Raw genomic sequence first — 56445 nt, 5'->3', positions numbered from 1 at the left:
ACGCGGCGGCAAGCTCTGGACCGGAACCGCCGAAGCCGCCCAGGCCGTCCCCTCCGACGTCCCTCGCCCCCAGCTCCTCAACACCGAAGACTGGGACCACGAAGGCCACTCCTACCGTGCGGAACTCACCACCTACGTCTCAGCCCCCGTGTGCTCGACCACACCCGTCCTGACGAGCCGCATCGACCTACCCGACTCGTGGTTCGGGCAACTTCGCGAAGCGGTGGACACCCTGTCCGCCACTCCACCACCCTCAGGACGCGGCCCGGTCATCACCCAGGACTACGTCCACCGCTCCCTCCCTCAGTACGTCGGAGCACCGAGCACGGAGACCACCGTCGTCAGATGGAGCCTGGCCCATGGCGACCTCCACTGGGCCAACCTCACCGCACCAGAACTGAACATCCTGGATTGGGAAGGCTTCGGCCCCGCGCCCCACGGCTTCGACGCCGCCCACCTTCACGCCTACACGCTCCCCCAACCCGACATCGCCGCCCAGGTACGGACCACCTTCGCCGACACCCTGCACACCGCCGACGGTCGCCTGGCCGAACTCATCGTGGCGGCGATCATCATCCAAGCCGCCGACCGTGACCCCGTCCACGCCCGTCTCGCCCCCCTGCTCAAGGAACACATCGCAGACCTTCGCCACAATCAAGACTAGGCATCCCAACGTACGGAAACGTGCTGCATGAGGCCCTGTGGCACAACGTCCAGCGCGCTCCTTGGCTCCAACACGGCAGCTTCGTGGCGCGGGCCTGAAGCTTCATCGAGCCGAGACGGTCAAGACCGCCCGAGCCGACGCGGCGAGCCCTCCGCCCACCGCATCGGACCGCCGGGCGAACTGCTGCTCACCTCTTCGGACGGAAGGACGCCGCACAGTCGAGATCAGCGGACCACCCACGGCGGTCCTAAGCCGTCCGCTATGCGCATATCGGCACGGCGCGCAGCTGCACAAGTCCCGTCTCAGCGGGCGCACCAGGCTGCTGAGGTGGCTGAGCTTCGGCGGGCTGTGGATGGCGCTATCGATCTTGGGTCTGGCCCTCGCCTTTGCGGGAGTTCCCGCGCCGCGCACCATCGCCGGCGCGATCGTCGCTATCGTGTGGACGGTGTCCAGTCAGCGCCTCCGGCGTGTCATCTACGGCAGTGTGCGCCGCGCGGTGTGATGACCCCGTACTTCGACGAGTTCCTGCACGTTCCGGCCAGGCTGGCGATCGTGGCGCTGCTGGCCCCGGTGGAATGGATGGAATTCCGCGTCATCCGCGACACGCTCGAAACCAGCGACTCGGCCCTGTCCAAACAGATCAGCGCGCTCCAGGACGCGGGCCACGTCGAGGTGCACAAGGAACGCCTGAGCGGTCGGCGCAGCACCCGAATAGGGCTCAGCCAGCACGGACGCCAGGCCTTCGCCGCACACGCCGCCGCACTGGAACAGATCGTCATCGCCGCACGCCGGCAACCCCACCCCGGCCCGGCCACACCCTCGTGAGCACCCCGCCACGCTCAGCCCGAAGGCACCCCTAAGGGCCCTGAACTCGGGAAGCTGCGGCCGTAGGAAATGCAGCTGTGCGTGACGCCCAGGCCGTCCGCGTGAGATCTGAGCATGCCCTCGCGTCCAGACCTACCGCAGCGAAAGCCGCGATGGCGCCATCGGCTATCGGCTGCAGGTGCTGTTCGACGGGGAGGAGGCGCCGCGCATCCGCCACACCACCTCGGTCATGGAGTACGAGACGGCCACTGGGTGGTGGGCACGTAAGCCTCTTCAGCCGGGCGACGTAGGTGTAGTCGGTGATCGCGTCCGTGCGGACAGCCATCGGCGGTCACCTGGAGTGCCTAGGAGCCGTGGGGGCAGAGCCAGTCACCGACCCTACTCACACACGCGGCCGCCGAGTGAGAACCGCATGTCCTGCCAGGGCGGCGGCGGCCGCCACTGCCAAAAGCCGCACGATGGTCCATGTCGTCGTCGCCACGCCTCCCCGCAGCGGCGCGTCGAAGTGGAGCCGCTGGGACGTATCGACAGCAGCGATGGCTGGCACCACCAGGCGAAACGCCAGACCGCGCATGCCGTCGGTCCGCGCGAAGTGCCCTGCCAGGCCGAGCAGCGAGCCGAGCACCACGGCCATGGCACACCACACGAGCGTCTTCCCCAGAACACCGCCCCAGTTGGTGTGCACCTCGCCGAGGACGGGGTTGTGGATGTCCATCGTCTGGAAGTCCCCACGGGCGGTCTTCGTGGCGTAGTAGGCGATCACGGCGGCGATCAGGAAGATGCAGCCGAACGCGGCCGAGGCCGTCCTCGACGTCTGGCTGAGGCCGACGGCGAACGCCAGCGCGGCCCATGCCCACCCCGCGGACAGGACGAGACTCGCCACCTGGCCGACAGTGCCGACGCCGCTGGAGAGCATGGGAGCGATGATGCCGAGCAACGCGCCGGTCACTACAGCCGCCGCGAGGGTCACGGCGCGGGATCGAGAGAACAACACGGTCGTCAACAGTTCCTTTTCCAGTTGCCCGGTACACGCGTGAATCCCGGTCCCCCGCCAGGAGTTGGCAAGCGACCGGGGTCCACGTTAGGGGATCAGTGATCCTTTTCAGCTGCTGTGCGCGAGAGTGAGGTGGCGTCCGTCCTCGAACATCTACCTGACCAGCCTGATTGCAGCTGGACGCGCCGGTCGGCGCCTTGGCACTGTCACCCGATCAGTGGGCGATCTGAAAGAGCTCGGTGCACGCCTAGTACGTGGACCAGTAGGAGTCGCAGGTGTAGGCCCAGCTGGCGACGGCGTACGCATCGGCCCATGCCCCCGCTAACGCTAATTAGTGGTCGGCTCCGGAAGTCCTTCGGGGGGTTGATATCCGGGGCTTCAGGCGGAGGCGGCTTCGAGGAGTGCTTCTGCGGTCGCGGTGCGGGCGTAGAGGACGGAACGGCCGGCGCGATGGGCGCTGACCAGACCCGCGTTGCGTAGCGCGGTGAGGTATTGGGACACCCCGGCTGGGGAGAGTCCGGTGCGGTGGGCCAGTTCAGTGGTGGAGGCCGGGGTCTTCAGTTCGGTCAGCAGCAGGGTTCGTGAGCGGCCGAGGACCGAGGTGAGGGCGCGGGTTCCTGTGACAGGCCGCGTTTCCCATAGCGTGCCGGTGCCACGTGCGGGATAGGCGAGTTGCGGTGGGTCCGGCGGTCGCACTCGGGTGCGCAGGCCAGGGCCGGTGAACACGGAGGGGATCAGCAGCAGTCCCGTGCCTGCGGAGTGGCGGGGCATGTCGTGTTTCCGACGGACCAGTCTGAGAGTGTCGTCGTCCCAGCTCACCGAGGCGTGCAGGTCGTTGAAGAGGTGGCCCGCGCCGTGTTCGGCGACGGTGCGGGCCCGATGGAAGATGTCGGCGTCCAGCACGGTCCTGATCCGTGCCCAGTAAGGGGCGAGCGCCAGCTCCCAGTACGTCGCGATCTCTTGTGTGACCTTGGCCAGCCGAGCGGGCGGGTCCTCGCGAAGACTCGACAGCCGTGGGCCGAGATGTCCCTGGTGGCGGGCGAGATGGTCGAGGTCCTGGCGTACTCGGTCGGCGGGCGAGGCCAAGATCGCAGCCCACTCCGCGGACGGGGCGGGTGCCGGTTCCTCGGGGGCCGGGGTGAGGAAGTCGGGCACGTAGCCGGGGAAGCCGATCAGCTCGGCAAGCCATCCTTGGTCCAGGCCGGCGGCCAGCAGGCGGGGCCGCACCTGCTCGACCCAGGGCCGGTGGACCGGGTGTGCGGTGGTCGATGCCAGCAGCCGGAAGCTGGGCGCGACCTCCCACATCGGCGAGATGGCGAACCGCACCTGCGCGAGATCGTTCGCTGAGAACGCCAGCTCCGCCACGACACCCCCTCGATGGCTTCAGGCATGTGTTAATCAATGGCTCGCCAGGGTATCGTCCGCCGATCATGCCGCCATGACCTCACAGACGATCACCGCAGCGGCAGCGGGCACCTGGAAGCTCGGCGACCGCACGGTCAACCGGATCGGTTTCGGGACGATGCGCCTGCCCCAGCACGGCGAGGCGTTCGCGCCCGACGCCGTCCCGCGCGACCGCGACCATGCGGTCGACGTGCTGCGCCGGGCGGTCGAACTCGGCGTGAACCACTTCGACACCGCCGCGTTCTACTTCTCACGGCTGCGCTGCGCCAACGAACTGATCAACCACGCCCTCGCGCCCTACTCGGACGACCTCGTCATCGTCACCAAGGTCGGCCCTGGCCGCGACCCCTCGGGCGCCTGGCTACCCCACGCCACCCCCCAGCAGCTGCGCGGCCAGGTCGAGGAGAACCTGCGCCAGCTCGGCCGCGACCACCTCGATGTGGTCAACCTGCGCATCGTCGGCACCGATTCCATCGCCGACCGCTTCGGCGCGCTCGCCGAACTGCGCGACGCCGGACTCATCCGCCACCTCGGCCTGTCCAACATCCGCGCCCACCACCTCGCCGAGGCCCAGGCCATCGCACCGGTGGTCTGCGTCCAGAACATGTACGGCATCGGCGCCTCACCCGAGCAAGAGGAACTCCTGCGCCTCTGCGGTGAACAAGGCATCGCGTTCGTGCCGTTCTACTCGATCGCCGGCGACGGACGCACCGCCGGCGCGTCCACCGAAGACAGCGGCACGGTGCAGGCCCTCGCCGACGCCCGCGGAGTGAGCACCGCTCAGATCCGGCTGGCGTGGACGCTGCACCGCGGCCCGCACGTCCTGGCCATTCCCGGCACCGGCGACCTCGACCACCTCGCCCAGAACGTGGCGGCAGGCCATCTGCACCTTTCCAAGGACGAACTGGCCGCCCTGGACTCCCGCCACCCTGATGACGACGTGGTCCACACCTCCTGACCTGCCCGCCGTGCCCGCTGCCGCCGCCTGCCCGATACCGCTGGCCGCTTCCCAAGGCACCGACTGAACAAGATGGCCCACGGCCACAAGGCCGAGCACCGGCTGCGGGTGCGTGCGCAGGCGGACAAGCCCACCGAGGGGTCCTGGCATTGGACGTCGCCGAAGCAGGTCGTCTACCGGACGAAGAGGTACTGGGCCCCGCACCAGAAGGTCCGCTTCACCGCCAGGCTGACGGGCGTCGCGGCGGGCCAGGGAGTCTATGGTTCGCGCGACTACGCCAGGACGTTCGCCGTCGGCGCCTCGCAGATCGCCACGGCGGATTCCCGGCGCCACATCATGAAGGTGAGGGTCGACGGTGTCGTCAAGCGCACCATGAAGATCAGCACGGGCTCCGGCGATCTGCCCGACTTCATCACCGCGAGCGGCCCGCACCTGGTCATGGGCAAGAAGAAGGTCGAGCACATGGACTCCCGGTGGATGGGCGTCGACCCCAAGGACACCGCGCACGGGGGCTACTCCGAAGACATTCCGTGGGCGGTGCGGATCACCAGCAGCGGTGAGTACGTTCACGAAGGGGCCACATCGGCCCAGCAGTACCTCGGCGTCGCCAACATGGGCCACGGCTGCGTCCGCGCGACCCCGGAGAACGCACAGTGGTTCTTCGGCATCGCCCAGCGCGGCGACGTCGTCGACGTCACCGGCGCGACACGCCCCCTGCCCTGGACGAACGGCTGGGCCTTCTGGGTGAAGTCATGGCCCCAATGGCAACACGGCAGCGCCCTCCACTGAACCTCACCAAGCAAGAAGGAGGTCTTCCTCCTCGAAGAGGAGTTGGACGAAACGAGTTCTCCGTCCACCGCGAGGACGTCCGCAGAGCGAATGGCCGCGGGCCTCGAACACACGAAAGCGCGCTGGACGATGCCCCATGGCACAAGGTCCAGCGCGCTCCGCGGCTCCTGGCGCGGCGGCTACGCGGCGCGGGCCTGGAACTCCACCGGGCCGGGACTGACGAAACCGTCCGAGCCCGACGCGGTGGCTGTCCACTACGCCCACTTCGGCATCCAGAAGCTGTCCGAAACCACGCTCACACGCAGGTCGAAACACCCGCCTTCACACGACGAGCACCTCAGCGAACACTCCCGCGTGGGCATCAGACGGGCCCGGCAGCCTGCGCCCGCGCTCTGGATTCACGCTAAGTGCGCGGACGCCGACCCTCGAGTTGATATCAGTGGTTACGGCTTGTCAGCGATTTGGTGCCAGCTGTCCCAGGCCCCTCCGGCCCAGGAAGTCCTTTGGAAAAGACCACCGGCGGGGCTGGTGCCGAATACGTCCATGCGGTCGTCGCCGGACATGACGACGGTCGGCACGCCGGTGATGCTGCCGCCCAGGCTTTGGGAGTGCCAGCCGTCGTTGTACCAGGACTGGAACAAATCCCCGCCGGGACCGACGTAGAACAGCCGGTCATATCCCAAGGCATGCACCGCAGCAACGCCCGTCCCGGCCTTGGCGGTGATGGGACCGCTGGTGGTCTTGTCGACGTACCAGCCACCCCAGGAACCATTGGCGTAGTTCCGCTGATAGACCTGACCGGACGAATTCGTCGCGAACACCTTCACCTGGTCGCCCGAGACCGCCGCTGCCGGAGTACCAACGAAATCCCCACCCAAACTCTGGGAATGCCAGCCGTCGTTGTACCAGGACTGGAACAGATCCCCGCCCGGCCCCACGTAGAACAGCCGATACGCGTCCAGTCCGTAGACCGCCGCGACGCCACTCCCCTTCGCCGCAGTGACATTCCCCGACGCAGTCGCATCGTGATACCACGAACCCCACGCCGAATCCGCGTAATGCCGCTGCATCACCTCACCATCGGCATTGGTGGCGAACAGGTCGTACATCGAACCACGATTGATGATCGCCGGAGTCCCCACCGACGACCCACCCATGTCCTCCCACGACGACCACGGCCCCGCCGACGGAGACGTGATCTGATACAACCGACCCGACGACCCCGGCTCCACCAAATGGAAATTCCCGTTCGCGAAGACACCCCACCCCTGCGCCACTGATCTCTCGTCCCACAACGCGTCCGCGATCGTTTGCGCGCCGGGGACCTCCGGCGTGTATGCGCCCGGGAATTGGGAGACCTGAACGGTTTGACAGATGTTGCCGATGTCGCCGCTCTCCCAGGCGCCGTTGGGGAACTTCTCCAGCATTTTGTCGATGAAGGCGTTCGTGGCGTACACCGGATCGGTGATCTGCTCTGGAGTACCCCACCCCGAGGATGGACGCTGTTGGAACAGCCCGAGGCTGTCGTGATCCACAGCCTCAGTCAGGTCATGCAGGGTGCTTTCGGACATCGCCGTGGTGAGGGCGATCACCGCAGCGCGTTCGGACAGGTCGCGGCTTCGCACGGTGCGGACGATGACACGGGCACAGGAGAGCTGGCCACCGTCGAGGCCCTTCACACGGTCGCCCTGAATCTTCGGTGACAGTTCAGCGGCAAGCTTGTCGTCCGCCGCCGTGGGGCCCCCGCTCACGCAGTCCTTGGAGGCCGCCTCCGCAGCCACCGACGGAGAAAGGGGAGCACCCGCCGGACCGGGGGTGGGGCGCGGAGACGCGGGCGAAATCGGCTGGGCTTGCCCCTGAGGGGTGGTGGCCATGACACAGACCGTGGTCATCGTGAGGGCCAAGGCGACGCGACTGAACGATCGCCGCAGAGTGAATCTCGATGGCATGACGAACACCAATCTCGAGTAGAGGAAATGCGGCCGACCTGATCCCGGCCACCGAGCTGAGCTCTGCCCCGGCTAGGGCTTGTCAGCGATTTGGTGCCAGCTGTCCCAGGACCCTCCGGCCCAGGAAGTCCTTTGGAAAAGACCACCGGCGGGGCTGGTGCCGAATACGTCCATGCGGTCGTCGCCGGACATGACGACGGTCGGCACGCCGCTGATGCTGCCGCCCAGGCTTTGGGAGTGCCAGCCGTCGTTGTACCAGGACTGGAACAGATCCCCGCCGGGACCGACGTAGAACAGCCGGTCGTATCCCAAGGCATGCACCGCAGCAACACCCGTCCCGGCCTTGGCGGTGATGGGGCCGTTGGTGGTCTTGTCGACGTACCAGCCACCCCAGGAACCATTGGTGTAGTTCCGCTGATAGACCTGACCGGACGAATTCGTCGCGAACACCTTCACCTGGTCGCCCGAGACCGCCGCTGCCGGAGTACCGACGAAATCCCCACCCAAGCTCTGGGAATGCCAGCCCTCGTTGTACCAAGACTGGAACAGATCCCCGCCCGGCCCCACATAGAACAGCCGATACGCGTCCAGCCCGTAAACCGCCGCGACCCCACTCCCCTTCGCCGCAGTGACATTCCCCGACGCAGTCGCATCGTGATACCACGAACCCCACGCCGAATCCGCGTAATGCCGCTGCATCACCTCACCATCGGCATTGGTGGCGAACAAGTCGTACATCGAACCACGATTGATGATCGCCGGAGTACCCACCGACGACCCACCCATGTCCTCCCACGACGACCACGGCCCCGCCGACGGAGACGTGATCTGATACAACCGACCCGACGACCCCGGCTCCACCAAATGGAAGTTCCCGTTCGCGAAAACACCCCACCCCTGCGCCACCGACGTGGACTCTTCGTCGGTGATGGCGTTGTAGCGGATGGGATGGAAGTCCTTCCAGTAATTGTCGGTGGCGCGGACGACTTTTTCGCTGATCGTCCCCTGTGATTCGTCCGCCTCCGCCTCGACGGTGTAGGCGGTGTGGCTGCTGTCCGTCCAACCGGCGAACAGCCCTATGTGTTCGGTATTGGCGTTGTTGAGGACCAGCGCGTCGCCTGGCTTGAGTTCGTCCCAGGAGATCGCATGGGTGAAGTTCTTGAACGCGGGGTCGGCCGGGTCGAAATCCCAGGTCACATACGAGTGCGGCAGGTGCCAGGCCATCGACACGAACCCCGAGCAGTCCTGCCGGTAGCTGCCGTTCTCGTCGCTGTGGCATTTGCCCTGGTCATAGGCCAGGTTCTCGTCCACCCATACCTTGGCGCGCTCGAGTGCCTCGTCACGTGTGACACTGGCCGCCGACGACGTCGAACAGTCCAGCATCGGGACCATCGTCCCGCTGGGGTGGGGCACCGCGGGCTCCTGGGCGTGTGCCGTGGCGCCGGGGCCGAACATGGGGCCGGTCGCGGTGCCGACCGCCGCGCCGGCCACGGTGACCGCCATTGCGGCGGCACGGGCCAGCCTGCGTGATCTGGATTTCACGGTGCCTCCAGGAATCCGTTCGTCGACCGGTCATCGCGGGCCGCATCCCGTTTCGGATTCCCATCCGGTCTCCGGATCCGCGCCGTTCGCCTTTACCGGGAGCGCAGGTGGGCATCACACGCGAATTCACCTCGCGGCGGGACGCGTGTTCAACGGGTCGTGGCTTCTCAACGGCCGGTCCGGTGGGTCTTTGTCGCGGCAGAAGCTACCGACGTCCCCGATCACTGACCACACCATTTCCTCTCCGGGAAATGGTGCGGAGTTCAGCGAGCCGGTCGGTCCTGTGCGAGAAGGCTCGCCCCGAGTTCGCTGACGTGGTGGACGACCGAGGCGCCGTCGCGGCTGCTGGTGATGAGCCCCGCCTCGCGTAGCGCCGTGGCGTGTTTGCTGGCCGCTCCGGGGGTGACGCCGACGCTGGCGGCCAGGACGCTGGTGGTGCGGGGCCGCAGCAGGGCGTGCAGGCACCGTGCCCGTGTGCCGCCCAGCAGTGTCACCAGTGCCTCAGGCGGTGTGCCAAGGGGCCGTCCCCGTTCGGGCGTGGCCGAGTACACCAGCACCGGCGGCAGCTCGCCGTCGATGAGGGCGACCGGAGGTCCCCAGCAGAAGTACGAGGGGATCAGGGTGATCCCGCGCCCGTTCAGCTCGATCGTCCGTTGTTCGGGGTAGTCGGTCTCCAGCACGCGTCCGTCCCAGCCGACCACTCCCGGCAGGCCGGACAGCATGCTCGCCAGCCCGCGATCGGCGGTCTGCTCCATGCGGACGGCTCGGTCGGCGCGGACGGCGGCCTGCACGTGATGCCACCACGGCGAGACCAGCAGTTCATAGCCCCCGCGCACCGCTTCGACCAGAGCCGAAACCTGCCGCCGATCCCCCGCCGCCAAGGACCGCGCCCACGTCGACACCGTGCCGCCGGAGAACGCGGCGGCCAGGTCGCGCCCCAAGCGCCGCCGCGAGGTCGTCGCCAGCGCGGCACAACCGGCGTCGATGTCACTGACCGCCGCTGACGGCGTCAGGAAGTCGGGGAAGTCGCCGCGCACCGGCACCAACTCCCAGAAGGGCCCCAACCGCCCGCACAGGACGCCAGAACGCGACGCGCGTTCTCCCAGCTCCTGACGCCAGGACAGATACCGGGACGGCGGGCGGCGCAGGCGCGCGTGGTGCGCGCTGAGCACCAACTCCCACATCGGATCCGCGGAGGCCGCGATCCGCAGTCGCTGAAGGTCTTCCCGCTGGAACACGATCCGCAAGGCCACCGACCCGCGCCTCTTCCCACTCGCAACCGGGCGGGCAGGTGGTGACCACGGCCGACCGGGCCGTCCCTTCGGACATGGCGCCGTCAGGCGATCGCCGCAGAACCCCCGCCGCCACTCCGACGACAAGGGCATCGTTCCCGTCTCGGCCGGCAAAGGCTAGATCGCCGACCGTTTGCGGTCAAACCACCTCACGCCTTCAATGCCGCGCACCACTCGGACCAGGGGCCCGGGTCAGTCACCCGCCCTGTAGTGGCTCGGGAGTCCTCTGTTGCACGGACGGCTACGGGGGGACCTCACAGAGCATCGCGCTCACCTTTCACACGGGCGAGCAGGAAGGTGACGTCCTCGCGAGAGATATCGAGGTGACCAGCCCGGGGAATCTTGCTGTCACGGATACCCAGGCCGCTCGGCAGCCGAGCCAGCTCAACGCAGTCGGAGTTCTCGTCGTGGCTGTGGCTGGACTTTCGCCAGACGGGGCTCATGCCCCTGACTGTGCGCCGCCATCCGCCTTCATGCAAGCAAGCAGGTCAGCGAACGCACCGGGGGCGAGGGTCAAATGGCCGAACCCAGGGGCCTTGCTGTCGCGAATGGCCAGCTGGCCACGCAGCGCCGCGATCTCGACGCAGTGTCCACCGGCGTCGTCGCTGTGCGACGACTTGCGCCACTGATTACTCATGTCACTGAGTTTGCGCCGCTCGCTCGCCTCACACCAGCGAGCAGGGCGGCGAACTCGTCGTATGGGAGCGAGAGGTGACCGGCCTGGGGGGCCTTGCTGTCGCGGACGCCCAAGCCGGTCGACAGCCGAGCCAGCTCAACGCAGTCGGAGTCCGAGCCATGGCTGTGGCTGGATTTTTGCCAGACGGGGCTCATGCCCCTGACTGTGCGCCACCCTCCGCCTTCACGCAAGCGAGCAGGTCGGCGAACGCACCGGGGGCGAGCTTCAAGTGGCCGACCCCAGGGGCTTTGCTGTCGCGAAGGGCCACCTGCTCATGCAGCGCCGCAACCTCCACGCACTGTCCACCGGCGTCGTCGCTGTGCGACGACTTGCGCCATGAGGTCATTTCACCAGTCCCATCGTGTGCTCGATCAGGGCATATGACTGACTCTCAGAGAAAGCTCGGGCGCTGATGTCGCTGAGCTGCGCACGGGCTTCCTGCACTTCGGGCCTTCTCTCATGGACCCTACCCATTCGTCCCGCCTCGAGATAGGCGACCTCCGCATCCCGTGAATTCATGATCGAGAGGGACCCGGGGATCGCCGACCAGCCTGCGGAGACGGGAAGCACACGAAGGCTCACGTTCGGCCACCGGGAGATCTCCAGCAGGCGAGCGAGCTGCGCTCGCATCACATCGCTTCCGCCCACCTGCCACCAAAGGGCCGGTTGAGCGAGCACCATCCAGAGCTTCGGGGGCTTCGGACGTGTGAGCATCTCCTGACGTGCGAGCCGTTTGGCGACCTCGGCTTCGACATCCTCCACGACTCCGCCCGCCTGGAAGAGTGCGCGCATATAGTCCTCGGTCTGGAAGAGCCCGAAAACCACGTCCGAGTTGAAGCCTTCGATCGTCTCGGCCTTGCTCTCGTGGCGGACGTAGGCGCCGACCCTCGTGTGGTCGTGGCCGTCCGTCGCGTAGTCGTGGAGGGTCGCGAGCAGAGCGCCGGTACTCCATGCCTCGTCCAGTGCGACCAGCTCGCCACGGCGAGGGCGGCGGCGGCCCGCCTCCCAGTTTGAAACATGGGAGCGCGAGACGTTGGCGGTGCGTGCCACCTGTTCGCACGTCCAGCCGTGTTGAACGCGGAGTATCCGCAGCTGAACGGCAATGAGGTCCCACGTTGACGCCTGCGGGTCGAGCGAGTCCATACCGGCCATCGAGTCCGCCCTCCTCGTCCGGTCGGATGTTTCAGTACATCCGAATGCGTAATCACCGTAAGCACGGAGGGTCACGCTCGTCTTGAAATTACACAAAGAGACGAGAGATGAACGGTGGGTGATCTTCATGGGTGGGCGAGCGCGGGATCTTCCGTTTGGCGGGGCTTGTCTTTGGGAGCTGCCGCCCGACGCGTTGGGGGCAGGGCGGGCTCGGGGGCTGGTCGAGTCGACGATGGTCGAGGTCGGGTTCGAGGCGTCCGTGGTCGAGGACGCGGTGCTCGCGGTCAGTGAGCTGGCCACGAACGCTTACCGGCACGCGGGCGGATCCGTCGAACTTTGGGTTTGGGCTCGGACTCGTCCTCGGGCCGAACTTGTCGTGTCCGTCTTCGACGGAAACCGGGTCTCCTTGCCGGAGGTGCATGCCGGTGACCTGCTCGATGAGAGCGGGAAGGGGCTGAGCATCGTCTCGGCGGTCGCTTCGGGGTGGGGGTGTCATCTGTCGCGGTCTCGGCTGGCCCATGCGCCTGTGCTGGGGAAGGTGTCCTGGTTCGTCCTGCCGTTGCCGGAGCGGTGGCCTCGTCCGCCCTGGCGGGTCGCGCCCGGGGTGGCGGCGCGGCGGCTCGTGGAGACACTCGAGTCGCGGGGGCTGAACGCGGAACGGTCCAGTGACGACGCGGGGGTATCCATCGTGTCGCTGGACGGGCTGAACGTGTGGGTCTGTCCGCTCACGTTCTCGTGGCGGGACCGCACCGGGATCTACGTCCGGCACCCGCTGATCGACCTGCAGGAGGCCGGGGAGCGGGTCGTCCGGACGGTGGAGGCGGGGGTTTACCCCACCGCGGATTCTGGGGGTGGCCGCGATGTGCCGGGGGCGGGTGAGGCGGTGGGATGTTGATCATGAACAAATCGATCTATCGCCGGGCGCGGTTGCCCGTGGCGGGAGCGGTCGTCCTCGCGCTGGCCGGTGGGACGGCCACGGCGATCGCCAAGTCTCCCGACAAGACCACGCCCGCCTGGACCCAGAGCTGGGGCGCGGCCCTCCAGCGTCCCGTCGCCGGGGACGAGGATTCCCAGAACTGGTCGACGCAGGGGTTCTCCAAGCAGACGCTTCGGCAAGTGGTGCGGATGAGCACTGGTGGGACTCGGGTTCGGGTGCGGATCTCGAACCTGTACGGCAAGAACGTGCTCAAGGTGGACGGCGCGACCGTCGGCCGGTCGGCGTCCGGCGCGTTGGTGTGGCCGGGCAGCAGCAAGCCGCTGACGTTCGGCGGACGGGCCGCTCCGGTGGTCCGTCCGGGGGCGGAGGCGATCAGCGACCCGGTGTCGTTCAAGACCGCGCCGCTGGAGAAACTCGCGATCACGATGAGGTTCACGGCTCCGACGGGACCCGCCTCGTTCCACCTCGTCGGCAGGCGGGCCTCGTACCTCGCGTCCGGCGACCATCTCAAGGACGACGTCACCCAGGCGTACACGAAGACCACCAACGCGTCCTACTTCCTGTCGGGGGTCGACGTCGCCGGAGGCAAGAGCACCGGGACCGTCGTGGCGTTCGGGGACTCGCTCATCGACGGCGTCGGGTCCACCACCGACGCGGACGCGTCCCTGCCCGACCTGCTGGCGAACCGGCTGGCCGGGGCATCGCGCCCGCTCGGCGTGGTGAACGCGGGCATCGGCGGGAACCAGCTGCTCTACAGCACCTCGTGCGCCGGGGACAAGGCCGTGGGACGCTTCCAGCGGGACGTCCTCGACCGGCCCGGCGTGCGCGCCGTCATCGTCCACCTCGGGGCGAACGACATCCGGGAATCCCCCGGGGACCCCTGCCTGAACCCGGCCGGTCCGCCGACGGCGCAGCAGATCATCGACGGGCAGCAGCAGCTGGTGAAGGCCGCGCACGCGCACGGGATCAAGGTCGTCGGCGCGACGATCACGCCGATGCGGTCGGCCCTGTTCCCGATCTGGTCGCCGAGGGTCGAGAAGGCGCGGGTCGCGATCAACAAGTGGGTCCGGACGAGCGGCACGTTCGACGCCGTCCTGGACGTGGACCGGGCGATGGCCGATCCGGCCGCCCCCGACCGTCCGCTGACCGCGTACGTGTTCCAGGACGGCCTGCACCCGAACGACACGGGCTACCAGGCGATCTTCCGCGCGCTCGACCTGAACCGGCTGGCCCGCTGAGTCAGCGGGACACCGGGACGGCCGCGTTGATGAGCTGCTCGGCGGTGAAGTGGGCCTTGCCGAAGGCCTCCTCGACGTTGCCGAGCGAGTTGGTGGAGATCGCGCCCTCGTAGACGAGGAGCAGCTGGTCGGTGAGGAGTTCGGGATCGGGGGTCCCGCTCTCCTCGGCCAGCTGGAACACGCAGTCGCGCAGGGCGGCCTTGTACGCGTGGACGATCGCGCGCGCCGGGTGGTTCGGCTCGGCGAGTTCGGCCAGGGCGTTCACGAACGAGCACCCGCGGAAGCGGGACTCGGACCCGGCCCATCCGCTGAGTGCGTCGAACACGGCGAGCAGGCGTCCGCGGGGGTCGTCCGCGGCGTCGATGGCCCGCTGGAGGCGGAGCTGCCAGCGGGTCTCGCGGCCCTCCAGGTAGGCGATGATCAGGGCCTGCTTGCCGCCGAAGTGCTTGTAGAAGGTCATCCGCGCGACCCCGGCGGACTCGATCACCGCGTCCACGCCGGTCGAGTTGATGCCGTGCTCGTAGAAGAGCTCGTCGGCGGCGTCGAGGATACGGCGGCGGGCGGGGGGCTTGCTGTCGTCGGCCATGTGCTAGGACTGTACAGAACGTTCTGTCTACCCTCAAGGGGGACATCGTGGACTACAGCATGAACGTCCGGGTTCCGGAGCCGTTCGCGCAGGTCGTCGACCGGGTGCGGGCCGTCCTGAAGGACCAGGGCTTCGGGGTGCTGACCGAGATCGACGTCCGGGCCACGCTGCGGGAGAAGATCGGCGAGGAGATCGAGGAGTACCTGATCCTCGGCGCGTGCAACCCGGTCCTCGCGCACCGCGCGCTGGAGGTCGACCGCCGGATCGGACTTCTCCTTCCCTGCAACGTGACCGTGCGCGCGGACGGTGACGGGACCATCGTCGAGGCGCTGAACCCGCAGACCATGGTCGGGCTGACCGTGCTTCCCGAGCTCCAGCCCGTCGCGGACGAGGCGACCCGCCGCCTCACCACGGCGCTCGCGGCCCTCGCGCCCTGAACGGAGATCAACCGACTGGTGCGACACCGCCGAGGAGGCGGAGGCGGGCAGGGGCGAGACGTTCGGCCGGACGCCAGTCCTGGACGTCCACGAGGCCGGGGGCGATCAGCGGACGGCCGCCGAACAGCGCCTCGATCTCGGTGCGCGGACGCAGGTACAGCGGCGCGGGCGCGTTGGCGTACGTCTCGTGGATCGCGGCGCGGAGTTCGGGCGTGGTCGATTCGTCCGTCACGTGCGAGATGACCAGGTGGCTGCCGGGCGCGACGGACGCGAGCAGGGTTTCGACCAGGCCGGACGGCCCGTCGGCGTCCGCGACGAAGTGCAGGACGGCCACCAGCAGCACCGCCACCGGACGGTCAAGGTCGAGCAGCGCGAGCGCCGGGTCGGCGAGGAGCGCGGCGGGGTCGCGGACGTCGGCGTGCACGAACGCTGTGCGGTCGTCGCCGGACAGCAGCGCGTTGGCCTGCTCCAGGACGGTGGCGTCGTTGTCGGCGTAGACGACGCGGGCGTCCGGATTCACCGACTGCGCGACGTGGTGGACGTTCTCGGCGGTCGGCAGGCCGGAGCCGATGTCGAGGAACTGGTCGACACCGAGGCCCGCGAGGTGCCGGACGGCGCGTCCGAGGAAGTCGCGGTTGCGGCGGGGCGACTCGCGCGCGTCCGGCTCGACCTTCAAAACAGCCTCGGCGGCGGCGCGGTCGATGTCCAGGTGATCATGGCCGCCGAGCAGGTAGTCGTACACGCGCGCGGGCGACGGACGGGCCGTGTCGGGCGTCATGGACGGTGATCCTCACACGGGTGGGCGGGGCCGGTGCAGCGGCGTGGCCGGTGTTGGACAGGGTGTTGGTAAGGGCTTGATTGCGCACCTCGCGGGCCGGGAGGCCGTGGCGGGGCGATCACGGACGGTTGACCCGACGGCGGGCGGGTTCCTAGGTTGACTTTGAAAGAAAGATTCAGTCACGCCGATTGACACGTCACTTCTTGACCGAGGGACGGAATGACTGTCACTGATCTCGATTACGAGAAGGCCCTGCGAAGGCTGTCCAAGGCGTCCGTCGAAAAGCACTGGGAACCGTTCCGCGACATTCCCTGGGACGATCCCGGGCACGCGATCGATCCCGAGGATCCGCGCTGGGAACTGCCGCGCGCCGATCCGCTGTCAGCGCATCCGTGGTACCGGTCGCTGCCGCCGGAGAAACGGGCCCGGCTCGGGCTGTACCGGCAGGCGAACGTCGCCAAGGTCGGGATGCAGTTCGAGAACCTGCTGAACAGAGGGCTGCTGGCGTTCGCCTGGCGGCTGCCGAACGGATCGGCGGAGTTCCGGTACGTCTACCACGAGATGATCGAGGAGGGTCATCACGGGCTGATGTTCCAGGAGTTCGTCGACCGCAGCGGAATGGACGCCCCGGGAATGTCGCGGATGTTCCGGTGGATCGGCGAATCGGTTCCGGTGTTCGGCGCGGTCGCGCCCGCATTGTTCTTCTTCGGCGTTCTCGCGGGCGAGGAACCCATCGACCACATGCAGCGGCGGGTGCTGCGCGAAGGCGAGGACGGCCATCCGCTCATCACCCGGATCATGGCCATCCACGTGGCGGAGGAGGCCCGGCACATCTCGTTCGGACGCAGATACCTCCGGTACCACGTGCCGCGCATGACGGCCCCTTCGCGGTTCCTGCTGAGCCTCGGCGTCCCGCCGACGGCGAAGATGATGGCGGTCGTCATCCTCACCCCGCCGCCCGCGATGGCCCGGCGGTTCGGCATCCCGAAACCCGTGATGCGGCAGGCGTACTGGCGGTCCGACGCGTCCAGGGACACCATCGCGGACGCCGTGGCGGGCCTCCGCGGCCTCTGCGCCGAGGTCGGCCTCATCAACCCCGTCAGCAAGCGGCTGTGGCGGGCGCTCGGGATCTGGCGCGACGGGGCGGGGGCGTCGTCGCGCCAGACCCGGGCGGACCGCACCGGGCCGACGACACGTCAAAGCCCGTCGGCGCGGGAGGCCAGGGCGGCGAAGTGGCGGAGGCAGGTGGAGATAGCGCCGCTGCCCGACCTCTAGGCGCGCCGCGAAGCGCGCCGCCGCCCGGCCTCCAGGCGGGCCGCCGCTCCTAGACCGGCGGCGGCTCGTCGCTGGTGACGGCGGCGATGGTGTCGCGGAGCAGGGCGGGGACGTCGGGGACGAGCACGTGGCGGCCGTCCTCGACGACCTGCCGGCCCGAGACCACGACGTGCCGGACATCGGCGGCGGTGGCGGCGAACACGGCCGTCTCCGCCGCGAAGGCCGGGCCCGCGCCCGCCGTGCGCGGCGAGTCGAGCGCGATCGTGGTCAGGTCGGCGTACGCGCCGGGTTCGAGCCGTCCCGCCTCGGGCCAGCCGAGCGCCGAGTGCCCGTTCCAGGTCGCGGTGGCGAGCAGCTCGTGCGCCGTCCAGTGGCCGCGGACGCGGGTGCGGAGCCGCTCGTCCAGCTCGACGGCGCGGGCCTCCTCGAGGATGTCGATGACGGCGTGCTGGTCGGACCCGAGGTTGATCGAGGAGCCCGCGTGGTGCAGGTCGCGGGCGGGCCCGATGCCGTCGGCGAGGTCGCGTTCGGTGGTCGGGCACATGCACACGCCGGTCATGGTCGCGCCGAGGAGCCCGATGTCGTCGGGCGTCAGGTGCGTCGCGTGGACGGCCGTGGTGAGCGGCCCGAGCGCGCCGCACTCGGCGAGCAGCTTCGTCGGCGTCATCCCGTACGCGTCGAGGCACGCCTCGTTCTCCGCGGGCTGCTCCGACAGGTGGACGTGCAGGGGCGCGCCCCGCTCCTTCGCCCACGTCGACACGGCCCGCATCTGCTCGCGCGGGACGGCCCGAACCGAATGGATCGCCGCCCCCACGCGCGCATGAGGACGGGCCCCCTTGTCGTTCTGTTCGTAAAGGGAGTCCACGCGCCGTGCCCAGTCCCCCGCCGAACCGTCGCCGAAGCGGAGCTGGGCGCCCGCCAAGGGCTGCCCGAGACCGCCGGTTAGGTAGCAGGTGTCGAGCAGCGTGATGCGGATGCCGGCCGCCTGGGCGGCGTCGATGAGCGCCTCACCCATAGCGTTCGGCTCGTCGTAGGGGGCACCGCCGGGACGGTGGTGCAGGTAGTGGAACTCGCCCACGCAACTGACCCCGGCCAGCGCCATTTCGGCGAACACGGCCGTGGCGAGCGCACGGTAGGAGTCGGGGTCGAGGCGCTCGGCGACCTTGTACATGGTCTCGCGCCACGTCCAGAAGGTGCCGCGGTCGGCTTGGACGCGGCCGCGGAGCGCACGGTGGAAGGCGTGGGAGTGCGCGTTGGCCAGGCCCGGGAGGGTGAGGCCGCGCAGGCGCGGGGCGTCCGGCGGGGCCGGGACGCCTCGGGTGATGCCGCTGATCCGCTCGCCGTCGGCCTCGATGAGGACGTCGGCGGCGACGTCGTCTCCGAGCCAGGCGTACTCGGCGTGCCATCGCATACTGGTTCCCTACCCCCGGACCAGGTCGGCCAGTACCGAGGCGAGGGCTTCCACGCCTTGGAGGCAGTCGGGCATCTCGGCGAATTCGGAGGGGGCGTGCGACACACCCGTCGGATTCCGGACGAAAAGCATCGCCGTCGGGATCACCGCCGAGAGGACGCCCGCGTCGTGCCCCGCGCCCGTCGGCAGGACGGGCACGCCGCCCAGCGCCTTCACCACGCGGTCACGGAGCCCGAGGTTGAAGTCGACGACCTCGGTGTAGGACTCCTCGGTCAGCTCGACCGCGACACCGTGCCCCTCACCGGCCGAGCGCGCATGTTCGAGCACGTCGGAGACCGTCGCGCGGACGGCCCGCTCGTCCGGTCCCCGGCTGTCGAGCCAGGCGGCGACGGCGGACGGGATCGCGTTCACCCCGCCCGGCACCACCTTCACCTTCCCGACCGTGGCGACGCTGTCGTGCCGCTCCGCGGCGGCGCGCGCGGCGAGGACGGTCGACGCGAACGGCAGCATCGGGTCGCGCCGGTCGATCAGGCGGGTCGTCCCGGCGTGGTTGCCCTCGCCGGTGAAGTCCAGCCGCCACCGGCCGTGCGGGACGATCGCGGACGCCACGCCGACCGGCGTCTCGGCGGCCAGCGCGCGTCCCTGCTCGACGTGCAGCTCGATGTAGCAGTCGACACGCGAGAGCAGGGCGTCGTCGCGTCCGATCCCGGCCGGGTCCACGCCGTTCTCTGCCGCGACCTCGGCGAACGTGCGTCCCGCGCCGTCGGTCAACGCGCGCGCACGAGCCGGGTCGATCGCACCCGACAGCAGCCGGGAGCCGAGGCACGCGACGCCGAACCGGGCGCCCTCCTCCTCGGCGAACGCGGCGACACCCAGCGGACGCGTCGGCTCGACCCCCCGCGCGCGCAGGAGGTCGATCGCCGCGAACGCCGACACGACGCCGAGCGGCCCGTCGAACGCGCCACCGCCCGGCACCGAGTCGAGGTGGCTCCCGGTCAGGACGGCGCCGTCACGCCGTCCGTCCGCCGGATACCACCAGGCGAACAGGTTGCCGTTCCCGTCGCTCTCGACCGCAAGCGAACGGGCACGGGCCTCGTCGAGGAACCAGGCGCGGCACTCCAGCTCGGACGGCGTCCACACGAAACGGTCGTAGCCGCCACTGCCTGCGTCGCGTCCGACGGGCAGCAGCGCCGCCCACATCTCCTCGAAACTCAACCCGTTCTCCTCACAAACGACCAGTACACGCGCATCGAACCCGGTTCCCCGCAGGGACCCCAACCCCACGCGAGGGCTCAGCCCAGTAGAGGTTTGCCCTCACACAGAGGCTTGCCTCACGCAGAGGCCTACCCTCGCGCGGGCCCCGCTCTCGCGCCCGGGTCAGTTCTCGCGCATCGGGATGCGGACGCCGCGCTCGTCGGCGACCTCCTCGGCGCGCTCGTAGCCCGCGTCCACGTGCCGCATGACGCCCGTCCCCGGGTCGTTGGTCAGCACGCGCTGCAGCTTCTCGCCCGCGAGGGCCGTGCCGTCCGCGACGCAGACCTGGCCCGCGTGGATGGACCGGCCGATGCCGACGCCGCCGCCGTGGTGGATCGACACCCACGTCGCGCCGGACGAGGTGTTGAGCATGGCGTTCAGCAGCGGCCAGTCGGCGATCGCGTCCGAGCCGTCCTTCATGCCCTCGGTCTCGCGGTACGGGGACGCGACCGAACCGCAGTCCAGGTGGTCGCGGCCGAGCGCGAGCGGCGCGCTGATCTCGCCGCGCGCGACGAGGTCGTTGAAGACCGCGCCGGCCTTGTCGCGCTCGCCGTAGCCGAGCCAGCAGATCCGCGACGGCAGGCCCTGGAAGTGGACCTTCTCGCCCGCCATCTTGATCCACCGGGTGAGGTGCTCGTCCTCCGGGAACAGGTCGAGGATCGCCTTGTCGGTGCGCGCGATGTCCTTCGGGTCGCCCGACAGCGCCGCCCAGCGGAACGGGCCCTTGCCCTCGGCGAACAGCGGGCGGATGTAGGCCGGGACGAACCCGGGGAACGCGAACGCGCGGCCGTACCCGGCGAGCTGCGCCTCACCGCGGATCGAGTTGCCGTAGTCGAAGACCTCGGCGCCCGCGTCCATGAACCCGACCATGGCCTCGACGTGCTTGGCCATCGACTGGCGGGCGCGGTCGGTGAAGCCCTGCGGGTCCTTGTCGCGCTCGGCGTCCCAGTCCTCGAACGCCACGCCGGACGGCAGGTACGCGAGCGGGTCGTGCGCGCTGGTCTGGTCGGTGACGATGTCGATCGGCGCGCCCCGGCGCAGCAGCTCGGGGACGACGTCGGCGGCGTTGCCGAGCAGGCCGATCGACAGCGGCTCGCGCTTGTCGCGGGCCTCGACGGCCAGGCGCAGCGCATCGTCCAGCGAGTCGGCGCTGACGTCGCAGTAGCGGTGCTCGACGCGCCGGTCGATCCGGGACGGGTCGACCTCGACGCAGATCGCGACGCCGCCGTTCATCGTCACCGCGAGCGGCTGCGCGCCGCCCATCCCGCCGAGCCCGGCGGTCAGCGTGATCGTCCCGGCGAGCGTGCCGCCGAAGCGCTTGGCCGCGACGGCCGCGAACGTCTCGTAGGTGCCCTGGAGGATGCCCTGCGTGCCGATGTAGATCCACGAACCGGCGGTCATCTGCCCGTACATGGTGAGGCCCTCGGCCTCCAGGCGGCGGAACTCGTCCCAGTTCGCCCACTGCGGGACGAGGTTGGAGTTCGCGATGAGGACGCGCGGCGCCCACTCGTGCGTGCGGAAGATCCCGACCGGCTTGCCGGACTGGACGAGCAGCGTCTCGTCCCCGTCCAGGGACTCCAGCGAACGGACGATCCCGTCGAAGGAGTTCCAGTCGCGGGCGGCCTTGCCGGTGCCCCCGTACACGACGAGCTTGTCGGGGTGCTCGGCGACCTCGGGGTCCAGGTTGTTCTGGAGCATGCGGAGGGCGGCCTCCTGCGGCCAGCCCTTGGTGGTGGTGAGCTGCGTCCCGCGCGGTGCGCGGACGGGGCGGGGACCGGACATGAGGGTTCTCCTCGGAAAAGACGGGTCGCGCGCGGTCGCCGCGCGCGGACGGTCAGGTCGGTCAAGCAGGGCGTGCGGTCAGGCGAGCGGACCGGTGACGGACTCGGCGGCGGCGACGAGCGAGCCGTCCCGCACCAGCTCCGTGGCGGCGGCGATCTCCGGCGCGAGGTGCCGGTCCGGGCCGGGGCCCGGGACGCGCTCGCGCAGCCTCGCCACGACCGCGCCCGTCGCCGGGCCCGGACGCAGCGGCGGACGCAGTTCCAGCGCCCGGGCCGCGGCCATGATCTCGATGGCGATGACCTGGGTCAGGCCGTCCACCGCCCTGCGCAGCTTGCGCGCGGCGTTCCAGCCCATCGACACGTGGTCCTCCTGCATCGCCGAGCTCGGGATCGAGTCGGCCGAGGACGGCACCGCGTGCCGCTTGAGGTCGCTGACGATCGCGGCCTGCGTGTACTGCGCGATCATGAGGCCGGAGTCCACGCCCGGGTCGTCGGCGAGGAACGGCGGCAGCCCGAACGAGCGGGCCTTGTCGAGCAGCCGGTCGGTGCGGCGCTCCGACATCGACGCCACGTCCGCCGCCGGGACGGCCAGGAAGTCCAGCACGTACGCGACCGGCGCGCCGTGGAAGTTGCCGTTCGACTCGACCCGCCCGTCCGGCAGGACGACCGGGTTGTCGACGGCCGAGGCCAGCTCGCGGGACGCGACCAGCTCGGCGTGGGTGAGGGTGTCGCGGGCCGCGCCGTTCACCTGCGGGGCGCAGCGCAGCGAGTAGGCGTCCTGGACGCGGGTGCAGTCCGGACCGCGGTGCGACGCCATGATCGGCGAGTCGGCGAGCAGCGCCCGCAGGTTCGCGGCCGAGACGCCCTGGCCCGGGTGCGGGCGCAGCGCCTGCAGGTCGGCGGCGAACACCCGGTCGGTGCCGAGCAGCGCCTCCACGGTCATCGCCGCGGCGAGGTCGGCCGCGGTGAACAGCTTCCGCAGGTCCATGATGGCCATGACCAGCATGCCGAGCATGCCGTCCGTGCCGTTCAGGAGGGCCAGGCCCTCCTTCGCGCCGAGCGTGACCGGCTCGATCCCGGCCTCGGCCAGCGCGTCCGCGGCGTCCCGCAACTCGCCCTTGGCGTCCCGGACCTGGCCCTCGCCGATCAGCGCGAGCGCGCAGTGCGCCAGCGGCGCGAGGTCACCGGAGCAGCCCAGGCTGCCGTGCTCGTGGACGATCGGGGTGATCCCCGCGTTCAGCAGCTCCGCGAACGCCTGCGCCGTCGCGGGCTGGACGCCCGTCCGGCCGGTCGCCAGCGTGTGCAGGCGCAGCAGCATCAGCGCCCGGACGACCTCCCGCTCGACCTCCGGGCCCGACCCGGCGGCGTGCGACCGCACGATGTTCAGCTGGAGCTGCGCGCGCAGCTCCGGCGCGATGTGCCGGGTCGCGAGCGCGCCGAACCCCGTGGAGACCCCGTAGACCGGCGTCGGACGGGAGGCCAGCTCCTCGATCGCGGCCCGCGACTCGGTGATCGCCTTCAGCGCCTCGCCGGTCAGCGTGACCCGTGCGCCGTCCCGGGCCACCGCGATGACCTCCGCGAAGGTCAGCGGTTCCGGTCCGACCTGGATGCCTGTGTCCCCCATGCCGAAACTCATACCCCCATTGCAGCGCGCGGACCGCCCCCTGGGCGACCCGCGCGCGGCCCCTACTGTCTCAGATACGAGACAATGGCCGGATGACCGTAAACCCCAGGTCAGGCGACATCCCAGCGGGCCCCGCGCCACGCGGCGGAGGCCAGGTCCCGGCCGCGCGGCGCGCGCTCGCCGTGCTCCGGCTGCTCGCCGAGTCCGCGGGCCCGCTGCCCGCCTCCGCCATCGCCGGACGGCTCGGACTGCCCAGGTCGTCCGCCTACCACCTGCTCACGGCCATGGCCGAGGACGGCTTCGTCTCCTACGTCCCCGAGGACCGCCGCTGGGGCCTCGGCGTCGCCGCCTTCGAGATCGGCTCCGCCTACCTGCGGCACGGCCCCCTCGAACGCCTCGCCCGCCCCCTGCTGCGCCGCCTGGTCGACCGCACCGGCGACGTCGCCCAGCTCGGCGTCCTGCACGGCGCCGAGGTCCTCTACCTGCTGAAGGAGCAGCCCGCGCGGCGGCAGGCCCCGCTGGTCACCGACGTCGGCGTCCGGCTGCCCGCCCAGCTCACCGCGAGCGGCCTGTCGATGCTCGCCCACCTGCCCGCCGCGCAGGTCCGCGCCCTGTTCCCCGGCCCGCTCGTGGACCGCACCGGCCGCGGCCCCACGTCCCTGCGCGAGCTGCGGCGCGTCCTGTCCGCGGACGCCCGGCGCGGCTGGTCCGCCGAGGACGGCCAGGTCACCGAGGGCTACGCGTCCATCGCGGCCTGCTCGTTCGACCACACCGGCCATCCGACCGCCGCGATCACCGTCACCTTCCGCCGCGAGACCCGCGAGGACGACACCTGGCCGGACCTCGCCGCCGAGGTCCGCCGCACCGCCGCCGACCTCACCACCCGCCTCGGCGGGCGGCAGCAATGAGAAAAGGCCCGCACAAAGCGTGCGGGCCTGTTTCTCAGGTGTTTCAGGAAGTGATACCGGCCTTCTTCAGCCAGTCCTTGGCGACGTCACGCGGCTCGGCCTTGTCGACGCTCATCTTGCTGTTCATCTCCAGGAGGTCCTGGGTCGTCAGTTTGGCGGCGATCGCGTTCAGAACGCCCTGGGCGTCCGCGCCGACCTTGGCGCGGTAGATCAGCGGAGTGACGTTCTGAGCAGGGAAAACGTTCTTCGGGTCTTCCAGCGCGACGAACCCGTTCTTGGTGATCGCGGCGTCGGTGGAGAACAGGTTAGCTGCCTGAATGGCATTCTGCTTCAGGCGGGCGACGGTGATCGGGCCGGCGGTGTCGAGGGACTTGAATTCCTTGAACTCAATGCCGTACTTCTGCTTGATGCCGACCAGACCGGACACGCGGGTCTTGAACTCGGACGGGCCGCCGAAGACGATGTTTCCCGCGACCGGCTTGAGGTCGGCGATCGTCTTGAGGTGGTCCTTGTCGGCGGTCTCCTTGGTGACGACGACCGAGTCCTTGTCCTCGGCCTTGGCCGAGTTGAGGACGCTGAGCGAGGACGGGAGCTTCTGACCGAGGGCCGAGTTGACCTCTTCGGTCGTCGCGGCGGTCGCCTTCGGGTCGACGTGCAGCAGCAGGTTGCCGTTGTACTCGGGGACGATCGCGAGCTGGCCGGACTGGATGGCCTTGAAGTAGGCCTCGCGCGTGCCGGCGACCTTGGTCTCGGCCTTGATGCCCTTGGCGCTGAGCGCCTGGGCGTAGACCTCGCCGAGGGCCTGGCTCTCGGGGAAGTCGGCGGTGCCGATCACCAGGGTGCCGCCACCGCCGCCGCCGGACTTGCCGCCGAGCGGGTTCTTGTCATCGCCGCCGCCGCCACCGCAGGCCGACAGCGCCAGCGCGCCCACGAGCAGCACGGTCGCACCGCGCATCTTGGAGAACATCCGAACAGTCCTTTCGGCCACAACTATCAGTCAAACAACAAAAGCAACGTCAGGAGGTGCGCCGGAGGCCCGGGGAGACCGCGACCCGGCGCAGCAGGGAGAAGACGAACTGGATGAGGAAGGCGAGCGCGATGACGAGGATCGCGCCGCCCGCGGTGCTGGAGTACTCCTGCCGCTTCAGTCCGTCCACGATGAACCGGCCGAGGCCGCCGAGCCCGACGTAGGCGGCGATGGTCGCGGTGGAGACGATCTGGATGGCGGCGGTGCGCAGGCCGAGGAGCACCAGCGGCAGCGCCACCGGGGCCTCCACCCGCCACAGCACCTGCGTGCCGGTCATGCCCATGCCCTCCGCCGCGTCCCGCAGGCCGGGCTCGACCTGCTGGACGCCTGTGTAGGCGTTCACCAGGACGGGCGGGATGGCGAGGACGATCAGCGGGATCAGCGTCGGCACCAAGCTGGACGAGGTGACCAGCACGGCCAGGATGAGCAGGCCGAGGGTCGGCAGGGCCCGCGCGCCGTTGGCGGACGCGATGACCGAGAACCCGAAGAACGAGGCGGCCTTGCCGCGCCGGACGTGCCCGAGCAGGAGCCCGAGCGGCAGCGCGATCACGATGGTGATCAGGAAGGCGAGGCCGGAATACCAGAGGTGCTCGGTGAGCCGGTTCGGGATGCCGTCGGCTCCGTGCCACTGCTCACTGTGGAAGAACCAGCGGATCGCGTCGAGGATCGCGTTCACAGGGCGGCCTCCTCGGCCTCGGGCGCGGCGGCCCGGACGACGCGGCGCGCCGCCCGCCTGGTGCTCCCGGCGCGCGCCCAGGGCGTCAGCAGCCGCTGGAGGATCAGGAGCAGCACGTCCGCGACGATCGCCAGGACGATGATCAGCGCGATGCCGACGACGATCGGGGTGGTGAAGTCGCGGTTGAAACCGTCGGTGAACAGCTCGCCGAGGCCGCCGACGCCGATCAGCGCGCCGACCGAGACGAGGCTGATGTTGGAGACGGTCGCGACCCGCAGGCCCGCCATCACGACGGGGACGGCGATCGGCAGCTCGACCTGGACGAGCCGCCGCAGCGTGCCGAAGCCCATGGCGGTGGCCGCCTGCCGGACGTGCTCGGGCACCGAGTCCATGCCGTCCACGACGGCGGGGACCAGCACCGACAGGGTGTAGAGGGTGAGCGGGATGATCACGGTGGTGCGGGTCAGGCCGGTGAAGGCGACCAGCACGACGAACAGCGCGATCGCCGGGATGGCGTAGAGCACGCTGGTGATCCCGACGACCGGCGCGTACAGCCAGCGGTATCGGGCGCACAGCAGGCCGATCGGCAGCGAGACGGCCAGGCCGAGCAGCACCGGGACGATCGACAGGACCAGGTGGTCGTTGAGGTGCTGGGTGATGATGTCGGAGTTGCGGCCGATCCAGTCCCAGCGGATCAGCGGCTCCCCGCTGTCGCCGACGGCGACCGGGGAGAGCGCGGCGCTCACCGCTCGCCCGCCGCCGCGGCCTCACCGTCGCCGCCCGGTGGCGGCGGGCCGACGCCCGTGGCCGTCACGGCTTCCGCGGCGGCCTCCTCCTTCACTGCGGCCCTGGCCTCGGCCGCGGCCTCGGCGTCGAGCTCCTGGACGAAACGGAGCCGCCGGATGCCGCGGTCGCCGCCGAGGAAGTCGCGGACGAAGTCGTTCGCGGGGTTGGCGAGCAGCTCGTCCGGGGTGGCGTACTGGGCGAGGACGCCGCCGACCTGGAACACCGCGATGCGGTGGCCGAGCTTGACGGCCTCGTCGATGTCGTGGGTGACGAAGACGATCGTCTTCTCCAGCTCGCTCTGGAGGCGGAGGAACTCGTCCTGGAGCTGGTGCCGGACGATCGGGTCGACGGCGCTGAACGGCTCGTCCATCAGCATGATCGGCGGGTCGGCCGCGAGGGCGCGGGCGACACCGACGCGCTGCTGCTGGCCGCCGGACAGCTGGGCGGGGTAGCGCTTGGCGAGCGCGGTGTCGAGTCCGACCCGTTCCATCAGTTCGAGGGCACGGGTTCGGGCCTGCTTCTTGTCCTGGTGGAGCAGGTAGGGCACGGTGGCGATGTTGTCGATGATCGTGCGGTGCGGGAACAGGCCGGCCTGCTGGATGACGTAGCCGATCCCCCGGCGCAGCTTGGGCGGGTCGACCTCGCGGATGTCGCGGCCGTCGACGGTGATCGTCCCGGTGGTCGGGTCGATCATCCGGTTGACCATGCGGAGGGTGGTGGTCTTGCCGCAGCCGGACGGCCCGACGAGCACCGTGATGCGGCCGGTCGGGATCTCGAGGTCCAGGTCGTGGACGGCGACGGTCCCGTCGGGATAGCGCTTCGTGACGCCCGTGAAGGTGATCAAACGATTCACGTCCTCTTCGGGCGCCGCCGTGACGCCGTTCCACTCGCTGACAAAGGGGTTATGGGTACCGGCATCCACCCAACCTTAGACAACCGACAATCTCCGGCACCGGCCCGGCCGGGTCAACCCGAGAACAGCCGATGTTATCGACCTGAAAACACGAGAAAGGGGCGCAGCGCCGTGGTACACAGCCGGATCGAGCTCGACGGAACGTCCCTCACCTGCGATCTGGTCACCCGCGCGGCCCGCGCGGACGTGATGATCGCCATATCGGAGGCGGGCCTGGAACGGGCCCGCGACGCGTGGCACACCGTACGGCGTGTCGCCGAGCGCCGGCCGGTGTACGGGCGGACGACGGGGGTGGGGGCGAACCGGGCGGTCGAGGTCGAGTGGGAGGACGCGGACGCGCACGGGCTGCGGCTGATGCGGAGCCACGCGGCGGGCGCCGGGCCGCTGGTCCCGGCCGAGGTGGTGCGGGCGATGCTGGTCGTCCGGGCGAACCAGATCGCGGCGGGCGGGTCGGGCGTCGATCCGGGGGTGCTGGCGGCGCTCGCGGACGCGCTGAACCTGGGCGTCCTGCCTCCCGTCCCGGTGTACGGGGCGATCGGCACCGGTGACCTGACGGCGCTGGCGTCGACGGCGCTGTGCCTGATCGGCGAGCGCGCCTGGCTGGACGGCGGGCTGGACGGCGGGGCGGGGGCGGCGGCCCATGACGCGGGGGTCGCGCGCGGCCCGCACTTCCCGCTGAGCTCGGCGGACGCGCTGGCGTTCATGAGCTCGAACGCGGCGACGCTGGGCGAGGCGGCGCTCGCGGTCACGGACCTGCGGACGGCCCTCGACGCGTCGGTGGTGATCGCGGCGCTGTCGCTGCTGGCGGTGCGCGGGTCGCGGGAGCCGTACGCGCCCGCGGTGCACCGGGCGCAGCCCGTCCAGGCGGGGGTGGCCGCGGCGGTGCGGAGCCTGCTCGCCTACGAGCTCGAGACCCCGGCGCGCATCCAGGATCCGTACGGCTACCGGGCGTTTCCGCAGGTCCACGCCCCCACGGTGGAGGCGGCGCGGCATGCGGAGGCGACGGTCACGCGGGTGATCAACAGTGCGGCGGAGAACCCGCTGGTGGACGTGGCGGACGCCGAGGTCTGGCACAACGGCAACTTCCACACGGCCGGGACGGGCCTGGCGCTGGACGCGGCGCGGCTCGCGCTGTTCCAGGCGGGGGCGCTGTCGGCGGCGCGGCTGGGGACGCTGGCCGAGCCGTCCTTCACCGGCCTGCGGCCGTTCCAGGCGGACGTGGAGGCGGCCTCGGGGATCATGATCCTGGAGTACGTGGCGCATTCGGCGCTCGCGGACGTCCGGCGGCAGGCGGCCCCGGCGGCGCTGGGCAGCGCGGTGCTGTCGCGCGGGCTGGAGGAGCACGCGGGGTTCGCGACGCAGTCGGCGCGGGCGACCGGCGAGGCGGCCGCGGCGTACCGGATCGGGCTGGCGTGCGAGCTGGTCGCGGCGGTGCGGGCGCTGCGGATGCAGGGGCGCGCGCCGTCCGGCGGGCCGCTGCGGGAGGCGTTCGACCGGGCCGCGGCCGTCCTGCCGGAGAGCGTGGCGGACCGTCCGCTGGACGCCGACATCGCCATCGCCGCCGATCTCGTCCCGGATCTGGCCCGGCTGCTCCCGGCGGACACCCTGTAGCGGCTCAGGGGGACGTGGAGGGCCGGACGATCAGCTCCGGCTCGCGGACGACGCGGCGCTTGCGCGGCTTGCCGTCGATCACGTCCACGACGAGCTTGACGGCGGCGTGGACGATCCCGTCGATGTCCCAGTCGACGGTGGTCAGCGGCGGCGTGAGCAGCGCGGACATGGGGTGGCTGTCGTAGCCGCAGACGGCCAGGTCGCCGGGCACGGACAGGCCGAGCTCGCGGGTCGCGGCGTAGACGGCGTAGGCGATCGAGTCGGCGAAGCAGAACACGGCCGAGGGGCGGTCGGGGCCGGCGAGAACGCGCAGCGCGACCTCGGTGGTCTCGACCGGGGACGGCGGCGCGACGACGACCTCGACGGCGAGGCCGAGCCGGTCGGCCTCGGCGTTGACGTGGACGTCGGCGGGCCGGTCGGGGGTGCTGGCGCGGGTCGGGGTGAACACGGCGACGCGGCGGTGTCCGAGGTCGCGGAGGTGCTCCAGGGCGAGGGTGACGCCGCGCCGGTTGTCGAAGACGACCTCGCCCTGGGCCTTGCCGCCGTGCAGGGCGTCCCCGATGGACACGACGGGGAGGGTCTCGGCGAGGTCGGCCCAGAGGGCGGCGGCGGGGTCGAGGGGCTGGACGATCAGGCCGTCCACGCGCTGGTCGCGCAGGCGGCGGGCGAGGGCCAGCTCGCGCTCGGGGTCGCCGCCCGCGTCGACGATCAGGGCGTAGCGGTCGCGGGCGAGCAGGGCCCGGCCGATGCCGACGGCCAGGGACTGCTGCCAGTAGTCCTCGAGGGAGCCGCAGAGCAGCCCGACCATGTCGGTGCGCCCGCTGGCCAGGGCCCGCGCGATCGGATGCGCCTCGTAGCCGAGCTCGTCGGCGGCGGCGCGGACCCGTTCCTGGGTCTCCTCGGAGGTCTGGATGCCGCGCAGCGCGTAGGACACGGCCGCGGGCGACAGGCCGGTCGCCTGCGCCACTTCCCGGATGGTCGCGCGCTTCCGCCTGTCGCTCACGCCCCCCAACCCTAGACGGTCATGCCGTCATTTCCCGGCGGCCGGTTGACGGGAAGGCCACTGAACCGGTTCACTGAAACGGTTAACTGATGCGGTTCAGTAGCCTTGGGATCGGGGGTTGGAACGTGCCGGGCGTGGATGTCCATCAGCACCTCTGGGGCACTCCCCTGCTGGCCGCGCTGCGCGCCCGGAAGGCCCCGCCGCGCCTTGCGGGCTGGACGCTCCACCTCGCCGGGGAGCCTCCCTACGAGGTGGATCCGGATGATCACGATGTGGCGCTGCGGGCCGGGCTGGCGCGGGCCGACGGTCTCGATCTCGCCCTGATCTCGCTCTCCTCGCCCCTGGGCGTCGAATTCCTTCCCCCGGAGCAGGCGCGGCCGCTCCTGGACGCCTATCACGACGGAGCCGCCGGGCTTCCCGCGCCGTTCCGCGCCTGGGCGTCCGCCTGCGTGGCGGAGATCGACGCGGACGCCCTGGCCGTCCAGCTGGATCGCGGGTTCGTCGGGCTCCAGCTCCCCGCGACCGCCCTGCTCGACGCCGCCGGATATCAGCGCTGCGCGCCGCTCCTGGCCCTGCTCGAGGAGCGTGGGCTGCCCCTGTTCGTCCATCCCGGGCCCGCCGCCGGCGCCGAGGGGCCTGCCTGGTGGGCGGCGGTCGTCCCGTACGTCTCCCAGATGCATGCGGCCTGGTACGCGTTCCGGGCGTTCGGACGGCCCGCCTTCCCGCGCCTGCGCGTCTGCTTCGCCCTTCTGGCGGGCCTCGCACCGTTGCACGGCGAACGTTTCAGCGCGCGCGGGGGCGGACGTGGCGAAATCGACCGGGACGCGTTCGTTGAAACGTCCTCCTATGGGCCGCGTGCCGCCGACGCCGTCGTCCGTGCCCTCGGCGTGGACGTCGTGGTGCACGGCACTGACCGCCCCTATGCGGGGCCCCAAGAGCTCGGCCTCGGTGAGGCCGCCCGCCATGCCTTCCGCGTGGCCAACCCGTACCGACTACTCGGTGGAGAGGAGCGAACCCATGTCGTCTGATGCCGTTCTCGTCGAGGGCAATTCCTGTTTGCCGGAGCTGCCTGCGCGCGCCCTGGACAAGCGCGAACTGCGCGGCCTGGTGGACGACCTGGCCGGACGGCCCGAAGTGTGGCGGCAGCACGTCGCCTTCTCCGCCGACGAGCGCCACTACGCGTCCCTCTACCGGGACGAGTACGTGGACGTGTGGCTGCTGTGCTGGACACCGGAGAACGACACGGGATGGCACGACCACGACGTGTCGTCCGGCGCCGTCCATGTGGTCGCGGGCGAGCTGGAGGAGAGCAACCCGCGCATCGGCGGCGAGCACGTGCGCGTGCACGTCGGCGAGGGCACGTCGTTCTCGTTCGGCCCCGACCACATCCACCGGCTTGTGGGGTCGGCCCGGTCGAGCGTGTCGATCCACGCGTACTCGCCTCCGCTGTGGCGGCTCGGCCAGTACTCGATCAGCGACGACGGCGTGATGCGCCGCGTCTCGGTCAGCTACGCGGACGAACTGCGTCCGCTGGACGCCTGAGCCGATCCGTCCCCGCGCACACGAGGACGGCCACCAGGAACGCCACGGCTGCGCTCCTGAGTAGACCGGCCTCGTAGTAGGTGTCCGAGGCGGCGTGGAGGGCCGCATAGCCCGCCGCGCCGCCCACGCCCGCCGCCAATGCCACCTGCCCGCACCAGGCGGCGACGCGGATACGGTCCTGCCCGCGCAGCGTCTCCTTGAGGGCGAGGGCGGCTGCAGCGACGGACACCGCGAGCCCGGCCGCCATCGAGGGCAGCGCCAAGCCGAAGTTCACTCCGTACCTGATGGCCAGGGCGGGGATGAAGAACAGGGCGAGGGTCCAGGACAGTCCGGCGGTCACTGTGCGGACGGCCAGCCCGGGGTGCCAGCGCTCCCCGTAGCGGGCTGCCACCACACGCGCGCCCACGAGGACGGCCAAGGCGACGGTCACCGAGGGCAGGCGTCCGGGCAGGTGACCCAGGTTGTAGAGCAGCGCGGTGTCATAGACGGCCAGGACGAGCTGGCCCAGCGCCCACGTGGACGCGCCGAAGGCCAAGATGCCGATCACGCCCGTCGGACGGTCGGAGGCGGTGTCGTGGCGGGTCGTCCAGCCGATCCACAGGGGTGTGATGATCGCGGAGACGAGCCTGATCGCGATGTCGGCGTCCGTGTAGGGGTTGTGGAAGTGCCATTCGACCAGGCAGAACACGGTCGTGTAGGCGGCTGAGGCGGCCCAGAGGGGCGGGCCGTCCAGGAGGCGGCGGTACCAGCGGAGGGACAGCCACCGGAGCACGACGCCGTACGCGAGCAGGACGAACGGCAGCTCGAAGAACGCCTGGACGCGCAGGACGCTCGGGCTCAGCAGCCCCGGAGCGGGGACGTGGGACGCGAAGGAGCGCATGCCCGGCCCGTCCGCCAGGGCGAACCAGCCCGGCGGCAGGCGCGCGGCGATGAAGGAGGCGTTCCCGGCGTGCTCACGGAGGACGTAGACCGTGAAGAGGAGCTGGTTGAGGTAGACGAGCCCGGCCACGAGGGCCAGGCCCGCCGAGGGACGCCTCCAGCGCACGGGCATCAGGTGAGGGTCGAGGTCTTGACGACCACGAGGGCCAGGAGCAGGGCGAGGAGGGCCGCTCCGGAGATGGCCTGGACGAGGGTGCGGCGGGCCTTCGGGGCGTAGGCGAAGGCCAGGGCGATCACGCCGCCCGCGAGGAATCCGCCGAGGTGGCCCTGCCAGGAGGTGAGCCCCGCGGAGATCACGAGCCAGACCAGCACGTAGATCGTCTGCTGGTTGGCGGCGCGCATGTCGTAGCCGAGGCGGCGGCTGAACACCCAGTAGGACGCGGCCAGGCCGAACACCGCGCCGGACGCGCCGAGCGAGCCGGTCCCGGGCGCGACGAGGAAGACCAGCACCGAGCCGCCGAGCGCGGACAGCAGGTAGAGGGCGGCGTAGCGGGCCCAGCCGAGCATCTCCTCGGTCCGCCGGCCGAGCGTCCACACCCACCACATGTTCAGGGCGATGTGCAGGACGCCGAAGCCGTTGCCGGGCGGCCGGTGCAGGAACGCGTAGGTGAGCAGCCGGTACCACTCGCCGTGGGCGATGCCGACCTGCGTCCAGCCGTTCGGGACCATGCCGCCGTGCATGTCCATGAAGTAGCGGCCGGCCGGGGAGCGCAGGCCGGTGCCGAGCGCGTCGAGGCGGTCGACGATGCCGGGGGCGGCGAGTTCCAGCAGGTACCCGAGGACGCAGAGGCCGATGATCGTGTAGCTGACCCACGGGGTGCCGCCCGCGCTCCCGCCGAACACCGACCGCGTCTGCCGGATGCTCCGGTTGCCCTCCTTGACGCATTCGACGCACTGCTGGCCGACCGACGCGTCCCGCAGGCAGTCGGGGCAGGTGTAGCGGTCGCACCGGACGCAGCGGACGTACGTCTCGCGTTTCGGGTGCCGGTAGCAGGACGGCGTTTCGGAGGGTGTCTCCGCCGGGGTCTCGACCGGCGTGTCCGTCGGCGCTCCGGCCGGGGGCTCGGCGGTGGTCATCGGGGCTCCGTTCCAGGGGGTTCCACGGACGTTCCAGGGACGTTCCAGGGGGTTGGAAGGCCGCGATCATAGCGGCGGGAAACGACACTTTTCCGGGTTCCGGTCGCTAAGATGCGCGGGAATTGTCCCGAACAATGGTGGTTTGTCGATGGCGTCTCGCCGCGTCCGCCGTAGCGCGGCGTCTCTGCTGGTCTGCGTTCCGCTCGTCCTGACCGGGTGTGCTTCGCGCGCGCACGAGTCGGCGAAGGCGAAAGCGCCCAAAACCGCCGACCGGGTCGCCTCGTCCGCGCCCGTGGTGATGTTCCTGGGCGACTCCTACACGGTCGGCGAGAAGGGCGCGCAGCCCGAGACCACCTATGCCGCCGCCACCGCGCGCCTGCTGGGCTGGCAGGTCATCGCGGGCGGACGGTCCGGAACCGGCTTCGTCAACCCGGGTTCAAAGCACAGCACGTTCGCCAAGCTCTTCGAGGACCAGCTCGGGTGGCGGCCCGCGCCCGCGCTGCTCATCGTGTCCGGCGGGCACAACGACGCCAAGTTCCCGGCCGCGAGCGCGGCGGGCGCTGCGCGCACGCTGCTGCTGACGGTGAAGGCGCGCTGGCCGCGCACCCGGATCGTCCTGATCGGGCCGCTGTGGGGCAGCGACCACCCGTCCGTCGGGGCCCTCGCCGTGCGGGACGGCCTGCGGACGGTCGCGGGGGAACTGAAGATCCCGTTCATCGACCCCCTCGCCGAGAAGTGGATCACTGGCGACCGGAACCTGGGCACCGGGAACGCGCCCCGGTTCATCAAGCCGGACCGGGTCCATCCGACGCCCGACGGCCACCGCTACCTGGCGACGCGGCTGGCCGACGACCTGGGGAAGGCCGGCCTGGCGCATCCGGCGGGCAAAGGCTGACCGCCTCGTCCGCGGTGAGGCGGGCGCCCTCGGCGAACGCTTCGGCGAACCCGTCCTCCCCCAGCGCGGACGCGGCGGACGAGGTGATCCGGTCGACGTCGCCGCGTTCGGCGGGCGGCAGCGGAGCCCCGACGCCGCGCCGGACCGCGCCCGCGGCGCCGAGCAGCAGCGCGGCCCGGCGCGCGTCGCCCGCCAGGGCGAACGCGCCCGCCATGCCCTCGAGTGAGAGCGCGAGCGAGCGGGGTTCGGCCAGGTCGACGGCGATCGCGAGCCCCTCGCGCTGGTGCGCGAGGGCCGCGTCGGCGTCGCCGCGCAGCTCGGCGATGAAGCCCAGCTCGGCCGCCATCAGGTGCTCCCCGAGCCGGGACGACTCGTACCCGGCCCGGATGCCCAGCAGGCGCGCCTCGGCGGCGTCGAGGTCGCCGGAGCGGCGGGCGCCGAGCGCGAGGCCCATCAGGGCGTAAACCTCGCTGTACCGGTAGCCCTGTTCGGCCGCCAGGCGGCGGGCGCGTTCGTGCAGGTCGCGGGCGCGGTCCCAGTCGCGGGCGAGCAGCGCCAGGCGGCCGAGCCCGGACAGCCGCTCGGACTCCTCGGCGCGCAGGCCGAGGTCGGCGGCGATGCCGAGGCCCTCGTTCTGGAGCCGTCCGGCCTCGGTGTAGTCGCCGCGGACCTCCGCGAGCATCGCCAGCGGCAGGACGGTCTGGAGCTCGCCCCAGTGGTCCCCGAGGTCGTGGAACAGCGCGGCGGCGCGTCCTCCGGCGTCGGCGATCGCGGCGAGGTCGCCGCCGTTCATCGCGTGCATGGAGCGCAGGGCGAGGACGGCGGCGATCCCCCAGTCGTCGCCGGTTTCTGTGAACAGCTTGTGCGCACGCGCGTTGGCCTCGCGGCTCGCGTCGGGGCGTCCGGCGTGAAACAGGCCGTAGGCGTAGAGCCAGACGGCGCGTCCGCAGCCGTCGGGTTCGGCGGACGCCGTGTGGTCGCCGGTGAGCAGGGCGAACGCGGTGTGGAGCAGGCCGCCGGGTTCGTGTTCGGCGAGGACGCTCCGGGCCTCGTGGAACCGGCCTCGCAGCAGCCACCACCAGGTCAACGCGGTCGCCAGGCGGGACGCGTCGTCCGGGGACGCCGCGTCCAGGGCGGCGCGGAGGTTGGCGGCCTCGGCGTCGAGGCGGGTCAGCCAGGTGCGCTGGCCGGGGCCGCGCAGGAGGGGCTCGGCCGCCTCGGCGAGCGCGAGGTAGTGGCGCAGGTGCCGGTCGCGGGTGGCGGCGAGGTCCTCGGCTTCGTCCAGGCGTTCCAGCGCGTACGCGGCGACCGACTCCAGGAGCCGGTAGCGCGGGCCGTCCGGGCCCTCGGCCATGACGACGAGCGAGCGGTCCACCAGGCGGGTGACCAGGCCGAGCACCTCGTCGGGATGGACGCCGCCGCCCGCGCAGACCGCCTCGGCCGCCGCCGGGTCGCAGCCGTCGCGGTGCACGGCGAGGCGGCGCAGCACGATCCGCTCGGACGGGGTGAGCAGCTCCCAGCTCCAGTCGATCATGGCGCGGAGGGTGCGCTGCCGGGCGGGCGCGCCGCGCCGCTCGGCCGCCACGACGCGGAACCGGTCGCCGAGCCGCGCGGCCAGCTCGCGCGCGCCGAGGGCGCGGACGCGGGTGGCGGCGAGTTCCAGCGCGAGCGGGATGCCGTCCAGGCGGCGGCAGATCTCGGCGACGGCGGCGCGGTCCCGGTCGAGCGAGAAGCCCGGCGCGGACGCGGCGGCGCGCTCGGCGAACAGCCGGACCGCGTCGTCCTCGGCGAGGGGTTCGACCTGGTAGACGGTCTCGCCGTCCACGGCCAGGGGCTCCCGGCTGGTCGCGAGGACGCGCAGGCCGGGCGCGGCGGCGAGCAGGGACGCGACGAGCTCGGCGACGTCCTCGACCACGTGCTCGCAGTTGTCCAGGACGAGCAGGACGCGCCGGTCGCGCAGCGCGCCCGCGAGCCGTCCGGCGGGGTCGGCGGCGGCTCCCCACGCGCCCGCCGTGCCCGGCAGCTCGTCGCGGACGCCGAGGACGGCGGCGATGTGCTGCGCCAGATCGGCGACTCCGCCCTGCTGCGCGGTCAGCTCGATCAGCCAGGCGCCGTCGGGCTGGGCCGCGCCGCGGGCGGACTCGATGGCCAGGCGCGTCTTGCCGACTCCGCCAGGGCCGACCAGCGTGACCAGGCGCGTCGTGGTGAGGAGGCGGACGACGTCGGAGAGGCACTCGTCGCGTCCGACGAGGCCGGTCAGGGAGACGGGCAGGTTCGTCGCGGCGGGCGCTTTGCCCGGAGTGGGTTCGAGGGAGGCGTCCTGTTTCAGGATCGCCTCATGCAGGGCCGTCACCTCGGGGCCCGGGGCGACGCCCAGCTCGTCCGCGAGGAGTTTGCGCAGGTCAGTGAGGGATGTGAGGGCCTCTCCCTGCCGTCCGGCGCGGTACAGCGCCTTCGCGTGGACGGCCCGCAGCCGTTCCCGCAGCGGGTGCCGCGCCACCAGATCGGCCAGTTCCCCGGCCAGCAGAAGGTGCTCTCCGGCGGCCAGGCGCGCCTCGGCGTGCTCTTCCAGGACGTCGAGCCGTTGGTCGTCGAGGCGGTCGGCGGCCGTCCGGGCGAACTCCTCGTCCGCGACGTCGGCGAACGCGGGGCCTCGCCATAGGCCGAGGGCCTCGGCGAGGACTGCGGCTCGTTCGCGTGGGTCGTCCATCGTGCGCGCGCGTTCGGCGAGGGACGTGAAGCGTTCGGAGTCAGCGGAAGCCGGGTCCGCTGCCAGGCGGTATCCGGCCGCCTCGCGGACGACCCGCTCCCGGCCCAGCACGCGCCGCAGCATCGACACCTTCGCCTGGAGCGCGTTGGCGGGGTTCCCGGGCGGACGGTCGCCCCAGAGGTCGTCGATCAGCCGGTCGGCGGAGACCGCCGCGCCCGGCCGGACGAGCAGGTCGGCGAGCAGCGCCCGCACCTTCGCCTCCGGGATCGCGACGGGCTCGCCCGCGTCGTCCCACACCGTCACCGGACCAAGCACCCCAAACTGCACGTCAGCACCCTATTCGGATCGACCATCAGCCGTCCGTCAGCGTTCCCGAAGGCCCCCGAGGCACAGTCGTCCCGTCCAGTTGAGGAGGCGACGACATGGTCACCACACAGATGCCCGAGACGCGGGCCGCCACCTGGCGGCTGCCGATGTCACCCTTGTTGGCCCTGGCCACGGCCGTTTTCATCACGAGCCTGACCGAGACGCTGCCCGCCGGGCTGCTGCCCGCGATGAGCGCCGGACTCGGCGTGGGCGCGTCCGCCGCCGGGCAGACCGTGACGATCTACGCGCTCGGGACGGCCCTGACCGCCGCGCCGCTGACCGCCGCGACGTCCGGCTTGCGACGCAAGCGCCTGCTGCTCATGACCGTCGTCGGATTCGCCGTCGCGAACGGCGTCACGGCGGTCTCGTCCGACTACACGCTGACGATGGTCGCGCGGTTCGCGGCCGGGGTCGCGGCGGGCCTGGCCTGGGCGCTGCTCGCCGGGTACGCGCGCCGCCTGGCGCCGCCCGGCCAGGAGGGCCGCGCGATCGCCGTCGCGATGGCCGGGATCCCGGTAGCCCTATCGCTGGGCGTCCCGGCGGGCACGTTCCTCGGTTCGGCGCTCGGCTGGCGGACCGCGTTCTGGACGATGACCGCGCTCACGGTCGTCCTGATCGGCTGGATCGCCGCGTCCGTGCCGGACGCCCCGGGACGGCGGCGCGGATCCGGGGAGCCGAAGGAGCGTGTGCTGCGCGTTCCGGGCGTCGCACCCGTCCTGGCCGTCACGCTGGTGTACGTCCTGGCGCACACCGTCCTGTACGCCTACGTCGCCGCGTTCCTGGACCGCCTGGGCATGGGCGGCTCGACCGACGCGGTGCTGCTGGTGTTCGGCGGTGCGTCGCTGCTGAGCATCGCGGTCGTCGGCGCCCGGATCCACCGGCACCTGCGGCTGCTGTCGATCGCGAGCGTGCTGCTCGTGGCCGTGGCCGCCGCCGTCCTGGCGCTGGTGTCCGGCTCGCCCGCCCTGGTCTACGTCGCGGCCGGGCTGTGGGGCCTCGGCTGGGGCGGCGCGCCGACGCTGCTCCAGACCGCCGCCGGAACCGCCGGAGGCAAGGCCGGAGACGGCGCGGCCGACGCCGCCCAGGCGCTGCTGGTGACCCTCTGGAACGTCGCCATGGCGGGCGGCGGCGTCGCGGGCGGTGTGCTGCTCGACCGGTTCGGCGCGTCCGCGCTGCCGTGGACCGCCCTCGTCCTGCTCGCCCCGGTGCTCGCGGTGGTCGTCATCGCCCGCCGGGACGCCTTCCCCACTCGCTGAAAGAAGGAAGACCATGGAAGCCCTGCTCTCCCCCGCCCGCGTCGGCCGTCTCACCCTGCGGAACCGGCTGGTCATGGCCCCGATGACGCGCAACCGCGCGGACGCCGACGGCGTGCCCGGCGAGCTGATGGAGGCCTACTACAAGCAGCGCGCGACCGCCGGGCTGATCGTCGCCGAGGCCGCCACGCCCAACGCGGTCGGGCAGACCTACCCGAACATCCCGGCGATCCACGGCCCGGCGCACGTGACCGGCTGGAGCGGCGTCACCGAGACCGTCCGGGAGGCGGGCGGACGGATGTTCCTGCAGCTCCAGCACGGCGGACGCGTCGGACACCCCGACAACAGCGGCCTGCACCCGGTCGCGCCCTCGGCCGTCCCGCTGCCCGACACGATCCACACGCCGTCCGGGCCGCAGCCCGCCGTCGTCCCGCGCGAGATGACGCCGGACGACGTCCGCCGCACGGTCGAGGACTTCGCCGCCGCCGCGCGCAACGCGATCGACGCGGGCTTCGACGGCGTGGAGGTGCACTCGGCGAACGGCTACCTCCTGCACCAGTTCCTCGGTTCCAACACCAACCTCCGCACGGACGGGTACGGAGGCCCGGTCGGGAACCGGATCCGGTTCACGCTGGAGGTCACGCGGGCCGTCGTGGACGCCGTCGGAGCCGACCGCGTCGGCGTCCGGATCTCCCCCGGGGTCACCGCGAACGACCTGCGCGAGGACGACACGGACGCGCTCTACCCGGCCCTCGTCCGGGAGCTCGCCGAGATCGGCCCGCAAGGCCCGGCCTACCTGCACGTCGTGTCCGCCGACCCGGACGCGCCGGTCTTCCAGGCGATCCGCGACCTGTGGCCGAACACCCTGATCGCGAACCCGCGGTTGGACGAGTTCACCACCGAGGAGGTCACGCGGAAGGCCAAGGGACTCGTCGCCGCCGGGGCCGACCTGGTCGCGCTCGGCCGTCCGTTCCTCGCGAACCCGGACCTGGTTGAGCGGTTGCGCCTCGGCGCACCGCTCAACCAGGTCCGGGACCGGTACCTCATGTACACGGGCGAGGCGACCGGCTACACCGACTACCCCACGCTCGCGACGACGCCCGCCGCCTTGGCGGGATGAGCGGGACGGGTCACGCCGGACGGGCGAGGCAGAGCGAGAAGTCGCCCGCCTCGTCCGTCCAGAACTCGGCGAGCCGCAGCCCGGCCGCGCCGAGCTCGGACTCCAGGCGCTCGCGGCGGAACTTGGCGGAGATCTCGGTGCGCATCTCCTCGCCCTCCGCGAACTCGCAGGTCAGGTCCAGCGCGCCGATCCGGACGGTCTGGTCGCACACCGACCGCAGCCGCATCTCGATCCACTCGTCCGACGCGTTCCAGACCGCGTGGTGCTCGAACGCGTCCGGGTCGAAGTCGGCGTCCAGCTCGCGGTTCATCACGCGCAGGACGTTCTTGTTGAACTCCGCCGTCACCCCGGCCGCGTCGTCGTAGGCCCGGACGAGCCGGTCCTCGTCCTTGACCAGGTCGCAGCCCAGGAGCAGCGCGTCGTCCGGCCCCATGGTGGCGCGCAGGCCGCCGAGGAAGCCGATGCGGGCGGCGGGCGGCATGTTCCCGATCGTCCCGCCGAGGAACGCGATCAGGCGGCGGCCGCCCGTCGGCAGCAGGTTCAGGTGGTGCTCGTAGTCCGCCACCACCGGCCGGACGGTCAGCCCCGGATAGTCGGCGGCGATCGCGGCGGCGGCCTCGCCGAGGAAGTCGCCGGACACGTCCACCGGAACGTAGCTGTGCAGGGTGCCGGAGAGGGCGGTGAGCAGCAGCCGCGTCTTCTCCCCCGAGCCCGCGCCCAGCTCCAGCAGCATCGTCGCGCCGGTCGCGGCGGCGATCCCGCCAGCCCGCGCCGTGAGGATCTCCCGCTCGCGGCGGGTCGGGTAGTACTCGTCGAGCCGGGTGATGTCCTCGAACAGGGCGCTGCCCCGCTCGTCGTAGAACCACTTCGGGGGCAGCGTCTTTGGGCTCGCGGCGAGCCCCTCGCCGACGTCCCTGCGGAGCGACTTGGCGAGGTCGTCGGGCGTGAGGAACAGATCCACGGAATCTCCAGATGAGTGGGTGCGGGACGTGCGGGTCACAGGGAACGGATCCGGACGCCGGACCCGAGGTCGGCGGCGACCAGCGAGCCGTCCGGGACGGCCTGCCAGGCGGGGTCGGCGTCCAGGGGCTCGGACGCGATCCACAACGCGTCCCGCCCTTCGCCGACGGGCTGGAAGCGGACGAACAGCGAGTCGCCCCGAGCGGTCGCGGCGAGCGACGTCCCGTCGGACGCCAGCAGGTTGAACCGGCCGGACGCCAGCCCGGTCACGGCCCCGACGGTCGCGGCGAGGCCGTCCGCGAGGGACGCGCCGTCCCGCCAGTGCCGGGCGGCGATGGCGAACAGCAGGGCCGAGTCCACGGGCGCGCGGGCGTCGGGGACCTCGGCGAGATCCCCGGCCAGCTCGCGCAGCTTGGCCTCGACCCCGGCGAAGCCCTCGACCTTGCCGTTGTGGCTGAACAGGCGCGTCCCGGCGCGGAACGGCTGGGCGCACGACTCGTCCACGGGGAAGCCGGTCGTCGCCGACCGGAGCGCGACGACCGCGCACGGCGCGGACACCGCGCGCGCGACCTCGCGGAACGACGCGTCCGTCCAGATGGGCTGCGCCCGGCGGAACCGGAACGGCTCACTTGTCCGGGCGTCGTCCGCTGGGTACCAGCCGACGCCGAAGCCGTCCGCGTTGAGGAGGTTCCCGCTCGTCATGCGCGGCGCGTACGACTGGTGCTCCATGCTGTGCTCCCCCGCGTACACGAGGTCGTGCAGCGGACGAGCCGGGCCGAGGTATCCGAGGTGGCGGCACATCAGACGGACCTCGCACAACGGAAGCCGCTGAAGATCTGGCGGCGGATCGGGTAGTCCCAGTTGCGGAACGTCCCGCGCACCGCGAGCGGATGCGTCGCCCAGGAACCTCCTCGCAGAACCTTGTAGTCAGGCCCGAAGAAGACTTCCGAGTACTCCTTGTAGGGGAACGACTCGAAACCGGGGTAGCCGTAGAAGTCCGTGGACGTCCACTCCCAGACGTCCCCGATGAGCTTGCGCACGCCATAGGCGGACGCACCGGACGCGTAGGTTCCGGCCTCGGTCGGGTGCAGGAGGCTCTGACCGAGGTTGGCGCGTCCCTCCTCCCATGAGTCACCCCACGGGTATCGCCTGGATCGGTCCTTTTCGGGGTCGTGCCTAGCGGCCTTCTCCCATTCGGCCTCCGTGGGCAGGCGCTTGCCCGCCCATCGGGCGTACGCGTCAGCCTCGTACCAGCACACGTGCTGGACGGCCTCGTTCGGCGGAACGGGCTCGACGCGTCCGAAACGACGCCGCACCCAGGAGGATCCTTCGCGCGTCCAGAACGCGGGCGCGCGCTTGCCGGAGGAGTTGCGCCAGTCCCATCCGGCGTCCGTCCACCAGCGGCGTTCGTCGTACCCGCCGTCCTCGATGAACCGCTGGTAATCGGCGTTGGTGACCGGTTCGGTGTCGATGTAGTAGGCGGGCAGGTCCACGACGTGTCCCGGACGCTCGTTGTCATAGGCCCACGGGTCGTCCGAGGCGCCCATGACGAACGGGCCGGCGGGGATGAACACCTCCGCCGCCGGGACGAGCGAGACCGGCAGGTCAGGGGCCGCGCGGTCGAGCAGCGCGGCCTCGCCCTTGCGGAGCTGGTGCGTCGCGAGCATGGTCTCGTCGTGCTGGTGCTCGTGCTGGAGCACCATCCCGTACACGAACCCGCCCGAGGTCAGCGGGTTCGCGGAGTCGAAGCTCACGCGCTCCAGCGAGTCGAGCACCTTCGTCCGGACCTGCGCGATGTACGCGCGCGCGTCGTCCGGCGACAGCAGCGGCAGCGTGGGCCGCTCGGAACGCGGATGCTCGAACGCGTCGTACAACGTGTCGATCTCGGGACGCATCGGGGTGATCCCGGCGGCGGCGCGGAGCAGCCACAGCTCCTCGTAGTTGCCGACGTGCGCCAGGTCCCAGACCAGCGGCGACATCAGCGGCGAGACCTGCTCGACCAGCTGGGGACGGGTCAGCGACCCGGTGGTCAGGCCGAGGCTGCGGTCGCGGGCGGCGGCCAGCTCGGCCGCCACGAGCTCCTTCAGCGCGTCCTCGTCGGGAGCGCCGGTGGCGCCCGTGGGTGCGGTCAGCATCGGGAGGTCTCCTCGGCGAACGCGGGGCTCAGGCCCCGCTCGACAAAGCGGTCGGTGTAGTCGGCGACGACCGGGACCAGCGCGGACGCGCCCATCCGCGGCAGCGCGGACAGCGCGGCGTCGAAGCACGCGCGCGCCGCGGCGGCGATCACCGGCTCGGCGAGCCCGTGGCGCGCGGCGGACAGCCACCAGTCCGTTCCCGCCGGCCCGGTGAGGCCGGTGGCGGCCTCGGCGAAGCGGGCGGTGGCGGCCTCGGCGGCCGCGGACGCGCGCGGGTCGTCCAGCAGCGCGGTCGCGACGGCGACGGGCACGGCCCAGTACGGCTCGGGCAGCGCGTCGATCATCCGCAGCTCGAACCAGCCGCGCGGACGCACCTGCGGGAACAGCGTGGACAGGTGGTACTCCAGGTCCTCGAGGGTCGGCTCCCCCTTGTCCAGCCACTCGCCGAAGGTGAAGCCGGGGTCGCTGGTCCAGCCGTCCCCCGGCCCGCGGACGAGCATGACCCGCGCGGCCAGCGCGTACCGGGTCCAGGCGTCGGCGGGGCTCTCGGCGGCGTCGCGCAGCACCGATCCGGTGCGGCACGGGTCCAGCTCGGCCCAGATGGCCTGCCGGGTGGACGCCCAGCCGGTGCGCCGCCCGGCGCGCCGCGGCGAGTTGGCGAAGGCGGCCACCAGCACCGGGCCGAGCGCGTGCGCCAGCCGCCAGCGGCGGGCCGCGTCCGCCTCGTCCGCGCCGATGTCCAGGTTGACCTGCACGGACGCGGTGGAGCACATCATCTGCGGGCCGGCCTCGGCGAAGCCGCGCGCGACGTAGTAGTCGCGCTGGCAGAGGTACCGGGGGTGCTCGGCCTGGAATCCGGGCGGCCGGTGCGGGTCGACGCCGTGGCCGGTCAGGACCAGCCCGGCGGGCGCCAGCGCGTCCCGGATGTGGGCGATGTCGGCCGCCAGCGCCCGGTGCAGGGGCGCGAGGCCGGGGAAGGGGGCCGAGCTGAGTTCCAGCTGGCCGCCCGGCTCGTAGGTGACGGCGCTGCCGCCGGGCGGCGGCCCGGCCTGTTCGACGGCGGCGCGGACGGTCGCGGCCGGGACCTGCGCCCCGGGCTCGCGCGGATCGGCGACGAACCATTCGGTCTCGGCCCCGACGGTGCCGGGGGGACCGGTCTTGAAGCAGGTCCCGACGACGTGCCGGCGGACGTCGTCCGGATGCAGGCGGCGAGAATTTTCGATCACAGGTTCGAATCATTCCCTGCTGAAACGGATCAGGAATCATGTGATTCAGGTAACAATCCCCAAACCAGCACCAAACAGGCAGGAAGCGCCGCCGGGCGCGGGGACCGGAAGCCGTCCCGGAGGCCACCTTCCGGGGGCGTCCTGAAGGGGCGTCCCGCGACACGCCGGACCCCTCGGTTCTCACCCATTTCCGGAATGCACTAGAGTCCCGATTCCCACCGGTCCGCCCTGAGCCCCCTGCCTCCTTCGCCGGGCGGTCCACCGGTCGGCTCCCATCGGCTCGCCAGAGCCTGCCCGTCAGGGCGCCCCACAACGGAGGTCACATGCGCGGGGATCCGGGTTCCCTGTACGACGCGCACGCCGCCCGCCTGTACGCGCACGGCTGGTCGCTCCTCGGCGACGACGCGGCGGCGGCGGTGAACGACGCCTTCGTGGCGGCCGTCCGGCATCCGCCGCGCGGCGACGTCGTGCTCTGGATGTACGCCCTCTCCCGCACCGCGGCCCGGTCCCGCGGCGCCTTCGAACGCCCCTGGCAAGCAACGAGCACCCCCCTGCCCCCCAACGCCACCCTTCCCGCGCACGCTGCCGTCGCTACCGCGCACGAGTCCGTGCTGTTGTCGCGGAAGGGCGATCCGCTGCTGCGCGCCGCCGCGGCGCTCCGGGCCGAGCAGCGCGAGGCGCTGCTGCTGGAGGCGGGCGAGTGGCTGGAGATCCCGGACATCGCGCACGTCCTCGGGCTCGCGCCCGACACCGTCCGCCAGATGCTCCAGACCGCCCGCACGCGGCTCGAACGCGGCGTCCTGGACGCGCTGATGCGCGGCGAGGTCGGCGACGGCGCCGCGGCGGCCGAGGTGATCACCGCGTTCGAGAAGGGCACGCTGCCGCGCCTGCTGGCCCGCCGCGCCCCCGAGGGCCTGCCGGACGCCCTGCGCGCCGAGGTGCTGGAGTCCTACGAGCGGGAGATGGACGAGCCGTCCCCGACCGCGACCTCGCCCAGCCCGCTCGTCGTGATCGGCCCGGCCGCGCTCGGCGCGCCCGCCGAGGGCACCGACGCCCACCGGACGGCCGCCTCGGCCCGGCGCCGGAGCCGCCGCACCTTCGGCGTGGTCGCGGGCATCGCCGCGTCGGCCGCCGCCGTGACCGGCCTGTTCGCGTCCTGGTCGTCGGTGCGCGGCAACGGCGACGAGACGATCGTGCCGTCCGCGCGGACCGACCGCACCGCCTCGGTGACCGACGTGACCAGCCCGGCCACCGCTGGGAAGGCCCCCGACCCGAACGGCACCGAGCGCGCCATCGGCGGCACCCCGTCCGGCGCGCCGAACAGCGACACGACGTCGCGCACCGCGTCCGTGCCTCCGCAGGCGGGCGGTTCCCCGTCCGCTCCGGCGACCCCGCCGGCCGTGGACGGCGGACGGAGGGGCGCGCCTTCCAGCCCGTCCGGACCGGGGACGGGCGGCACGCCGTCGCACACCACCCCGCCGTCCACGCCGCCGGGCGGCACCACCCCGCCGACCGACCCGGGGACGACCGGCCCGACCACGCCGCCGCCCACGGTTCCGCCAGGCAGCCAGCCCGTCCCGAGCCCCGCCCCCAGCCCCGGAGCTCCCACCCCCGCCCCCAACGGCAACTGACACGCGACAGAACACAAGCCCCTGACGCGTACAACGCGCGACGCGCGACGTGGACGGTGTCTGACGCGCATGACGTCTGACGCGCACGGGCGAGCGGTGCGCGCGGTGGGACGCCCCTGCCGTTCGGCGGGGGCGTTCGCTTCTTCGGGGGTCAGGCGGGGGCGGGGGCGGGGAGTGCGTCCCGGGGTGCGGCGCGGCGGCGGCGGGCGTAGGCGGCGGAGGTCGCCGACATCGCGGGGCCGGGGCCGATCTTGGCGAGGGCGGGCAGCGTGAACCGGGCGCGGCGGTCGCGCAGCGCCATCAGCGCGCCCAGCGTGATGCCGGTGCCCATGGCGACGACGTGGCCGACGGCGGCGACGTCCAGGCTGGTCAGGCCCTCGAACAGATACGGGGACAGGATGGCGAGGGCACCGGCGGCCAGGACGCGCGGCACCCGGCCCGGGCCGAACAGGATCGTGGCGACCAGCGCGGCCGCCAGCACGTAGGACGGGCCGACGTCGCTGATCTCGCGGACGGAGGCGCTCACCGATCCGAGCGACAGCCGGACGGCCGTCAGCCCCTCGCTGACCAGCGTCCCGGCGACGTGCGCGGAGACGACCAGCAGGGCGCCGCGCAGGTTGCCGAACCGGCGCGCGACGGGGAACAGGCCGAGCGCCATCGCGACCAGCTGGACGATCTGCGCGGCCCGCTCGCCCTCGGCGACGAAGGCGGAGGTGACCAGGGTGCCGAGCGGATTCCAGGACAGGTTGTCCAGGTTGGTGCTGGCCCAGGCGATCAGCGACCGGCGGGCGGGCTCGGTGAGCAGGGAGAGCTGCACGAACCCGGTCGCGGCGAACAGGAGGAGGAACAGGAGCGGCATCGAGTGCCGCCGGAGGAAGCCACCCATCACGCTCGGCAGGCTAGTTCGGCGGCGCCGGTGGTACTGCCCATACCGGGAAAACCGCCGCGAGAACGCACCCCGCGGCCAGCCTCGCCTCGCTGATCCCGTCACGGTCACCGCACCCCCGCCGACCTCGCGCGTCGTGCCGCGTCCCCTCCGCTGCGGGAGGGAGAACGCGGCACGAGGGCGCGGATCGTCCGGGGTTAGCAGGCTGTGGCGATCCAGATAGGCGTGAGCGGTGACCGGGCGGCGGTGGTCAGCCGACCGCGACGCCCTCCACCGGGCTCTGGCCCTTCCGGACGGCCAGGGCGGCCAGCACCGCGACGGCCGCGACGACGCCCGCAACGGTCAGCGAGCTCTGGAAGCCGTCCATGAAGGCCAGGTGGCTGCCGGTGGTGATCGCGTGCGCGGCCGGTTCCGGGGTGCCCGGCGGGACGGGCGCGACGCCCTGCGAGACCAGGCCGGTCTGGCCCGACAGCTGGTGCGCCGCCGACTCCGGGACGCCCGCGCCGGTCAGCCGGTCGGTGAGCACGTGCCCGACCTTGGTGGACAGCAGCACGCCGAGCACTGAGGTGCCGAGCACGCCGCCGATCTGCGAGGCGGTCTGCTGGAGGCCGCCCGCGACGCCGGCGAGGTGCGCGGGGGCGTTCCCGACGATGGCCTCGGTCCCGGCGACGAGCACCATGCCGAACGCGAGCCCGACCAGGATGAACCAGGGCCAGATGTGGCTGTACGGGGCGTCCACGCCGATCCGGGAGAGGCCGAACATCGCGGTGGCGGTGAACGCCATGCCGATCGCCAGCGGCACCCGCGGACCGAACTTGCTGGTCAGGAACCCGGCGATGGGCGAGGCGACGATGAAGACGGCGGTCATCGGCAGCATCCGGACGCCGGACTGGACCGGGGTCATGCCGTGCACGGCCTGCATGTAGAGGGTGATGAAGAAGATCGTCCCGAACATCGCGAAGAAGCCGAGCACGATGAGCAGGGTCGCGGCCGACAGCGACACCGAGCGGAACAGCGAGAGCGGCAGCAGCGGGTTCCTCGTGCGCAGCTCGGTGACCACGAACGCGGCGCCCAGCACGACCGCGGCGCCGAACGAGACGAGCGGGGTGGCGTGGCCGAAGCCGTGCTCACCGGCCTTGATCAGGCCCCAGACCAGGGAGAACAGGGTCGCGGAGAGCAGTGCGACGCCGGGCAGGTCGAACGATCCGGCGGCCTCCTCGTCCTTGGACTCGCGGATCACCCAGAGGCCCATCAGCAGTGCGACCACGCCGAGCGGGGCGTTGAGGAAGAACACCGACTCCCAGTTGACGTGCTCGACCAGCAGGCCGCCGACGATCGGGCCGCCCGCGATGGAGATGCCGACCGTGGAGCCCCAGATGCCGATCGCGGCGTTCAGCCGCTCGGGCGGGAAGGTGTTGCGCAGCAGGGCGAGGCTGGCCGGTTGCAGGAGCGCCCCCGCGAAGCCCTGCACCACGCGCCAGAAGACGACCATGCCGAGCCCGCCGGACAGCCCGATGGCGAGCGAGGCGACGGCGAACCCGATCACGCCGGCGAGGAAGGTGCGCTTGCGGCCGAACCGGTCGGCGATCTTCCCGGCCGGGATCAGCGAGACGGCCAGCGACAGCAGGTAGGCGTTGGTGACCCACTGGAGGCCGGAGAGCGAGGCGTGCAGGTCGTGGGCGATGGCGGGGTTGGCGACCGAGACGACCGTGGCGTCCAGGCCGACCATCATCACGCCGAGCGCGACCGCGACCAGCGTCAGCCAGGGATGGCCGTGGCCCGGACGGGCCCGGGCCGGGGTGTCGACCGGTGGGCGGAGGACTTCGGCGCTCGATGTCTGTGCCATGACGTGTCCTTGCTGAGGGAGGTTGGTAGGCTCAAAGTGTCATGACGTGACACATGTCGTCAAGCGCCATAGTTCACTTCATGACGTAAGGCACATGCTGACACAATCCTGGACGGAGGTCGGATGGCCCGCTACAATCCGGCCATGACCGCGCCCGCTCCCGAGACCGTCCCCACCCCGCCCCCCGGACGGCGCGAACGCAAGAAGCAGGCGACCCGCGAGGCCCTCCTGGACGCCGCGTTCCGCCTGTTCGGCGAGAAGGGCTACGAGGCCACCACCGTCGAGGAGATCGCCGACGCCGTGGACGTGTCGGCCCGCACCTTCTTCCGCTACTTCGCGTCCAAGGAGGACGTGGCGCTGACCACGCAGGAGGAGCAGTTCTACGCGGTCCTCGACGCGTTCGCCCGGCGCCCTCCGGAGGAGTCGGTGCTGACCGCGATACGGACCGCCGGGACGCTCCTGGTCGAGGCCCTGGAGGCGGACGGCAGGGACGGCCGACCCATGTCCCGGTTCGACTGCCTCATGCGGCTCACCGAGGAGAGCCCCGCGCTGCGGGCCGGCAGCATGGAGCGCACCCGGCGCAAGAACGACGAGATGACCCGCGTGATCGCCGTCCGGATGGGCGCCGACCCCGAGACCGACCTGCGGCCCCGGATGTTCGCCGCGATGGCCTCCACCGCGTTCATGGTCGCCGCCGAGGCCCACCGCACCGGCCTCGGCGGGTTCGACTCGTTCGCCGACGCCCTCGACGCCGCGTTCGAGGTCCTGGAGACGGGCTTCAGGGACTACTGAGTCCGGGACCACCGACCTCAGGGCCACTGACCTCAGGGCCGCTGACTCCAGGGCCGCTGACGGTGGGGGTCGCTACGATCGCGCACCATGCACGTTGATCGTCACGACTTTTCCGAAGCATCCGTCTCGTCCGCGTTGGCGGCGGTTCCGAACGAGCTGGACGGGGACACCAGCCGGGCCCAGTACGGCGGCCCGATGGGCATCGAGATGCTCGCCGGCATGCTGCTCGACTACGCCGCGGCGCGGACGGCCGAGATCGACCCGCGCGTGGAGACCCGCGAGACCTGGCTCGCGCTGTCCTCCGCCGCGCAGTTGTACCGGGACTACGCGCGCGCTCAGACCGTCCCGGTCGGCGGCGAGGTCCGAGCCTGGGTCGAGTACCTCGGCGTCGGGTTCGGCTTCGCGCAGGAGGACGAGGAGACCCTGAGCGCGACCGACTGGGTCCAGGCGTTCCGGGTCGCGGTCGCAGTCGGCGACGACGGCATCCTCGGCGGGCTGTACGGGCTGGTCGAGGCCGTCCCCGAGGAAGCGGGCGAGAACCCCTTCATGCGGGCCCTCCGCGTCTTCTGGAACGAGGGCCCGGCCGAGGACTACCCGGACACCCTCGAGGGCTCCATGCTGCGCGCGATCGCCGGGGGCGACGCCGCCGCGTTCAACGCCGCCCTGGTCACGGCGCTGGAGCAGCACCGCGAACGGGCCGGGTCGCGGGCGCGCGACCTGATCGCCTGGGAGCCGCTGGCCCTGGCCTCGCTCGCGCACGAGGCCGGCCTGCCGGTCGAGGTCGAGTCCGGCTACCTGCCGGTCCGAATGATCACGCGCGCGGGGCCGAAGAAGCCCGGCGCGGACGGCCTGGTCTCGCGCCCCGAGTTCGGCACCGACCGTGCCGCGCAGTGGCTGGAGGCCTATGACGAGATCGAACGGAACCCGGTGGAGAGCGCGTTCAGCCCGGAGTGCCTGGTCCACTACCGGTTCGAGGCGATGGGGGACGTCGCGCGCTACGAGCTGATGGCGCTCACGTTCCACTCGGTGGTCGACCCGGGCGCCGAGGACCCCCGGTACGCGAAGACGTTGGCCCTGGCGAGCGAGGCGTACGCGGCGGCGTTCCGGCTGGCGTCGGTGCCGCGGGGCACGCCGATCACGGTCACGCTCGGCGGACGCACCGACGAGCTTCCCGCGTCCGGGCCGGTCAGCGAGGCGAACGACTCGACGTACGCGCGGGCCGTCGCACTCGCCTGGACCGTCCGGTCGCAGGCGGACCTGGCGATCCTGACCGCCTTCGACTCCACCGACCTGCGCCCCACGCTCCAGGACACGACCTCGTACGCGCGCGCGTGCCACGCCGTCCTGCGCGGCGAGGACCCGCGTCCGATCCTGAAGAAGGCGCTGGCGAAGACGTCCGGGGACGACTGGTGGGAGTGCCTGTCCAACCCCCGGCTCCGCCTGCTGGACCGCATCGTCGAGGACGACGCGGACGGCTTCAACACCGTCCTCGCCGAGGCACTCGGGCTCTACGCCGACTACTACGGCGCGGGCGACCGCCTCGGCGCCCCGGCCGGGCAACTCAACTTCGAGGCGCTCGGGCTGGCCTGCCTCGCGCACGACCGGGGCATCCAGGTACGGGTCGAGTCCGGGTTCCTGCCGCGCGCCGTCATCGAGGGCCTCAGCCGGCGGTAAGGACCAGGCCGCTCGTCGGGACGCCGGTCCCGGCCGTGACCAGCACGTTCGTCGCGTCCGGGACCTGGTTGGCCGAGGTGCCGCGGATCTGCCGGACGCCTTCGGCGATGCCGTTCATCCCGTGGATGTAGGCCTCGCCGAGTTGCCCGCCGTGCGGGTTCACGGGCAGCCGTCCGCCGAGTTCGATGCCGCCGTCCTTGAGGAAGTCCTTCGCCTCGCCGCGTCCGCAGAACCCCAGCTCCTCCAGCTGGATCAGGACGAACGGGGTGAAGTGGTCGTACAGGATCGCGGTGTGGACGTCGTCCGGCCCGAGCCCCGACTGCCGCCACAGCCGCTCGCCGACCCTGCCCATCGCGGGCAGGGTCGCGATGTCGCCGCTGTAGTAGGAGAACATCATCATCTGGTCGGGGCCGGTGCCCTGCGCCGCGCCCACGATCAGCACGGGACGATGCGGCAGGTCACGGGCTCGTTCAGCGGACGTGACGACGATCGCCTGCCCGCCATCCGACTCCTGGCAGCAGTCGAGCAGGTGCAGCGGCTCGACGATCCACCGGGACGCCTGGTGCTCGTCGAGGGTGATCGGACGGCCGTGGAACCACGCCTTCGGGTTCGTCGCGGCGTGCTTCCGCATGGCGACGGCGACGCGTCCGAAGTCCTCGCTGGTGGCGCCGTACTCGTGCATGTAGCGGCGGGCCTGCATCGCGACCCACGCGGCGGGGGTCGCGAACCCGTACGGCAGGTGCCAGGAGAACTCCATGCCGAGGGAGCCCGCGCCGCCGCCCTTGTTGGCCTGCCCGAACCGGTGCCCGGACCGCTCGTTGAACGCCCGGTAGCAGACCACGGCGTCCGCCTGCCCGGTCGCGACGGCCATCGCCGCGTGCGCGACGGTGCCGCAGGCCGCGCCGCCGCCGTAGTCCACGCGGGAGAAGAATCCCAGCGACGGGATGCCGAGCTCGCGCTGGACGGCGATCTCCGCGTTCGCGTCGGCGGTGAAGGTGACCAGGCCGTCCACGTCGGCGGGGCTGAGGCCCGCGTCCGTGATCGCGGCCAGGCACGCCTCGGCGGCCAGCCGCAGCTCCGAGCGGCCGGAGTCCTTGGAGAACTCGGTCGCGCCGATCCCCGCGATCGCCGCCTTCCCGGACAGGCTCACCGCGCGTCTCCCTTCTCCTCGAACGTGCCGGACCTGAACGTGACGGTCGCGGTCAGGTGGTCGCCGAGGCTGACCGCGCCGCGCACCTTGAGCGTGCGGTCGCCGGCGCGCTCGCCGGTGAGGGTCAGCGCGTCGCCCGCGTAGGCCGGGACGCCGAGCCGCACCTCGATGCTCTCCAGCTCCCCGCCCGGGACGGTCTCCAACACGTACCGCTGGACGAGTCCGATCGACGTCAGGATGTTGACGAAGATGTCCTTCGACCCCTGTGCGCGGGCCAGCTCGACATCGTGGTGGACCGGCGTGAAGTCGCGCGTCGCGATCGCCGTCGCGATGACGAACGTCGGCGTCAGCTCGATCCGCAGCCCGTCCGATTCCTCCTCTTCCGGCTCGTTGGCCGGTTCAGGGGCGTTCGCCGGGGTCCACTGCGGGAGGACGAGTTCGTCGTCCATGTGCTGGAAGACGAGGCGGACGGGCATGTCCACCTCGACCTCGGACGGCTCGCAGCCGATCACGTTGCCGAGGATCCGGACGCCCTCCTCCAGCTCGACGACCGCGACCACGTAGGGCGGCGTGCGGCCGGGGACGGGCGGGTGGTGGTGGACGACGAAGCTATGCACGACGCCGCGTCCGCTCGCGTTCCGGTACGTCCGGTTCGTGGAGTGGCACTCCGGGCACATCGGGCCGGGCGGATGCCGGAGCGCGCCGCAGTCGGCGCAGCTCTGGACGCGCAGTTCGCCGTCGTTTACGCCGTCCCAGAAGTACTGCGTGTCCAGGCCGATCGTGGGTCGCAGCGGGTATTTCCCGGGTTTCGCACCGGACGGCTTGCCGCCCCCACCGCGTTGCTTCGGTTTGAACTTCAGCACCCGGAACAGCATCTCGGCGACGCGCTGGTCGTTCTCGTCGTACCAGGACTGGAACCACGTCACGAAGTAGCCCTCGCCCATGGCGGTCTGCTTCGGCCCGGCGACGCCGCCGAACCGCGTGGTCGAGCGCAGCCGCTCACCGAGCTTCACATACCGGTCGTAGGTCTGGTCGCAGTTGGTCGCGACGACGCCGGTGTAGCCGTGCGCGTTGAGCAGGCGCATCGGGTCGTCCGCGACCGAACCGGTCTTCTTCGCGCCCAGGCCCGGCATCGACCAGACCTGGATCATCGCTGGTGGGGCCACGTCCTCCCAGGCGCCGGACGCGTCGCCGAGCGCCTGTGTCCAGTGCCGGACCATCGCCGGGTTCACGGCGTCCGGGCAGGGCCGCGGGGGCCTCTCGCCGCGCGCGGTCAGCCGCTCGGCGAGCGCGGTCAGTTCGTCGTGCACGGTCGGCTGCTCGCGCACTGCCGGTTCGCCTTGCACGGTCGGTTCGCCTTGCAGGGTCGGTTCGCCTTGCACGGGGCTCCTCACCGGGGTGCGCGGGGCAGGCCGAGGCCGATCATGGCGATCAGCTCGCGCTGGATCTCGTTCACGCCGCCGCCGAAGGTCAGCACGACCGCGCCCTTGACCCCGTGGTCCAGGATCTCCAGGAACTCGGCGGTCTCCGGATCGCCGGGGTCGCCGAACCGGGCGAGGGTGTCGCCGACGATCCGGCCGACGTCCTGCATCCGCTCCGAGCCGTAGATCTTGGTGGCGGACGCGTCGGCCGCGCCCAGCCAGCCGAGGTCCATGTTGGCCGCGACCTGCCAGTTCAGCAGCTCGTTCACCCGGAGGTACGCGTGCACCTGCGCGACGGCGCGGCGGACGGCGGGCTCCTCGATGAGGGGGCGTCCGTCGCGTCCGGTCGCGGTGCGCGCCCAGGCGGCGAACCGGTCGTAGGTGTGGCCGATGTTGCCGGCCGGGCCGAGCGTGACCCGCTCGTGGTTGAGCTGGTTGACGATGAGGTCCCAGCCCTTGTGCTCCTCGCCGATGAGCATGTCCGCCGGGACCCGGACGTCCTGGTAGTAGGTCGAGTTCGTGTGGTGGCGGCCGTCCATGGTGACGATCGGCGTCCAGGAGAAGCCCGGGTCCTCGCAGTCGACGATGAGCATCGAGATGCCCTTGTGCTTCTTGGCTTCCGGGTCGGTTCGGGCGGCGAGCCAGACGTAGTCGGAGTAGTGCGCGCCGGACGTGAAGATCTTCTGGCCGTTGACGACGTAGTGGTCGCCGTCCTTGACGGCCGTGGTTCGCAGCGACGCCAGGTCGGTGCCCGCGCCCGGCTCGCTGTAGCCGATCGCGAAGTGGCACTCCCCCGCCAGGATCCTCGGCAGGAAGAACGCCTTCTGCTCGTCCGTGCCGTACTGGAGGATCGTCGGCGCGACCGAGTTCAGCGTGATGATCGGGTACGTGACCTGGGCGCGCGCGATCTCGTTCGCGAAGATCTGCTGCTCGACCGGGCCGTAGCCGCGTCCGCCGTACTCCTTGGGCCAGGCGACGCCGAGCATGCCGTCCCGGCCGAGGCGCCTGCAGTGCTCCATGTAGTACTCGCCGAACGGGTCGTCCGCGATGCGCCTGCGCTGCGCCTTGGTGAGGCAGCCGCGGAAGTAGTCGCGCAGCTCGGCGCGGAGCGTCTTCTGCTCGTCAGTGAGGTCGATGAACATCGGCTACTGAACCTCCTGAGCGGCGACGAGCGCGCCGAGGGTGTCGAGCTGGTCCTCCGCGCCGCCGAGCAGGTGCCCGGTCTGCTTGGCCCACGCGAAGTAGCGGTGCAGCGGGTAGGTGACGTCCAGGCCGATGCCGCCGTGCAGGTGCTGGCAGGTGTAGAGCGCCTTCACCACCGAGTCGGACGCGTTGTACGCGGCGATCGCAAGGTCGGTGTCGGTGTCGTCCGCGCCGGTCGCGAAGCGCCACGCGCCCGCCCAGACCGCGACGTCCAGCGCGCGCTTGGCGATGTACACGTCGCCGATCTGCATGGTCACGGCCTGGAACTGGGCGAGCGTCCGGTCGAACTGCTCACGCGTCTTGACGTACTCGGTGGTCAGCTTCAGCGCGCCCTCGATCACGCCGGACGAGATCGCGACGGCGCCGGTGACCGCCGAGCGGCGGAAGGCGTCCCAGCCGCCCTCGCCGAGCGGGGTGCCGTGCGCGCCGTCCAGCTCGACCCGCGACAGCGGCTCGGACGTCGCCGACGGCTGCGGAGCGATCGCCGCCTCGGACCGCTCGACCACGTACACCCGGACCGTTCCGTCGTCCGTCCGCGCCGGGACGAGCAGGTGCGACGCCTCGTCCGCGTACGGGACGTAGGTCTTGGTCCCGGTCAGCCGCCCGCCGCGCGCGGTCGTCTCCACCGTGCCGGACGGCCCGACCTCCCGGTACGCGCCGGTCAGGACGGTCTCGCCGGACGCTACGCCCGCGAGCAGCTCCTTGTGGCCGCCCGTGCCGGTCAGGGCGATCGGCAGGGCGGCCAGCGCGAGCGTCGCGTACGCCGGGACGGGCGCGACGTGCGCGCCGACCTCGCGCAGCAGGACGGTCAGCTCGACCGGTCCGAGTCCCGCGCCGTCCTGCCCCTCGGGCACCACGACGCCGAGCAGGCCGGCCTGCGCGAGGGCCTTCCAGATCGCCGGGTCGTAGGCCGCGCCGGTCTTCTCGAAGGCTTCGAGGCGCTGCGGCGCGGCCTCCCGGCCGAGGAGGTCGGCGGCGAGGCTCCGCAGCTCGCGCTGGGCCTCGTCGAGGTCGAATTCCAACTCAGGCGCTCCCTTCCAGGAGGTGCTGGCGTCCGCGCCGCCGGAACTCGGCGGCGAGCGCCGCGACGTCCACGGCGGTCATCCGGCGGTAGGCGAGGTCGCGGCCG

General features: G+C 71.6%; 52 protein-coding genes and 1 pseudogene (2 of these 53 cut by a window edge). 18 read left to right on the top strand and 35 right to left on the bottom strand.

Annotated elements, in window-relative coordinates; all coding sequences use genetic code 11:
- Together AB0L06_RS02800 and AB0L06_RS02795 are read left to right on the top strand one after the other, a co-directional pair.
- Positions 1-664: the 3' portion of a phosphotransferase gene (locus tag AB0L06_RS02800; protein WP_500229168.1), read on the top strand. It extends 20 nt beyond the left edge of the window; only the last 664 of its 684 coding nucleotides appear in the window; its start codon lies off the left edge, out of view; the stop codon is at positions 662-664.
- A 501-nt stretch (positions 665-1165) separates the two neighbouring features.
- Positions 1166-1489, top strand: coding sequence for a transcriptional regulator (locus AB0L06_RS02795; RefSeq protein ID WP_500229167.1), 324 nt, complete (start codon positions 1166-1168; stop codon positions 1487-1489).
- Positions 1490-1871: 382 nt separating this feature from the next.
- Here the strand turns inward: AB0L06_RS02795 and AB0L06_RS02790 are convergent, their stop codons facing one another.
- Positions 1872-2492: a hypothetical protein gene (locus AB0L06_RS02790; RefSeq protein WP_500229166.1), complete on the bottom strand. Its 621-nt coding sequence runs from the start codon at positions 2490-2492 to the stop codon at positions 1872-1874.
- Between the two features lie 369 nt (positions 2493-2861).
- Positions 2862-3848 (bottom strand): ArsR/SmtB family transcription factor, encoded by a 987-nt coding sequence (locus AB0L06_RS02785; RefSeq protein ID WP_500229165.1) that lies wholly within the window; start codon positions 3846-3848, stop codon positions 2862-2864.
- A 73-nt stretch (positions 3849-3921) separates the two neighbouring features.
- Between AB0L06_RS02785 and AB0L06_RS02780 the strand changes: the two genes are divergently transcribed.
- Both AB0L06_RS02780 and AB0L06_RS02775 read left to right on the top strand, forming a co-directional pair.
- Complete coding sequence (locus AB0L06_RS02780; RefSeq protein ID WP_500229164.1) at positions 3922-4845, top strand: oxidoreductase; 924 nt, start codon at positions 3922-3924, stop codon at positions 4843-4845.
- 72 nt (positions 4846-4917) lie between these two features.
- On the top strand, positions 4918-5634 hold the full coding sequence (locus tag AB0L06_RS02775; RefSeq protein WP_500229163.1) for a L,D-transpeptidase: 717 nt from the start codon (positions 4918-4920) through the stop codon (positions 5632-5634).
- Between the two features lie 443 nt (positions 5635-6077).
- On the opposite strand, the gene AB0L06_RS02770 is transcribed toward AB0L06_RS02775, so the two are convergent.
- The 8 genes from AB0L06_RS02770 to AB0L06_RS02735 all read right to left on the bottom strand — a co-directional run bounded on the left by AB0L06_RS02770 (position 6078) and on the right by AB0L06_RS02735 (position 12245).
- Complete coding sequence (locus AB0L06_RS02770) at positions 6078-7508, bottom strand: PLL family lectin (protein WP_500229162.1); 1431 nt, start codon at positions 7506-7508, stop codon at positions 6078-6080.
- A gap of 147 nt (positions 7509-7655) precedes the next feature.
- A complete protein-coding gene (locus AB0L06_RS02765) occupies positions 7656-9125 on the bottom strand; it encodes a PLL family lectin (protein ID WP_500229161.1) in 1470 nt (489 codons plus the stop codon).
- 263 nt (positions 9126-9388) lie between these two features.
- The gene (locus tag AB0L06_RS02760; RefSeq protein WP_500229160.1) at positions 9389-10378 is read right to left on the bottom strand and encodes an ArsR/SmtB family transcription factor; all 990 of its coding nucleotides are present in this window, start codon (positions 10376-10378) and stop codon (positions 9389-9391) included.
- A 293-nt stretch (positions 10379-10671) separates the two neighbouring features.
- Entirely contained in the window at positions 10672-10860 is a 189-nt protein-coding gene (locus AB0L06_RS02755; RefSeq protein ID WP_500229159.1) for a DUF397 domain-containing protein, read from the bottom strand.
- A complete protein-coding gene (locus tag AB0L06_RS02750) occupies positions 10857-11054 on the bottom strand; it encodes a DUF397 domain-containing protein (RefSeq protein ID WP_500229158.1) in 198 nt (65 codons plus the stop codon). Before AB0L06_RS02750 ends, AB0L06_RS02755 begins: the two co-directional genes overlap by 4 nt.
- Positions 11051-11248, bottom strand: coding sequence for a DUF397 domain-containing protein (locus tag AB0L06_RS02745; protein ID WP_500229157.1), 198 nt, complete (start codon positions 11246-11248; stop codon positions 11051-11053). Before AB0L06_RS02745 ends, AB0L06_RS02750 begins: the two co-directional genes overlap by 4 nt.
- Positions 11245-11439, bottom strand: a complete 195-nt coding sequence (locus AB0L06_RS02740; RefSeq protein WP_500229156.1) for a DUF397 domain-containing protein — start codon at positions 11437-11439, stop codon at positions 11245-11247. The genes AB0L06_RS02745 and AB0L06_RS02740 overlap by 4 nt, the downstream gene beginning before the upstream one ends.
- On the bottom strand, positions 11436-12245 hold the full coding sequence (locus tag AB0L06_RS02735; protein WP_500229155.1) for a helix-turn-helix domain-containing protein: 810 nt from the start codon (positions 12243-12245) through the stop codon (positions 11436-11438). Before AB0L06_RS02735 ends, AB0L06_RS02740 begins: the two co-directional genes overlap by 4 nt.
- A 526-nt stretch (positions 12246-12771) precedes the next feature.
- Here AB0L06_RS02735 and AB0L06_RS02730 point away from each other — a divergent pair.
- Both AB0L06_RS02730 and AB0L06_RS02725 read left to right on the top strand, forming a co-directional pair.
- The gene (locus AB0L06_RS02730) at positions 12772-13140 is read left to right on the top strand and encodes a hypothetical protein (protein WP_500229154.1); all 369 of its coding nucleotides are present in this window, start codon (positions 12772-12774) and stop codon (positions 13138-13140) included.
- Positions 13141-13142: 2 nt separating this feature from the next.
- Positions 13143-14420, top strand: coding sequence for an SGNH/GDSL hydrolase family protein (locus AB0L06_RS02725; RefSeq protein WP_500229153.1), 1278 nt, complete (start codon positions 13143-13145; stop codon positions 14418-14420).
- 1 nt (position 14421) lies between these two features.
- Here the strand turns inward: AB0L06_RS02725 and AB0L06_RS02720 are convergent, their stop codons facing one another.
- Positions 14422-15006, bottom strand: a complete 585-nt coding sequence (locus tag AB0L06_RS02720) for a TetR/AcrR family transcriptional regulator (RefSeq protein ID WP_500229152.1) — start codon at positions 15004-15006, stop codon at positions 14422-14424.
- 47 nt (positions 15007-15053) lie between these two features.
- Between AB0L06_RS02720 and AB0L06_RS02715 the strand changes: the two genes are divergently transcribed.
- Entirely contained in the window at positions 15054-15443 is a 390-nt protein-coding gene (locus AB0L06_RS02715) for a DUF302 domain-containing protein (RefSeq protein WP_500229151.1), read from the top strand.
- Positions 15444-15450: 7 nt separating this feature from the next.
- Here AB0L06_RS02715 and AB0L06_RS02710 read toward each other — a convergent pair whose 3' ends face one another.
- Positions 15451-16221 carry an SAM-dependent methyltransferase gene (locus AB0L06_RS02710; protein WP_500229150.1) on the bottom strand — a complete coding sequence of 257 codons (771 nt, stop codon included), beginning with the start codon at positions 16219-16221 and terminating at the stop codon, positions 15451-15453.
- Between the two features lie 219 nt (positions 16222-16440).
- Between AB0L06_RS02710 and AB0L06_RS02705 the strand changes: the two genes are divergently transcribed.
- Positions 16441-17496: an AurF N-oxygenase family protein gene (locus AB0L06_RS02705; protein ID WP_500229149.1), complete on the top strand. Its 1056-nt coding sequence runs from the start codon at positions 16441-16443 to the stop codon at positions 17494-17496.
- A gap of 49 nt (positions 17497-17545) precedes the next feature.
- Here the strand turns inward: AB0L06_RS02705 and AB0L06_RS02700 are convergent, their stop codons facing one another.
- The 4 genes from AB0L06_RS02700 to hutH all read right to left on the bottom strand — a co-directional run bounded on the left by AB0L06_RS02700 (position 17546) and on the right by hutH (position 23566).
- Positions 17546-18907: a formimidoylglutamate deiminase gene (locus tag AB0L06_RS02700; RefSeq protein WP_500229148.1), complete on the bottom strand. Its 1362-nt coding sequence runs from the start codon at positions 18905-18907 to the stop codon at positions 17546-17548.
- A 9-nt stretch (positions 18908-18916) separates the two neighbouring features.
- Complete coding sequence (locus AB0L06_RS02695; protein ID WP_500229147.1) at positions 18917-20122, bottom strand: allantoate amidohydrolase; 1206 nt, start codon at positions 20120-20122, stop codon at positions 18917-18919.
- A 162-nt stretch (positions 20123-20284) separates the two neighbouring features.
- Positions 20285-21943 carry a urocanate hydratase gene (gene hutU / locus AB0L06_RS02690; RefSeq protein ID WP_500229146.1) on the bottom strand — a complete coding sequence of 553 codons (1659 nt, stop codon included), beginning with the start codon at positions 21941-21943 and terminating at the stop codon, positions 20285-20287.
- Positions 21944-22021: 78 nt separating this feature from the next.
- A complete protein-coding gene (gene hutH / locus AB0L06_RS02685) occupies positions 22022-23566 on the bottom strand; it encodes a histidine ammonia-lyase (RefSeq protein WP_500229306.1) in 1545 nt (514 codons plus the stop codon).
- Between the two features lie 92 nt (positions 23567-23658).
- Here hutH and AB0L06_RS02680 point away from each other — a divergent pair, with 92 nt between their 5' ends.
- Positions 23659-24474, top strand: a complete 816-nt coding sequence (locus tag AB0L06_RS02680) for an IclR family transcriptional regulator (RefSeq protein ID WP_500229145.1) — start codon at positions 23659-23661, stop codon at positions 24472-24474.
- A 43-nt stretch (positions 24475-24517) separates the two neighbouring features.
- On the opposite strand, the gene AB0L06_RS02675 is transcribed toward AB0L06_RS02680, so the two are convergent.
- The 4 genes and pseudogenes from AB0L06_RS02675 to AB0L06_RS02660 form a co-directional block, all read right to left on the bottom strand.
- Positions 24518-25441 carry an ABC transporter substrate-binding protein gene (locus tag AB0L06_RS02675; protein ID WP_500229144.1) on the bottom strand — a complete coding sequence of 308 codons (924 nt, stop codon included), beginning with the start codon at positions 25439-25441 and terminating at the stop codon, positions 24518-24520.
- 49 nt (positions 25442-25490) lie between these two features.
- Positions 25491-26177 carry an ABC transporter permease gene (locus AB0L06_RS02670; RefSeq protein WP_500229143.1) on the bottom strand — a complete coding sequence of 229 codons (687 nt, stop codon included), beginning with the start codon at positions 26175-26177 and terminating at the stop codon, positions 25491-25493.
- Entirely contained in the window at positions 26174-26923 is a 750-nt protein-coding gene (locus tag AB0L06_RS02665; protein ID WP_500229142.1) for an ABC transporter permease, read from the bottom strand. Before AB0L06_RS02665 ends, AB0L06_RS02670 begins: the two co-directional genes overlap by 4 nt.
- A 140-nt stretch (positions 26924-27063) precedes the next feature.
- Positions 27064-27807, bottom strand: a pseudogene (locus AB0L06_RS02660) (ABC transporter ATP-binding protein); the annotation flags it as partial.
- Positions 27808-27987: 180 nt separating this feature from the next.
- Here AB0L06_RS02660 and AB0L06_RS02655 point away from each other — a divergent pair.
- Positions 27988-29487 (top strand): aromatic amino acid lyase, encoded by a 1500-nt coding sequence (locus AB0L06_RS02655; RefSeq protein ID WP_500229141.1) that lies wholly within the window; start codon positions 27988-27990, stop codon positions 29485-29487.
- A gap of 4 nt (positions 29488-29491) precedes the next feature.
- Here AB0L06_RS02655 and AB0L06_RS02650 read toward each other — a convergent pair whose 3' ends face one another.
- The gene (locus AB0L06_RS02650; RefSeq protein WP_500229140.1) at positions 29492-30490 is read right to left on the bottom strand and encodes a LacI family DNA-binding transcriptional regulator; all 999 of its coding nucleotides are present in this window, start codon (positions 30488-30490) and stop codon (positions 29492-29494) included.
- Between the two features lie 134 nt (positions 30491-30624).
- Here AB0L06_RS02650 and AB0L06_RS02645 point away from each other — a divergent pair, with 134 nt between their 5' ends.
- Positions 30625-31518, top strand: a complete 894-nt coding sequence (locus tag AB0L06_RS02645; RefSeq protein WP_500229139.1) for an amidohydrolase family protein — start codon at positions 30625-30627, stop codon at positions 31516-31518.
- Complete coding sequence (locus AB0L06_RS02640; RefSeq protein WP_500229138.1) at positions 31508-32032, top strand: cysteine dioxygenase; 525 nt, start codon at positions 31508-31510, stop codon at positions 32030-32032. The genes AB0L06_RS02645 and AB0L06_RS02640 overlap by 11 nt, the downstream gene beginning before the upstream one ends.
- Here AB0L06_RS02640 and AB0L06_RS02635 read toward each other — a convergent pair.
- Together AB0L06_RS02635 and AB0L06_RS02630 are read right to left on the bottom strand one after the other, a co-directional pair.
- Positions 31995-33083, bottom strand: a complete 1089-nt coding sequence (locus AB0L06_RS02635) for a hypothetical protein (protein ID WP_500229137.1) — start codon at positions 33081-33083, stop codon at positions 31995-31997. The genes AB0L06_RS02640 and AB0L06_RS02635 overlap by 38 nt on opposite strands.
- Entirely contained in the window at positions 33083-34048 is a 966-nt protein-coding gene (locus AB0L06_RS02630) for a rhomboid family intramembrane serine protease (protein ID WP_500229136.1), read from the bottom strand. The genes AB0L06_RS02635 and AB0L06_RS02630 overlap by 1 nt, the downstream gene beginning before the upstream one ends.
- Before the next feature lie 148 nt (positions 34049-34196).
- On the opposite strand from AB0L06_RS02630, the gene AB0L06_RS02625 reads away from it, so the two are divergent.
- Positions 34197-34943, top strand: coding sequence for an SGNH/GDSL hydrolase family protein (locus AB0L06_RS02625; protein WP_500229135.1), 747 nt, complete (start codon positions 34197-34199; stop codon positions 34941-34943).
- On the opposite strand, the gene AB0L06_RS02620 is transcribed toward AB0L06_RS02625, so the two are convergent.
- Positions 34834-37980, bottom strand: a complete 3147-nt coding sequence (locus AB0L06_RS02620; RefSeq protein WP_500229134.1) for an ATP-binding protein — start codon at positions 37978-37980, stop codon at positions 34834-34836. The genes AB0L06_RS02625 and AB0L06_RS02620 overlap by 110 nt on opposite strands.
- Positions 37981-38075: 95 nt before the next feature.
- On the opposite strand from AB0L06_RS02620, the gene AB0L06_RS02615 reads away from it, so the two are divergent.
- Complete coding sequence (locus tag AB0L06_RS02615; protein ID WP_500229133.1) at positions 38076-39275, top strand: MFS transporter; 1200 nt, start codon at positions 38076-38078, stop codon at positions 39273-39275.
- 13 nt (positions 39276-39288) lie between these two features.
- Positions 39289-40392: an alkene reductase gene (locus AB0L06_RS02610; protein WP_500229132.1), complete on the top strand. Its 1104-nt coding sequence runs from the start codon at positions 39289-39291 to the stop codon at positions 40390-40392.
- A 10-nt stretch (positions 40393-40402) separates the two neighbouring features.
- On the opposite strand, the gene egtD is transcribed toward AB0L06_RS02610, so the two are convergent.
- From egtD to egtA, 4 genes are read right to left on the bottom strand one after another with little or no spacing between them, the layout of a single operon-like run.
- A complete protein-coding gene (gene egtD / locus AB0L06_RS02605; protein WP_500229131.1) occupies positions 40403-41353 on the bottom strand; it encodes an L-histidine N(alpha)-methyltransferase in 951 nt (316 codons plus the stop codon).
- Between the two features lie 35 nt (positions 41354-41388).
- On the bottom strand, positions 41389-42153 hold the full coding sequence (gene egtC, locus AB0L06_RS02600) for an ergothioneine biosynthesis protein EgtC (protein WP_500229130.1): 765 nt from the start codon (positions 42151-42153) through the stop codon (positions 41389-41391).
- Positions 42153-43487 (bottom strand): ergothioneine biosynthesis protein EgtB, encoded by a 1335-nt coding sequence (gene egtB, locus AB0L06_RS02595; protein ID WP_500229129.1) that lies wholly within the window; start codon positions 43485-43487, stop codon positions 42153-42155. Before egtB ends, egtC begins: the two co-directional genes overlap by 1 nt.
- Entirely contained in the window at positions 43481-44713 is a 1233-nt protein-coding gene (gene egtA / locus AB0L06_RS02590) for an ergothioneine biosynthesis glutamate--cysteine ligase EgtA (RefSeq protein WP_500229128.1), read from the bottom strand. The genes egtB and egtA overlap by 7 nt, the downstream gene beginning before the upstream one ends.
- Before the next feature lie 323 nt (positions 44714-45036).
- On the opposite strand from egtA, the gene AB0L06_RS02585 reads away from it, so the two are divergent.
- The gene (locus AB0L06_RS02585) at positions 45037-46344 is read left to right on the top strand and encodes a sigma factor-like helix-turn-helix DNA-binding protein (RefSeq protein WP_500229127.1); all 1308 of its coding nucleotides are present in this window, start codon (positions 45037-45039) and stop codon (positions 46342-46344) included.
- 151 nt (positions 46345-46495) lie between these two features.
- Here AB0L06_RS02585 and AB0L06_RS02580 read toward each other — a convergent pair whose 3' ends face one another.
- Together AB0L06_RS02580 and AB0L06_RS02575 are read right to left on the bottom strand one after the other, a co-directional pair.
- Positions 46496-47230 (bottom strand): rhomboid-like protein, encoded by a 735-nt coding sequence (locus AB0L06_RS02580; RefSeq protein WP_500229305.1) that lies wholly within the window; start codon positions 47228-47230, stop codon positions 46496-46498.
- 250 nt (positions 47231-47480) lie between these two features.
- Positions 47481-49076 carry an MFS transporter gene (locus AB0L06_RS02575; RefSeq protein WP_500229126.1) on the bottom strand — a complete coding sequence of 532 codons (1596 nt, stop codon included), beginning with the start codon at positions 49074-49076 and terminating at the stop codon, positions 47481-47483.
- 144 nt (positions 49077-49220) lie between these two features.
- Between AB0L06_RS02575 and AB0L06_RS02570 the strand changes: the two genes are divergently transcribed.
- Together AB0L06_RS02570 and AB0L06_RS02565 are read left to right on the top strand one after the other, a co-directional pair.
- Positions 49221-49868 carry a TetR family transcriptional regulator gene (locus AB0L06_RS02570; protein ID WP_500229125.1) on the top strand — a complete coding sequence of 216 codons (648 nt, stop codon included), beginning with the start codon at positions 49221-49223 and terminating at the stop codon, positions 49866-49868.
- An 87-nt stretch (positions 49869-49955) separates the two neighbouring features.
- A complete protein-coding gene (locus AB0L06_RS02565) occupies positions 49956-51542 on the top strand; it encodes an immunity 49 family protein (protein WP_500229124.1) in 1587 nt (528 codons plus the stop codon).
- On the opposite strand, the gene AB0L06_RS02560 is transcribed toward AB0L06_RS02565, so the two are convergent.
- From AB0L06_RS02560 to AB0L06_RS02540, 5 genes are all read right to left on the bottom strand, one after another.
- On the bottom strand, positions 51529-52692 hold the full coding sequence (locus AB0L06_RS02560) for a lipid-transfer protein (RefSeq protein ID WP_500229123.1): 1164 nt from the start codon (positions 52690-52692) through the stop codon (positions 51529-51531). The two genes, AB0L06_RS02565 and AB0L06_RS02560, sit on opposite strands and share 14 nt — an antisense overlap.
- Positions 52689-54020, bottom strand: a complete 1332-nt coding sequence (locus tag AB0L06_RS02555; protein ID WP_500229122.1) for an OB-fold domain-containing protein — start codon at positions 54018-54020, stop codon at positions 52689-52691. Before AB0L06_RS02555 ends, AB0L06_RS02560 begins: the two co-directional genes overlap by 4 nt.
- A gap of 62 nt (positions 54021-54082) precedes the next feature.
- Positions 54083-55255 (bottom strand): acyl-CoA dehydrogenase family protein, encoded by a 1173-nt coding sequence (locus tag AB0L06_RS02550; protein ID WP_500229121.1) that lies wholly within the window; start codon positions 55253-55255, stop codon positions 54083-54085.
- Positions 55256-55258: 3 nt separating this feature from the next.
- Positions 55259-56338, bottom strand: a complete 1080-nt coding sequence (locus tag AB0L06_RS02545) for an acyl-CoA dehydrogenase family protein (RefSeq protein WP_500229120.1) — start codon at positions 56336-56338, stop codon at positions 55259-55261.
- A gap of 1 nt (position 56339) precedes the next feature.
- Positions 56340-56445 carry the end of an AMP-binding protein gene (locus AB0L06_RS02540; RefSeq protein WP_500229119.1) on the bottom strand. The gene runs 1553 nt beyond the window's last position, so the window shows 106 of its 1659 coding nt (coding positions 1554-1659); its start codon lies off the right edge, out of view — the gene reads right to left on this strand; it ends in the stop codon at positions 56340-56342.

Origin of the sequence: Spirillospora sp. NPDC052269, from assembly GCF_040679435.1 — a bacterium.
GTDB lineage: Bacteria > Actinomycetota > Actinomycetes > Streptosporangiales > Streptosporangiaceae > Spirillospora.
The sequence above is the reverse complement of the archived record's forward strand: the minus strand, read 5'-3'. Positions and strand labels throughout refer to the sequence as shown.

Excerpts from the sequence above, each read along its gene's own strand:
- AB0L06_RS02795 (WP_500229167.1), top strand. The coding sequence starts at position 1,166 with ATGACCCCGTACTTCGACGAGTTCCTGCACGTTCCGGCCAGGCTGGCG.
- AB0L06_RS02780 (WP_500229164.1), top strand. The coding sequence starts at position 3,922 with ATGACCTCACAGACGATCACCGCAGCGGCAGCGGGCACCTGGAAGCTC.
- AB0L06_RS02775 (WP_500229163.1), top strand. The coding sequence starts at position 4,918 with ATGGCCCACGGCCACAAGGCCGAGCACCGGCTGCGGGTGCGTGCGCAG.
- AB0L06_RS02770 (WP_500229162.1), bottom strand. The coding sequence starts at position 7,508 with ATGGCCACCACCCCTCAGGGGCAAGCCCAGCCGATTTCGCCCGCGTCT.
- AB0L06_RS02755 (WP_500229159.1), bottom strand. The coding sequence starts at position 10,860 with ATGAGCCCCGTCTGGCGAAAGTCCAGCCACAGCCACGACGAGAACTCC.
- AB0L06_RS02750 (WP_500229158.1), bottom strand. The coding sequence starts at position 11,054 with ATGAGTAATCAGTGGCGCAAGTCGTCGCACAGCGACGACGCCGGTGGA.
- AB0L06_RS02745 (WP_500229157.1), bottom strand. The coding sequence starts at position 11,248 with ATGAGCCCCGTCTGGCAAAAATCCAGCCACAGCCATGGCTCGGACTCC.
- AB0L06_RS02740 (WP_500229156.1), bottom strand. The coding sequence starts at position 11,439 with ATGACCTCATGGCGCAAGTCGTCGCACAGCGACGACGCCGGTGGACAG.
- AB0L06_RS02735 (WP_500229155.1), bottom strand. The coding sequence starts at position 12,245 with ATGGCCGGTATGGACTCGCTCGACCCGCAGGCGTCAACGTGGGACCTC.
- AB0L06_RS02725 (WP_500229153.1), top strand. The coding sequence starts at position 13,143 with ATGAACAAATCGATCTATCGCCGGGCGCGGTTGCCCGTGGCGGGAGCG.
- AB0L06_RS02720 (WP_500229152.1), bottom strand. The coding sequence starts at position 15,006 with ATGGCCGACGACAGCAAGCCCCCCGCCCGCCGCCGTATCCTCGACGCC.
- AB0L06_RS02710 (WP_500229150.1), bottom strand. The coding sequence starts at position 16,221 with ATGACGCCCGACACGGCCCGTCCGTCGCCCGCGCGCGTGTACGACTAC.
- AB0L06_RS02705 (WP_500229149.1), top strand. The coding sequence starts at position 16,441 with ATGACTGTCACTGATCTCGATTACGAGAAGGCCCTGCGAAGGCTGTCC.
- AB0L06_RS02700 (WP_500229148.1), bottom strand. The coding sequence starts at position 18,907 with ATGCGATGGCACGCCGAGTACGCCTGGCTCGGAGACGACGTCGCCGCC.
- hutU (WP_500229146.1), bottom strand. The coding sequence starts at position 21,943 with ATGTCCGGTCCCCGCCCCGTCCGCGCACCGCGCGGGACGCAGCTCACC.
- hutH (WP_500229306.1), bottom strand. The coding sequence starts at position 23,566 with ATGGGGGACACAGGCATCCAGGTCGGACCGGAACCGCTGACCTTCGCG.
- AB0L06_RS02680 (WP_500229145.1), top strand. The coding sequence starts at position 23,659 with ATGACCGTAAACCCCAGGTCAGGCGACATCCCAGCGGGCCCCGCGCCA.
- AB0L06_RS02675 (WP_500229144.1), bottom strand. The coding sequence starts at position 25,441 with ATGTTCTCCAAGATGCGCGGTGCGACCGTGCTGCTCGTGGGCGCGCTG.
- AB0L06_RS02640 (WP_500229138.1), top strand. The coding sequence starts at position 31,508 with ATGTCGTCTGATGCCGTTCTCGTCGAGGGCAATTCCTGTTTGCCGGAG.
- AB0L06_RS02635 (WP_500229137.1), bottom strand. The coding sequence starts at position 33,083 with ATGCCCGTGCGCTGGAGGCGTCCCTCGGCGGGCCTGGCCCTCGTGGCC.
- AB0L06_RS02630 (WP_500229136.1), bottom strand. The coding sequence starts at position 34,048 with ATGACCACCGCCGAGCCCCCGGCCGGAGCGCCGACGGACACGCCGGTC.
- AB0L06_RS02625 (WP_500229135.1), top strand. The coding sequence starts at position 34,197 with ATGGCGTCTCGCCGCGTCCGCCGTAGCGCGGCGTCTCTGCTGGTCTGC.
- AB0L06_RS02615 (WP_500229133.1), top strand. The coding sequence starts at position 38,076 with ATGGTCACCACACAGATGCCCGAGACGCGGGCCGCCACCTGGCGGCTG.
- AB0L06_RS02610 (WP_500229132.1), top strand. The coding sequence starts at position 39,289 with ATGGAAGCCCTGCTCTCCCCCGCCCGCGTCGGCCGTCTCACCCTGCGG.
- egtC (WP_500229130.1), bottom strand. The coding sequence starts at position 42,153 with ATGTGCCGCCACCTCGGATACCTCGGCCCGGCTCGTCCGCTGCACGAC.
- egtB (WP_500229129.1), bottom strand. The coding sequence starts at position 43,487 with ATGCTGACCGCACCCACGGGCGCCACCGGCGCTCCCGACGAGGACGCG.
- AB0L06_RS02585 (WP_500229127.1), top strand. The coding sequence starts at position 45,037 with ATGCGCGGGGATCCGGGTTCCCTGTACGACGCGCACGCCGCCCGCCTG.
- AB0L06_RS02580 (WP_500229305.1), bottom strand. The coding sequence starts at position 47,230 with ATGGGTGGCTTCCTCCGGCGGCACTCGATGCCGCTCCTGTTCCTCCTC.
- AB0L06_RS02575 (WP_500229126.1), bottom strand. The coding sequence starts at position 49,076 with ATGGCACAGACATCGAGCGCCGAAGTCCTCCGCCCACCGGTCGACACC.
- AB0L06_RS02570 (WP_500229125.1), top strand. The coding sequence starts at position 49,221 with ATGACCGCGCCCGCTCCCGAGACCGTCCCCACCCCGCCCCCCGGACGG.
- AB0L06_RS02565 (WP_500229124.1), top strand. The coding sequence starts at position 49,956 with ATGCACGTTGATCGTCACGACTTTTCCGAAGCATCCGTCTCGTCCGCG.
- AB0L06_RS02550 (WP_500229121.1), bottom strand. The coding sequence starts at position 55,255 with ATGTTCATCGACCTCACTGACGAGCAGAAGACGCTCCGCGCCGAGCTG.